The sequence below is a fragment of the Methylobacterium sp. AC690 genome, assembly GCF_979256535.1.
In genome coordinates, this window is the sequence record NZ_CEEDOX010000005.1 from 231,863 (window position 1) to 278,021 (window position 46,159).

The 46,159-nt window shown below is 67.9% G+C and carries 46 protein-coding genes and 1 tRNA gene; 19 read left to right on the forward strand and 28 right to left on the reverse strand.

Annotated elements, in window-relative coordinates:
- The first annotated feature begins 155 nt into the window (after positions 1-155).
- On the forward strand, positions 156-710 hold the full coding sequence (locus AC0IY1_RS08195; RefSeq protein ID WP_471768813.1) for a hypothetical protein: 555 nt from the start codon (positions 156-158) through the stop codon (positions 708-710).
- A 198-nt stretch (positions 711-908) separates the two neighbouring features.
- Positions 909-1,337: a DUF2147 domain-containing protein gene (locus AC0IY1_RS08200; RefSeq protein ID WP_082512986.1), complete on the forward strand. Its 429-nt coding sequence runs from the start codon at positions 909-911 to the stop codon at positions 1,335-1,337.
- Positions 1,338-1,384: 47 nt separating this feature from the next.
- Here the strand turns inward: AC0IY1_RS08200 and alaS are convergent, their stop codons facing one another.
- Positions 1,385-4,048, reverse strand: a complete 2,664-nt coding sequence (alaS, locus tag AC0IY1_RS08205) for an alanine--tRNA ligase (RefSeq protein ID WP_055951269.1) — start codon at positions 4,046-4,048, stop codon at positions 1,385-1,387.
- 213 nt (positions 4,049-4,261) lie between these two features.
- Between alaS and AC0IY1_RS08210 the strand changes: the two genes are divergently transcribed.
- From AC0IY1_RS08210 to AC0IY1_RS08220, 3 genes are all read left to right on the forward strand, one after another.
- Positions 4,262-4,678: an MAPEG family protein gene (locus AC0IY1_RS08210; RefSeq protein ID WP_471768814.1), complete on the forward strand. Its 417-nt coding sequence runs from the start codon at positions 4,262-4,264 to the stop codon at positions 4,676-4,678.
- Between the two features lie 123 nt (positions 4,679-4,801).
- Positions 4,802-6,091 (forward strand): PQQ-dependent sugar dehydrogenase, encoded by a 1,290-nt coding sequence (locus AC0IY1_RS08215; RefSeq protein WP_055951275.1) that lies wholly within the window; start codon positions 4,802-4,804, stop codon positions 6,089-6,091.
- 2 nt (positions 6,092-6,093) lie between these two features.
- A complete protein-coding gene (locus AC0IY1_RS08220; protein ID WP_471768815.1) occupies positions 6,094-6,489 on the forward strand; it encodes a c-type cytochrome in 396 nt (131 codons plus the stop codon).
- 123 nt (positions 6,490-6,612) lie between these two features.
- Here AC0IY1_RS08220 and recA read toward each other — a convergent pair whose 3' ends face one another.
- From recA to AC0IY1_RS08270, 10 genes are all read right to left on the reverse strand, one after another.
- Entirely contained in the window at positions 6,613-7,704 is a 1,092-nt protein-coding gene (gene recA, locus AC0IY1_RS08225) for a recombinase RecA (RefSeq protein WP_055951278.1), read from the reverse strand.
- Positions 7,705-7,846: 142 nt separating this feature from the next.
- Positions 7,847-10,525 carry a cell cycle histidine kinase CckA gene (gene cckA, locus AC0IY1_RS08230; RefSeq protein WP_471768816.1) on the reverse strand — a complete coding sequence of 893 codons (2,679 nt, stop codon included), beginning with the start codon at positions 10,523-10,525 and terminating at the stop codon, positions 7,847-7,849.
- 149 nt (positions 10,526-10,674) lie between these two features.
- On the reverse strand, positions 10,675-11,742 hold the full coding sequence (flhB, locus tag AC0IY1_RS08235; RefSeq protein ID WP_471768817.1) for a flagellar biosynthesis protein FlhB: 1,068 nt from the start codon (positions 11,740-11,742) through the stop codon (positions 10,675-10,677).
- A gap of 23 nt (positions 11,743-11,765) precedes the next feature.
- Positions 11,766-12,530 carry a flagellar biosynthetic protein FliR gene (gene fliR, locus AC0IY1_RS08240; RefSeq protein ID WP_471768818.1) on the reverse strand — a complete coding sequence of 255 codons (765 nt, stop codon included), beginning with the start codon at positions 12,528-12,530 and terminating at the stop codon, positions 11,766-11,768.
- A gap of 18 nt (positions 12,531-12,548) precedes the next feature.
- Positions 12,549-12,815 (reverse strand): flagellar biosynthesis protein FliQ, encoded by a 267-nt coding sequence (fliQ, locus tag AC0IY1_RS08245; RefSeq protein WP_055951296.1) that lies wholly within the window; start codon positions 12,813-12,815, stop codon positions 12,549-12,551.
- Positions 12,816-12,963: 148 nt separating this feature from the next.
- Complete coding sequence (gene fliE, locus AC0IY1_RS08250) at positions 12,964-13,278, reverse strand: flagellar hook-basal body complex protein FliE (RefSeq protein WP_055951298.1); 315 nt, start codon at positions 13,276-13,278, stop codon at positions 12,964-12,966.
- Between the two features lie 31 nt (positions 13,279-13,309).
- On the reverse strand, positions 13,310-13,720 hold the full coding sequence (flgC, locus tag AC0IY1_RS08255; protein ID WP_055951301.1) for a flagellar basal body rod protein FlgC: 411 nt from the start codon (positions 13,718-13,720) through the stop codon (positions 13,310-13,312).
- Positions 13,721-13,750: 30 nt separating this feature from the next.
- On the reverse strand, positions 13,751-14,173 hold the full coding sequence (flgB, locus tag AC0IY1_RS08260; protein ID WP_471768819.1) for a flagellar basal body rod protein FlgB: 423 nt from the start codon (positions 14,171-14,173) through the stop codon (positions 13,751-13,753).
- Between the two features lie 337 nt (positions 14,174-14,510).
- The gene (locus AC0IY1_RS08265) at positions 14,511-14,987 is read right to left on the reverse strand and encodes a nucleoside deaminase (RefSeq protein ID WP_471768870.1); all 477 of its coding nucleotides are present in this window, start codon (positions 14,985-14,987) and stop codon (positions 14,511-14,513) included.
- Between the two features lie 375 nt (positions 14,988-15,362).
- Positions 15,363-15,599 carry a hypothetical protein gene (locus AC0IY1_RS08270; protein WP_471768820.1) on the reverse strand — a complete coding sequence of 79 codons (237 nt, stop codon included), beginning with the start codon at positions 15,597-15,599 and terminating at the stop codon, positions 15,363-15,365.
- 30 nt (positions 15,600-15,629) lie between these two features.
- Between AC0IY1_RS08270 and AC0IY1_RS08275 the strand changes: the two genes are divergently transcribed.
- Together AC0IY1_RS08275 and fliP are read left to right on the forward strand one after the other, a co-directional pair.
- Positions 15,630-16,754 (forward strand): hypothetical protein, encoded by a 1,125-nt coding sequence (locus tag AC0IY1_RS08275; RefSeq protein WP_471768821.1) that lies wholly within the window; start codon positions 15,630-15,632, stop codon positions 16,752-16,754.
- Between the two features lie 137 nt (positions 16,755-16,891).
- Positions 16,892-17,647, forward strand: coding sequence for a flagellar type III secretion system pore protein FliP (gene fliP / locus AC0IY1_RS08280; RefSeq protein ID WP_471768822.1), 756 nt, complete (start codon positions 16,892-16,894; stop codon positions 17,645-17,647).
- A gap of 82 nt (positions 17,648-17,729) precedes the next feature.
- Here the strand turns inward: fliP and AC0IY1_RS08285 are convergent, their stop codons facing one another.
- The 8 genes from AC0IY1_RS08285 to fliL form a co-directional block, all read right to left on the reverse strand.
- Positions 17,730-17,903 (reverse strand): DUF3606 domain-containing protein, encoded by a 174-nt coding sequence (locus AC0IY1_RS08285; protein WP_082512989.1) that lies wholly within the window; start codon positions 17,901-17,903, stop codon positions 17,730-17,732.
- Between the two features lie 161 nt (positions 17,904-18,064).
- Positions 18,065-21,457 carry a hypothetical protein gene (locus AC0IY1_RS08290; RefSeq protein WP_471768823.1) on the reverse strand — a complete coding sequence of 1,131 codons (3,393 nt, stop codon included), beginning with the start codon at positions 21,455-21,457 and terminating at the stop codon, positions 18,065-18,067.
- A 133-nt stretch (positions 21,458-21,590) separates the two neighbouring features.
- The gene (locus AC0IY1_RS08295; protein WP_471768824.1) at positions 21,591-22,004 is read right to left on the reverse strand and encodes a hypothetical protein; all 414 of its coding nucleotides are present in this window, start codon (positions 22,002-22,004) and stop codon (positions 21,591-21,593) included.
- 38 nt (positions 22,005-22,042) lie between these two features.
- The gene (locus tag AC0IY1_RS08300; protein WP_471768825.1) at positions 22,043-22,705 is read right to left on the reverse strand and encodes an invasion associated locus B family protein; all 663 of its coding nucleotides are present in this window, start codon (positions 22,703-22,705) and stop codon (positions 22,043-22,045) included.
- 132 nt (positions 22,706-22,837) lie between these two features.
- Entirely contained in the window at positions 22,838-23,653 is an 816-nt protein-coding gene (locus AC0IY1_RS08305) for a MotE family protein (protein ID WP_471768826.1), read from the reverse strand.
- Positions 23,650-24,174, reverse strand: coding sequence for a DUF6468 domain-containing protein (locus AC0IY1_RS08310; RefSeq protein ID WP_471768827.1), 525 nt, complete (start codon positions 24,172-24,174; stop codon positions 23,650-23,652). Before AC0IY1_RS08310 ends, AC0IY1_RS08305 begins: the two co-directional genes overlap by 4 nt.
- 11 nt (positions 24,175-24,185) lie before the next feature.
- Positions 24,186-25,403, reverse strand: coding sequence for a flagellar motor switch protein FliM (fliM, locus tag AC0IY1_RS08315; RefSeq protein WP_055951326.1), 1,218 nt, complete (start codon positions 25,401-25,403; stop codon positions 24,186-24,188).
- Between the two features lie 52 nt (positions 25,404-25,455).
- Positions 25,456-25,959 (reverse strand): flagellar basal body-associated protein FliL, encoded by a 504-nt coding sequence (fliL, locus tag AC0IY1_RS08320; RefSeq protein WP_471768828.1) that lies wholly within the window; start codon positions 25,957-25,959, stop codon positions 25,456-25,458.
- Positions 25,960-26,244: 285 nt separating this feature from the next.
- Here fliL and flgF point away from each other — a divergent pair, with 285 nt between their 5' ends.
- From flgF to flgH, 4 genes are read left to right on the forward strand one after another with little or no spacing between them, the layout of a single operon-like run.
- Positions 26,245-26,985, forward strand: coding sequence for a flagellar basal-body rod protein FlgF (gene flgF / locus AC0IY1_RS08325; RefSeq protein ID WP_055951331.1), 741 nt, complete (start codon positions 26,245-26,247; stop codon positions 26,983-26,985).
- Positions 26,986-26,997: 12 nt separating this feature from the next.
- Positions 26,998-27,789, forward strand: coding sequence for a flagellar basal-body rod protein FlgG (flgG, locus tag AC0IY1_RS08330; RefSeq protein WP_055951334.1), 792 nt, complete (start codon positions 26,998-27,000; stop codon positions 27,787-27,789).
- Positions 27,790-27,803: 14 nt separating this feature from the next.
- Positions 27,804-28,889 carry a flagellar basal body P-ring formation chaperone FlgA gene (gene flgA, locus AC0IY1_RS08335; RefSeq protein ID WP_471768829.1) on the forward strand — a complete coding sequence of 362 codons (1,086 nt, stop codon included), beginning with the start codon at positions 27,804-27,806 and terminating at the stop codon, positions 28,887-28,889.
- 47 nt (positions 28,890-28,936) lie between these two features.
- Complete coding sequence (flgH, locus tag AC0IY1_RS08340; protein ID WP_103710591.1) at positions 28,937-29,683, forward strand: flagellar basal body L-ring protein FlgH; 747 nt, start codon at positions 28,937-28,939, stop codon at positions 29,681-29,683.
- Positions 29,684-29,754: 71 nt separating this feature from the next.
- Here flgH and dksA read toward each other — a convergent pair whose 3' ends face one another.
- Complete coding sequence (gene dksA, locus AC0IY1_RS08345; RefSeq protein ID WP_055951344.1) at positions 29,755-30,174, reverse strand: RNA polymerase-binding protein DksA; 420 nt, start codon at positions 30,172-30,174, stop codon at positions 29,755-29,757.
- Between the two features lie 584 nt (positions 30,175-30,758).
- Between dksA and AC0IY1_RS08350 the strand changes: the two genes are divergently transcribed.
- Complete coding sequence (locus AC0IY1_RS08350; RefSeq protein ID WP_055951347.1) at positions 30,759-31,301, forward strand: YciE/YciF ferroxidase family protein; 543 nt, start codon at positions 30,759-30,761, stop codon at positions 31,299-31,301.
- 22 nt (positions 31,302-31,323) lie between these two features.
- On the opposite strand, the gene AC0IY1_RS08355 is transcribed toward AC0IY1_RS08350, so the two are convergent.
- Positions 31,324-31,749 (reverse strand): flagellar assembly protein FliX, encoded by a 426-nt coding sequence (locus AC0IY1_RS08355; RefSeq protein ID WP_471768831.1) that lies wholly within the window; start codon positions 31,747-31,749, stop codon positions 31,324-31,326.
- Positions 31,750-32,055: 306 nt separating this feature from the next.
- On the opposite strand from AC0IY1_RS08355, the gene AC0IY1_RS08360 reads away from it, so the two are divergent.
- From AC0IY1_RS08360 to AC0IY1_RS08370, 3 genes are read left to right on the forward strand one after another with little or no spacing between them, the layout of a single operon-like run.
- The gene (locus tag AC0IY1_RS08360; RefSeq protein WP_244477271.1) at positions 32,056-33,129 is read left to right on the forward strand and encodes a flagellar basal body P-ring protein FlgI; all 1,074 of its coding nucleotides are present in this window, start codon (positions 32,056-32,058) and stop codon (positions 33,127-33,129) included.
- A 45-nt stretch (positions 33,130-33,174) separates the two neighbouring features.
- Positions 33,175-33,552 carry a rod-binding protein gene (locus AC0IY1_RS08365; protein ID WP_471768833.1) on the forward strand — a complete coding sequence of 126 codons (378 nt, stop codon included), beginning with the start codon at positions 33,175-33,177 and terminating at the stop codon, positions 33,550-33,552.
- A 16-nt stretch (positions 33,553-33,568) separates the two neighbouring features.
- A complete protein-coding gene (locus tag AC0IY1_RS08370) occupies positions 33,569-34,024 on the forward strand; it encodes a hypothetical protein (RefSeq protein WP_471768835.1) in 456 nt (151 codons plus the stop codon).
- A gap of 55 nt (positions 34,025-34,079) precedes the next feature.
- On the opposite strand, the gene AC0IY1_RS08375 is transcribed toward AC0IY1_RS08370, so the two are convergent.
- The 4 genes from AC0IY1_RS08375 to AC0IY1_RS08390 all read right to left on the reverse strand — a co-directional run bounded on the left by AC0IY1_RS08375 (position 34,080) and on the right by AC0IY1_RS08390 (position 39,668).
- Positions 34,080-34,403: a porin gene (locus AC0IY1_RS08375; RefSeq protein WP_156375631.1), complete on the reverse strand. Its 324-nt coding sequence runs from the start codon at positions 34,401-34,403 to the stop codon at positions 34,080-34,082.
- Positions 34,404-34,478: 75 nt separating this feature from the next.
- Complete coding sequence (locus AC0IY1_RS08380) at positions 34,479-36,293, reverse strand: hypothetical protein (protein ID WP_471768837.1); 1,815 nt, start codon at positions 36,291-36,293, stop codon at positions 34,479-34,481.
- Positions 36,294-36,349: 56 nt separating this feature from the next.
- Positions 36,350-38,227, reverse strand: a complete 1,878-nt coding sequence (gene flgK, locus AC0IY1_RS08385; RefSeq protein ID WP_471768839.1) for a flagellar hook-associated protein FlgK — start codon at positions 38,225-38,227, stop codon at positions 36,350-36,352.
- A gap of 46 nt (positions 38,228-38,273) precedes the next feature.
- Complete coding sequence (locus AC0IY1_RS08390) at positions 38,274-39,668, reverse strand: flagellar hook protein FlgE (RefSeq protein WP_471768841.1); 1,395 nt, start codon at positions 39,666-39,668, stop codon at positions 38,274-38,276.
- Positions 39,669-39,920: 252 nt separating this feature from the next.
- Here AC0IY1_RS08390 and AC0IY1_RS08395 point away from each other — a divergent pair, with 252 nt between their 5' ends.
- Positions 39,921-40,388 carry a BLUF domain-containing protein gene (locus AC0IY1_RS08395; RefSeq protein WP_055951371.1) on the forward strand — a complete coding sequence of 156 codons (468 nt, stop codon included), beginning with the start codon at positions 39,921-39,923 and terminating at the stop codon, positions 40,386-40,388.
- A gap of 55 nt (positions 40,389-40,443) precedes the next feature.
- A complete protein-coding gene (locus tag AC0IY1_RS08400; protein ID WP_055951374.1) occupies positions 40,444-40,896 on the forward strand; it encodes a response regulator in 453 nt (150 codons plus the stop codon).
- 184 nt (positions 40,897-41,080) lie between these two features.
- On the opposite strand, the gene AC0IY1_RS08405 is transcribed toward AC0IY1_RS08400, so the two are convergent.
- The 3 genes from AC0IY1_RS08405 to AC0IY1_RS08415 all read right to left on the reverse strand — a co-directional run bounded on the left by AC0IY1_RS08405 (position 41,081) and on the right by AC0IY1_RS08415 (position 44,586).
- Positions 41,081-41,872: a DUF2189 domain-containing protein gene (locus AC0IY1_RS08405; RefSeq protein WP_471768843.1), complete on the reverse strand. Its 792-nt coding sequence runs from the start codon at positions 41,870-41,872 to the stop codon at positions 41,081-41,083.
- 240 nt (positions 41,873-42,112) lie between these two features.
- The gene (locus AC0IY1_RS08410; protein WP_055951380.1) at positions 42,113-43,732 is read right to left on the reverse strand and encodes a peptide chain release factor 3; all 1,620 of its coding nucleotides are present in this window, start codon (positions 43,730-43,732) and stop codon (positions 42,113-42,115) included.
- A 101-nt stretch (positions 43,733-43,833) separates the two neighbouring features.
- Entirely contained in the window at positions 43,834-44,586 is a 753-nt protein-coding gene (locus tag AC0IY1_RS08415) for an SDR family oxidoreductase (RefSeq protein ID WP_471768845.1), read from the reverse strand.
- Between the two features lie 97 nt (positions 44,587-44,683).
- Between AC0IY1_RS08415 and AC0IY1_RS08420 the strand changes: the two genes are divergently transcribed.
- Together AC0IY1_RS08420 and AC0IY1_RS08425 are read left to right on the forward strand one after the other, a co-directional pair.
- A tRNA-Gln gene (locus tag AC0IY1_RS08420) sits at positions 44,684-44,758 on the forward strand.
- A gap of 777 nt (positions 44,759-45,535) precedes the next feature.
- Positions 45,536-45,709 carry an integrase core domain-containing protein gene (locus tag AC0IY1_RS08425; protein ID WP_471768847.1) on the forward strand — a complete coding sequence of 58 codons (174 nt, stop codon included), beginning with the start codon at positions 45,536-45,538 and terminating at the stop codon, positions 45,707-45,709.
- The last annotated feature ends 450 nt before the right edge of the window (positions 45,710-46,159 follow it).

The following is a 46,159-nucleotide window of genomic DNA, read 5'->3' on the forward strand; positions in this document are numbered from 1 at the left end:
GGCTCCACCAAACTTCCCCGCGACGTCTTCCCCGCGACGTGCCCCGACATCGACGTAGACCTTTCCGCACGTGCTGCGTATGGCGGTGCGGTGTGCGCCCGTGCAGCGGCCACGACGGTGCGCGGTGCGGGTGAATTGGACGTGGTTCGGTGTTCATGGCGACGTCCCTCCCCGGCGACCCCGGCCCGACCCCTGCTGCGGCGACCCTCCTCGGAGACCTGTGTGACCGCCTCCGGGCCGGGCCGAGCGCCACGGCGGTTCTGGAGGACTGGTGCCGCGCCCGAGGGCTCGCCGAGGCACCAGGCCTCATCGCGCACCCCGTCGCGGCACCGGAGCGTCCGGCGAGCCCGGCGCAGCGGGAGCGCCTCGCCGTGCCGCGCGACGCGCTGGTGCGCTACCGCCGGGTCCGCCTGACCTGCGGCGCTCTCGTGCTGTCGGAGGCGGAGAACTGGTACGTCCCATCGCGCCTGACGCCCGCGATGAACCGGTTGCTGCAGACCAGCGAGGTGCCCTTCGGCCGCGTCGTGCACGACCTGTCGCCCACGCGCCGCAACCTGTCCCTGCGCCTCCTGCCTGCGGGGGACCGCCCGGACACCGCCGGGCTTGCCGAGCCGCTCTTCGCGATCGAGGCGCTCCTGCTGCGGGCGGATGGACAGCCTCTCTGTGAGGTCGGCGAGATCTATACCGGCGCCGTCCTGGCCCGTCCCTAAAGCGGCGCCGCCGCCGTCCTGGCCCGTCCCCGAGGCGCCGCCGCCGCCGTCCCTGGCCCGTCCCTGAGGCGGCGCCGCCGCCGTCCTGGCCCGTCCCCGAGGCGGCGCCGCCGCCACGGCCGACCGAAGGTCTGGCCAGTGCGGAAGGCGCAGGCTATGCCCCTCGCCCGATCAACGCGAAGGGCAAGGACTTCCCACATGGCGATCACCGGACGGGTGTTGCGGAGCGCAGGCTGCGGATGGGCGATCGCGCTTGTGCTGGGCGGCGCGGCCTCGGCCCAGCAGGGGCGGGACGCCACGGGGCTCTGGCTGACGGAGACCGGGGTTTCGAAGGTGCGGATCAGCCGCTGCGGCAACGGCTATTGCGGGACGCTGGCGAGCGTCGCGGGCCCGGGGCTCGACGCGAAGAACCCTGACCCGTCCCTGCGCTCCCGCAGCCTCGTCGGCGTGCAGATCATGAACACCCGCACCGCCGGCGCGAGCGGCTACGAGGGCACGCTCTACAATCCCAACGACGGCAAAACCTACGCCGGCACCCTGACGATCAAGGGGCCGGACATCGTCGAGGTCTCGGGCTGCGTGATGAGCGTGTTCTGTAAGAGCCAGACCTGGAAGCGCGTGAACTGAGCGCTTGCCGCCCCTCCGGACGGGGTGGAGGGGCGGGCTCGTGAGAATCAGGCTGTGAGCGCGGCGCGAATCGCGTCGATGGCCGCCTGGGCCCCCGCGCCCTCGGGGCCGCCGGCCTGGGCCATGTCGCGGCGCCCGCCGCCGCCCTTCCCGCCGAGATGCCCCGCACCGGCCCGGACCAGGGCCACGGCGTCGTAGCGCTCCGTCAGGTCCGGGGTGACGCCGACCACGAGGCCGGCCTTGCCGTCGGGGGCGACGCCCACGATCGCGACGATGCCGGAGCCCAGGCGGGTCTTGCCCTCGTCGGCGAGGCTCTTGAGGTCGCGCATCTCGACGCCCTCGACCACCCGGGCCATGACCTTCACGCCGGCAATCTCGGCGATGCCGTCGTCGCTGCCCGCGCCCGCGCCGCCCATGGCGATCTTCTTGCGCGCGTCGGTCAGGTCGCGCTCCAGCCGGCGGCGATCCTCGATCAGGGCCGCGAGGCGGTCCGGCACGTCCGCGGTGGCGGCCTTCAGCAGCCCGGCGATCTGGGCAAGCGTCCGGCTCTCGTCGGCGCGGTGGCGCCGCGCGGCGTCGGCGGTCAGGGCTTCGATGCGCCGCACGCCGGCACCGACCGCGCTCTCGGCCACCACCGAGACCTGGCCGATCTCGCCCGTGCGTCCGGCGTGGGTGCCGCCGCAGAGCTCCACCGAGAAGGCCTTGGAGCGCCCGCCCGCGCCCGCGACCGGCGCGCCCATGGAGACCACGCGGACCTCGTCGCCGTACTTCTCGCCGAACAGCGCGCGAGCGCCGGATTCGATCGCCTCGTCCACGGCCATCAGCTTGGTGACCACCGGCGTGTTCTGCAGCAACACGGCGTTGGCGATGTCCTCGACGGCGCGGATCTCGGCCTCGTCCATGGGCTTCGGGTGGCTGAAGTCGAAGCGCAGGCGATCGGGGGAGACGAGGGAGCCCTTCTGGGCGACGTGGTCGCCGAGCACCTGGCGCAGGGCCTCGTGCAGCAGGTGCGTCGCCGAGTGGTTGGCCCGGATCGCGGCGCGGCGGCCATGGTCGACGGCGAGCTCCACGGCCTGATTGAGCGACAGCGTGCCCTCGTCCACCGTGACGTGGTGGACGAAGAGCTCACCGAGCTTCTTCTCGGTGGCGGTGACCCGCGCCGTCAGGCCGGCCGCCGACAGGGTGCCGCTGTCGCCCACCTGCCCGCCGGACTCGCCGTAGAACGGGGTCTGGTTGACGAGGACGAGGCCGGTTTCCCCCGCCTTCAGGCTCTCGGTCTCGGCGCCGTCGCGCAGCAGGGCGGTGACGATGCCCTCGGCGCTCTCGGTCTCGTAGCCGAGGAACTCCGTGGCGCCGACGCGCTCCTTCAGGCCGTACCAGACCGTCTCGGTGGCGGCCTCGCCCGAGCCCGTCCAGGCGGCGCGGGCGGCCTTGCGCTGGCGCTCCATGGCCTGGCCGAAGGCGTCCGTGTCGACGCCGATGCCGCGCGCCTTCAGGGCGTCCTGGGTCAGGTCGAGGGGGAAGCCGTAGGTGTCGTAGAGGGTGAAGGCCGTCTCGCCCGAGAGGTTCTGGCCGCTGCTCAGGTCACGGCTCTCGGCGTCGAGGATCGCGAGGCCGCGCTCCAGGGTGCGGCGGAAGCGGGTCTCTTCCAGGCGCAGGGTCTCGCCGATGAGGCCCTCGGCGCGGGTCAATTCCGGATAGGCCTGGCCCATCTCGCGCAGGAGTGTCGGCACGAGGCGGTACATCATCGGCTCGCGCGAGCCGAGGAGCTCGGCGTGGCGCATGGCGCGGCGCATGATGCGGCGCAGGACGTAGCCGCGGCCCTCGTTGCCGGGCAGCACGCCGTCGGCCACGAGGAACGCGGCGGCGCGCAGGTGGTCGGCGATGACCCGGTAGGAGGCGACGTTGCCGGGCTCGGGCGGGCGACCGACCGCGTGGCTGACGGCGTCGATGAGGGCGCGGAACAGGTCGGTGTCGTAGTTGCTCTTCACCCCCTGAAGGATCGCCGCCATGCGCTCCAACCCCATGCCGGTGTCGATGGAGGGGCGCGGCAGGGCGAGGCGGTTGCCCGGCTCGACCTGCTCGTATTGCATGAACACGAGGTTCCAGAACTCGAGGAAGCGGTCGCCGTCCTCGTCGGGCGAACCGGGCGGACCGCCCTGGAGCGTCGGGCCCTGGTCGATGAAGATCTCGGAGCACGGGCCGCAGGGGCCGGTATCGCCCATCTGCCAGAAATTGTCGGAGGTGCCGATGCGGATGATGCGGTCGTCCGAGAAGCCCGCGATCTTGCGCCAGAGATCGGCGGCCTCATCGTCGTCGGCATAGACCGTCACCAGCAGCCGGTCCTTCGACAGGCCGAACTCCTTGGTGATCAGGTTCCAGGCCAGCTCGATCGCCCGCGGCTTGAAGTAGTCGCCGAAGGAGAAGTTGCCCAGCATCTCGAAGAAGGTGTGGTGCCGGGCGGTGTAGCCGACATTGTCGAGATCGTTGTGCTTGCCGCCGGCGCGGACGCATTTCTGCGCCGTGGTGGCCCGGTCGTAGGGCCGCTTCTCGACGCCCGTGAAGACGTTCTTGAACTGCACCATGCCGGCATTGGTGAACATCAGCGTCGGGTCGTTGCGCGGGACGAGCGACGAGGACGGCACCACTTCATGGCCCGCTGCCGCGAAGTAGTCGAGGAAGGTCGACCGGATCTCGTTGACGCCGCTCATCGCATCACAACTCTGTCGTAGGGTGCCGCCGGAGGCGGACGCGCCGGGCTGTCGGTCGCGCACGCATGCCGCGCGCGGAGCGCCCCGCCAGTTCGGAGTGTCCCGCGCTGGCGCACTCATAAGGAGCGTTCCGGCGCAAGTCACGGTCGTTTCGCTTTTGCGCACGGTCGAGCTAGGAACGCATCCCGCCCCTTCCCAATACGGACACCCGCGATGCCGGTCGAAATACGCCTTCTTGCCTGGTCCTGCCTGCTCGGTCTGGTCCACATCATCGCCGCCTCCGCGAGCGGCGTGCAGCAGCGGGGCGGCTTCGGCTGGGCCTCCGGCAACCGCGAGGGGCCGACGCCCACGGTGACGGGCGCCGCGAGCCGGCTCGAGAAGGCGTCGAAGAATTTCCTCGAGACCTTTCCGATCTTCGCCGCCCTCGTTCTCGCCTGCGTGGCGACGGGCCGGCACAACACGGCGGTGGTCCTCGGCGCCTACCTCTACTTCTTCGCCCGGCTGGTCTACCTGCCCGTCTACGGCTTCGGCATCCCGAAGGTCCGCTCCCTGATCTGGCTGGTCTCGATCGTCGGCATCCTGTTCGTGCTCTGGGGCCTGTTCATCAAGCTCCTGCCCTACACGCCCTGAGGGTTTTCGCGCCGGCGCGCCGCGAACCCCGGCCTTCGCCCTCCCCTTGCCGGCGCGCCCGGCAGGCGCATATCGTCGGGGCTCAACCGCCCCGATCATGCGGGCGGACTTCGGGAGACATCCATGCGATCGGTCCTCACCGCAACGCTGCTCGCCGGCTGCGCCGCGCTGGCGTTCACCGCCGGCGCCCTCGCGCAGGGGGCAGCCCCCGCCGAGACCAAGGCCAAGGCCGACGCCCTCGAGAAGCTCACGGGGATGCAGAGCACCGGCACCGCGGAAGCGCCGGAGATCCCGCAGACCGGCCGGCGCGCCGATGCCCTCCGCAAGACCCTGTCCAAGATCAAGCTGCCCGAGGGCTTCAAGATCGACCTCTACGCCGTGGTGCCGGATGCCCGCTCGATCGCGGTCGGGCCCAATGCCGGCGTGCTGTTCGTCGGGACGCGCAAGAGCAAGGTCTACACGGTGACGGACCGCGACAAGGATCGCGTGGCCGACGAGGTTCGCGCCTTCGCGGCCGGCATCGATTTCAAGATCCCCAACGGCGTCTGCTTCTCGAAGGACGGCGTCCTGACCATCGTCGAGCAGAACCGGGTCCTGTCCTTCCCGGCGGCGGAATTCTTCTACGAGAGCCCCGACGTCGCGGCCGGCGTGCTGGTGAAGCAGGGCGACCTGATCCCGGCCGCCGAGGAGAGCTACAATCACACCGCCCGGATGTGCCGGGTCGGCCCCGACGGCAAGACCTACATCTCCCTCGGCCAGCCCTATAACGTGCCTCCGGCGGCCAAGCGCGACCTCTACGCCAAGGCCGGCATCGGCGGCATCATCCGCATGGATGCCGACGGCAAGAACCGCGAGGTCTACGCCACCGGGATCCGCAACTCGGTGGGCATGGACTTCAACCCCGCCGACAAGGCGCTGTGGTTCACCGACAATCAGGTCGACGGCATGGGCGACGACATCCCGCCCGGCGAGCTGAATCGCATCGCCAAGGCCGGCGAGAACTTCGGCTTCCCGTGGTTCGGCGGCGGCCATGTCCGCACCGTCGAGTACAAGGACGAGACGCCGCCGAAGGACGTGGTGTTCCCGCAGGCCGAACTGCCGCCCCACGCGGCCGATCTCGGCATGACCTTCTACAACGGGCGCATGTTCCCCGACACCTACAAGGGCGGCATCTTCACCGCCGAGCACGGCTCCTGGAACCGGACCCAGCCGCTCGGGGCCCGGATCATGTTCGTGCCCGTCGACAAGGATGGAAAGGCCGGCGCGCCGAAGCCCTTCGCGGAGGGTTGGCTGACGCAGGACGGCGAGTATCTCGGCCGTCCGACCGATGTCGCGGTCCTCCTGGATGGCTCGCTCCTCGTCGCCGACGATACGGCGGGCGCGATCTACCGCATCTCCTACGAGGCCAAGTAGCCATGAAGCCCAGAAGCGCGCGGCCCAGCAGCGTGTGGTCGAGGAGCGTGCGGCCGGTCTCCCGAACGGCCCGGCCTGTCCGGGCGGTTCTCCTCGGCGTCCTGCCGATCCTGCTCCTGCCCACGGGGGCGTGGGCGGGGGACGCCAAGGCCGGCCGCAAGGCGGCGGTCGCCTGCCAGACCTGCCACGGCCTCGACGGAGTCTCGAAGCTTCCGGAGGCTCCGAACCTGTCGGGTCAGGTCGAGCCCTACCTCGTGAAGGCCCTTAAGGAATACCGGGACGGCACGCGGCGCAACGAGATCATGAACGTCGTGGCCAAGCCCCTCAGCGACAGCGAAATCGCGGATCTGGCAGCCTACTACGCGGCCATCCAGGTCGACGTTCTGCCTCCGGGCTGAATCGAGATGTCCTGAAGGCGGATGGGTCTCCTGAACGAAAAAGGCCGCCGGGCGACGTGCCCGGCGGCCTTTTACTGGTTCGGAGCGCCGCGCGACCCGGTCCCGGGCGCGCGAGCGAACCCCTCAGGCCTCACCCTCGTCGAGCTCGTCCTCGGTCGGCTTGGCGTTCTCGAGGATCTTCTCGGCCACGAGGCCGGAATTCTGGCGGATCGAGGCCTCGATCTTGTTCGCGATCTCCGGGTTGTCGCGCAGGAAGCCCTTCGAATTCTCGCGGCCCTGGCCGAGGCGCTGGCTGGCATAGGAGAACCAGGCGCCGGACTTCTCCACGATGCCGGCCTTGACGCCGAGGTCGATGAGCTCGCCGACCTTGGAGACGCCCTCGCCGAACATGATGTCGAACTCGACCTGCTTGAACGGCGGCGCGACCTTGTTCTTCACGACCTTGACGCGAACCTGGTTGCCGATGGCCTCGTCGCGATCCTTCAGGGTCGAGACGCGGCGGATGTCGAGGCGCACGGAGGCGTAGAACTTCAGCGCGTTGCCGCCCGTGGTGGTCTCCGGGCTGCCGTACATCACGCCGATCTTCATGCGGATCTGGTTGATGAAGATGACCATGCACTTCGAGCGCGAGATCGAGCCGGTCAGCTTGCGCAGGGCCTGGCTCATCAGGCGGGCCTGAAGGCCGGGCTGCGAATCGCCCATCTCGCCCTCGATCTCGGCGCGCGGCGTCAGGGCCGCCACCGAATCGACCACCAGCACGTCGATGGCACCCGAGCGCACCAGGGTGTCGGTGATCTCCAGGGCCTGCTCGCCCGTGTCGGGCTGCGAGATCAGGAGATCGTCGAGCTGCACGCCGAGCTTGCGCGCGTAGACCGGGTCGAGGGCATGCTCGGCGTCGACGAAGGCGCAGACGCCGCCCTTCTTCTGGGCCTCGGCGATGGTGTGCAGGGCGAGCGTGGTCTTGCCCGAGGATTCCGGACCGTAGATCTCGATCACGCGGCCGCGGGGCAGGCCGCCGACGCCGAGGGCGATGTCGAGGCCGAGCGACCCGGTGGAGACGACCTCCACCTCCTGGACCTTGTCGTTCTTGCCCAGGCGCATGATCGAGCCTTTGCCGAAGGCCCGCTCGATCTGCGACAGCGCGGCGTCGATCGCCTTCGCCTTGTCCTTGTCCACCATCGGGGATTCCACAACTTTCAGCGCGGGCTGGGCCATTCGTCGGCATCCTTATGCATGGGGGCGGTGCAAGGCTCAATGCGCCTCGGTTGCCGATTGTGTACCCGTTTTGTTCTCATTCGGCAAGGCCGACACCGGAGAATTCGCGCGTCGCGGGCCACGAATCCTCCGGTGTCGCGCCTCAGCGGGCGATGGTCTCCTTCACCGTCTCGACGAGCTGCTTCAGGCTGAAGGGCTTGGGCAGGAAGTTGAAATCCTCGCCGTCGGGCAGGTTCTTGCGGAAGGCGTCCTCGGCATAGCCCGAGACGAAGATGACCTTGAGGTCGGGGGATTGCTTGCGCAGCTCGCGCAGCAGGGTCGGCCCGTCCATCTCGGGCATCACCACGTCGGAGACGACGAGGTCGATGGTCTCGGTGGTCTCGGCGATGATCCGCAGGGCATCGAGTCCCGAGGCCGCTTCGAGCACGGTGTAGCCGCGGGCCGACAGGGCCCGGCTGTTGACGGCGCGCACCGGGTCCTCGTCCTCCACCAGCAGGATCACGCCCTGGCCGGTATGGTCCGGGGCCGGCTTGCGGGGGGCGGGCTTCTCGCCCTCCGCTCGCGGCCGGTCCGGGGCCCCCTTGAGCCGCGTGGCGGCGATGGCGGCGGTCGACTGCGCCGTCGCGGGCGGCAATGCGAGCTCCGGCTCGGGCGCAGGCTCGGCCGTCGGCACGTGGCGCGGGAAGTAGATCCGGAAGGCGGTGCCCTCCCCGACCGTGGAGCGCACGTCGATGGTGCCGCCGCTCTGCTTGACGATGCCGAACACCGTCGAGAGGCCGAGGCCCGTGCCCTTGCCGATCTCCTTGGTGGTGAAGAACGGCTCGAAGATCTTTTCCATGACGTCGGGCGGGATGCCCTGTCCGGTGTCCAGGACCTCGATCAGCACGTGGTCGCCGACCGGCATGCCGAGGCGGTTCTCGCTCGGAACCGCCTCGTCGACGACGTTGGCGGTGCGGATCAGCAGGCGGCCGCCCTCCGGCATCGCGTCGCGCGCGTTCACCGCGAGGTTCACGATCACCTGCTCGAACTGGTTCACGTCGGCCTTGATCGGCCAGATGTCGCGCCCGTGCTTCAGGTCGAGGTCCACCCGCTCGCCGAGCAGGCGCTTGAGCAGGAGCGTCAGGTCCGACAGGGCCTCGCCGACGCTCATCACCTCCGGGCGCAGGGTCTGGCGCCGCGAGAAGGCGAGCAGCTGGCGCACCAGGCTCGCGGCCCGGTTCGCGTTCTGCTTGATCTGCATGATGTCCTGGAAGGCCGGATCGGTCGGCCGATGGCTGGCCAGGAGCAGGTCCGAGTAGCCGATGATCGCCTGGAGCACGTTGTTGAAATCGTGGGCGATGCCGCCGGCGAGCTGGCCCACCGTGTCCATCTTCTGCGCCTGCGCCACCTGCTGCTCGAGCTGTCGCTGGGCGGTGGTGTCGAGGGCGTAGAGGATGACCCGCTCGCGATCGCTCTGCTCGGCCTCGTCCCCCCGGCCGCCGGTGGGCTCGCCGCCCGCCGGGCTCAGCCAGACGCGGGCCGACCGGTTGCCGGGACCCGAGAGCGCGATCTCGATGGGCTGCACTTCGACGAGGCCGGCGGCGGCCTTGCCCAGGGCCGCCTCGAGGCCGGCGCGATCGCGCTCGGCGATCGCATCCCACATGGTGGGCTCGCCCTGGAGGTCGTTGCGCCCGTCGGGCAGGGCCTGCCGCGGCAGCCCGCCGAACAGCCGGGCGAACGAGGCGTTGGCCCGGGCGATGTGGCCGCTCTGGTCGAGGGTCGCGATGGCGATGGGGCTGTTGTTCAGGAAGCGCGCGAGCCGCACCTCGGCGACGCGCTGCGGCTCGTCGCTCTCGGCCCCGGCCGAGCGGTTGAGCACGAAGGTGCGCGACGGGCCGGGCCGTCCGTCCTGGCCGAAGGCGACCCGGTGGTACAGGCGCGCCGGCAGCGGATGGCCGTTGCGGCGGCGCAGGTCGAGGTCGAAGCGATCGGTCCGGACCTCGCCCGGCAGGCCCTCGGAGGCGGTCAGGACGTCGGCGCCGGGGGCGATCTCGGGCAGGCGCAATCCGCCGGAGCCGACCGTCGCCAGGTCGTAGCCGAGCCAGGCCGCCAGGGTCGCGTTCATGTAGACGATCGCGCCGGTCGGATCGATCGAGAGGAAGCCGGCCGGAGCGTGGTCGAGATAGTCGATCGCGTGCTGCAGTTCCTGGAAGACGTTCTCCTGGCGCTCGCGCTCGTGGGTGATGTCGCTCACCGTCCAGAGGGTCGCGGGGCGGCGCGGCCGCTCGATCGGGCGCACGCTGATGCGGAACCAGGCGAAGGCGCGCTCGGCCGCGCTGCCCGGAGGCGGCGCCATCCGGATCTCCTCGGCATGCCCGAGGCCGTCGCGGGAGGCTTGGGCGAGGCGATAGACCGCCTCCGACACCTCCGGCGAGCCGACGAAGACCCGCTCCACCGGGCGCAGGCTGGCGAAGGTCTCGCCGCCGGCGATGCGCAGGTAAGATTCGTTGGCGTAGATCAGGCGCCCGCCCTCCTCGACCACGATCGCGCCCTCCGGCGCGGCGTCGACGATGGCCTTGGTGATGTCGTCCCGCGTGGTCTGTCCGGCGAACTGGATCGCCCCGATGGCGAGGGCGAAGAGGCAGAACACGCCCGCCATGGCGAGGAGCGCCAGCAGCCCGAGGATCAGCGGCTGCGCCTGCTCGCTCGCGACGAAGGACAGGCCCACGGCGGCGCCGACGAGCAGGCCTGCCAGCACGAGGAGCAGCCCGACGCGCCCGGGCCGCTCGGAACGATCGATCGCGTTCGACGCGGGCTTCCCGTGTCCGCTGAACTCAACCATCCGACGCCGACCCACCCCTGAAGCCCATCCGGTTAGCGCCTCGCTTTCGCTCGCAGCAAGGGCAAACCGGCGTATGTTGCCGAGAATTCTCACGAAAGAGGGTGCATAAAGCGTGGCGAGCGCAAGCGCCAATCGTCACGCGCGCCTCCTCAGGCGGCCCGCCGGCGCAGGCGCATCACGTAGCCGATGACTTCGGCCACGGCGCGGTAATGCTCCGCCGGGATTTCCGCGTCGATCTCCACGGTGGCGTGGAGGGCCCGCGCCAGGGGCGGGTTCTCGAGGATCGGGACGTCGTGCTCCTTGGCCACCGCACGGATCTTGAGCGCGAGCGAGTCGACGCCCTTGGCCACGCAGACGGGGGCCGTCATGCCGGCCTCGTAGCGCAGGGCGACCGCGTAGTGCGTCGGGTTGGTGACGATCACGGTGGCGGTGGGCACGGCGGCCATCATGCGCTTCTTCACGCGCTGGGCGCGGATCTGCTTCATGCGGCCCTTCACCTCGGGACTGCCCTCGCTCTCCTTGTGCTCCTGCTTCATCTCTTCCTTCGACATGCGCAGGCGCTGGCGCCAGCGGAAGCGCTGGTAGACGGCGTCGCCCAGCGCGATGGCGATGAAGACCGCGAGCATGCCCGCCATCATCTTCAGGGCCAGCGTCAGGATCGCGGCCAGGACGGCGCTCGGGTCGAGGCGGGTGAACACCTCCATCCGGTCGCGCTCGCCCCACAGGATGGTTCCGGCCACGACCCCGACCATGCCGAGCTTGGCCAGTCCCTTCACGAACTGGAACAGGGCCTCCATCCCGAAAACGCGCTTGACGCCGGCCATCGGCGAGACCCGGTCCCATTTCGGGCCGAGCGCTTCCGTGCTGAAGACGAACGGATGCTGGATGAGACCGGCGGCCAAGCCCGCGACCAGGACGAGACCCACTGGTATACAGAGGGCCTGGGCGCAGATGATCAGCGTGCGCACCCCCATCTCGGAATAGGCCTCCGGGTCGGCAGGGACCGCAGAGGCGTTCATCAGGAAGCCGCGCAGGCTCGCCACCAGGTCCTTGGCGATCATGCCCGAGGCCATCAGCAGCGCCATGGTGAAGGCGGCCAGGATGAAGAAGGTGTTGATCTCGGGGCTGTTCGGGACGTTGCCCTGCTCGATCGCCTTCTCGATCCGCCGCGGAGTCGGGTCTTCTGTCTTGTCTTCCGGATCGGAATCGTCCGCCACGGCTCAGAACTCCGCGCGGGGGCTCAGCGCCCGGCGAGGTCCGCCAGGTAGCGCCCGATATCGTCGAGGAAGACGCCCATCATCACGCCGAGGCTCCCCAGGAGCAGCAGCATGCCGATCAGCACCGAGGCCGGCACGGCCACGAAGAACACCTGCATCTGCGGCATCAGGCGCGCCAGCACGCCGAGCCCCACGTTGAACAGGATGCCGAAGGCGATGAACGGGGCCGAGATCTGGACGCCGAGGGCGAAGCCGCGCGCGATCGCCTTCAACGCGAGGCTCGCCGCCTCGCCCATGCCCGGGACGCCATCCGGCGGGAGCAGGACATAGCTGCGCCCGATCGCGTCGAGGGCGACGTGGTGCAGGTCGGTCGCCACGATCAGGGTGACGCCGAGAAGCGCCAGGAAGTTGCCGATCGCCGTCTGCTGCCCGCCCTGCGTCGGATCCACGGTCATGGCGTAGGAGAGCCCGAGTTGCTGCGAGATGATCATGCCGGCGGTCTGAAGCGCGGCGAGAACCATCCGCACCGTCAGGCCGAGCACCAGACCGACCAGCAGCTCGCCGATGAGCAGCGCGATCAGGCCCGGCCCCGCGATGGCGCCGCCCTGCATCGGCAGGAGTGGCCGTACCGTGGGAAACAAGATCAGGGAGAGCAGCAGCGCGAAGGCGAGGCGCAGCCGCGGCGAGACCAATTGTTCGCCCACGCCCGGCATCAGCATCACCAGGGTGCCGATGCGCGCGAAGGTGAGAAGAAAGGCCGCCGCGATGCCCGGCAGGAGGAGGTTCATGCCCTGTCATAGCAGGCTTCAGCCGCCGGACACGATGCGGGCCGCGATCCGAGCCATGTAGCTGCCGAGGGCATCGCCCATGAAGGGCAGCATCAAGAGGAGCGTCGCGAACACCGCCACGATCTTGGGCACGTAGATCAGGGTCTGCTCCTGGATCTGTGTCAGGGCCTGGAACAGAGAGACCACGAGGCCCACCACGAGGGCGACCAGCATGATCGGCCCCGCCACCTTGAGGAAGACGAAGATGCCGTCGCGGGCGACGTCGATGATGGCGAGACCGGTCATGGATGGGGTGTCATCTCGCGTCTGGGCGGAAGGCTTGGGTGGGCGCAGACAATTTTCGGGAAGGCGGAATTCTCGCGGACGGGGAAGGCGTCGGAGCGCGGAAGGAAGGTCTCGGACAGCGGTTCCGGGATCGGTGATCCGCAACCGCTCAGATCTGCATCCGCATGATTTCCTCGTAGGCCGAGATCACCCGGTCGCGGACGGCGACGAGGGTCTGGAGGGCGGTCTCGCTCTCGGCCACCGCCGTCACCACGTCGACGACGTTCGCCTTGCCGCCCGCGACGGCGAGCGCCTGGCTGTCGGCCTTGCGTCCCGCCTCGCCGACGTTGTCCAGGGTGGAAGTCAGGAGCGATGTGAAGTTCGACCCCGACGCGCCGGTAGCCGGTGCGATCTTCGGAGGACCCTTGGCGCCGATGTTCTGGATCGCCGCGTAGGCGCCGGCGGCGAAGGCGTTGCTGGTCATGACGGCGGACTTTCAGGCGGCGGAACGGCGGTCAGGCCTTGAGGATCTCGAGGGTCTTGGCGACCATGCGGCGGGTGGCGGTGACCATGTTGAGGTTGGCCTCGTAGGAGCGCTGGGCCTCGCGCATGTCCATGTTCTCGATCAGGCCGTTGACGTTGGGCATCGCCACCTCCCCCCTGGCGTTGGCGCTCGGATTGCCCGGGTCGTACTTGGTCCGGAAAGGCGAGGTATCGCGGCGCACCCGCCCTGCTTCGATCAGCGACGCGCCGGTCTCGCGGTCGACCTGCTGGGTGAAGGTTGGGATCTTGCGGCGGTAGGGCTGGCCGCCCACGGTGGTCGGCGCGGAATCCGCGTTGGCGATGTTCTCGGCGATGATCCGCATCCGGCTCGATTGAGCCTTCAGGCCCGAGGCGGCGGTGGTGAGGGATTTGAGGAAGTCCATGGCGCGCTCCGTGAGTCGTTGAAGGGCCGCTCAGCGCTTGCCGATGGCGATTTTGATGGTGTCGAGGCTCTTCTGGTAGAGCGACGCGGCCATCTGATAATCCGCCTGGTTGTCGCCGGCCTTCATCATCTCCTCCTCGAGATTGACGCCGTTTCCGCTGGGACGGATCTCGAACCCCTTCACGCGACGCGGATCGGCTCCGGGGGCGTCCGGGCCTCCACCGAGGGCGATGTGGGACACGTTGGTCACCGCGAGGCTGCTGCTCGTCGTGGCACCCTGCGGCTGCGACAGGACGGGACCGGACCGTCCGAGGTCGGGGCTGGCGAGGTCCCGCGGCTTGAAGCCGGGCAGGTCGGCATTCGCCACGTTCTCGGCCAGCAGCTTCTGGCGCGTCTGGTGCCACTGCATCCGCGTGCGCAGCATGCCGAGAATGGGCAGGTCGGTGACGGACATGGGCTGGACCCTCCCCTCACCCGGAAGAATCTGCCCGGTGGGACCGGCAAAATCTGCCGCCCCCATGGTTAACGCCCGGTTAAATCCCGGGTGTCCCCATTCAAATAGGGACGTCCCTCAGGGAGTCCTCTGCGTCGGTGGCTTCGCCTGTGGGCACTCAGGAGGCGGTGGCCCGCTCGGGTTGAGGGGAGCGCACGCGGCGGGCGCGGCGGCAGACCGGGCATCCTCGCTGGGATGGCGAAGGGCGCCTTGGCTCCAGAGAGCGCCGAGGGTGATGGCGGCGGCCAGGAACAGGCCGGCGGCGAGGAAGGGGATCCAACGCGGAACGGTCATCGCCTCATCCCTTCTCGGACGCACCTTGCCGGTTGCGCCAGAGCACATAGGGATGGTCCTCCACCTCCACGGGGTGGTGCTCCACGCGCATCGGTTGGTCGCCCAGGGGCTGGCAGAGTTCGGCGTAGATGCCGGCGCCGAGGAGCCCGTGCCGCTCGCCCTCCTCCGCGCTGTAGGCGAAATAGGCCTGCTTGATGCCGGCCAAGCGCATGGCCGCATGGCACATCGGGCAGGGACGACCGCTGGCGTAGACAATGCAGCCGTCGAGCTTCGCGCGCCCGAGGCGACGGCTCACCTCCCGGATCGCCACCATCTCGGCGTGGTCGGTGGGATCCTGGGTGATCGCGATGGTGTTGACCGCCCGCGACAGCACTTCGCCATCGCGTACGATCACGGCGCCGTAGGGGCGCCCGCCCCCGAGAACGTTGTCACGCGCCAACGCGACCGCGTCGCGCAAATGCGCTCGATGCTGGTCTTCCACGGATGCCACCTCGAAACACCTCCGGCTGTGCCGCTCATCCAACGCGCCAGGAGCGGTGGTGGGTCCCGTTTCGAGACGAGCCTCGGAGGTGCGCTTGATGGACCGCTAACGGCAGAGGGGCACTGTCACTCCAGGCCGCGTTGCGTATCGGCTTCGCCGTGGAGACACGGCACGCCCCGCCGCTCCGTGATCGGATCGGGCGGCGGGGCGTCCTCACGAGCTGCAAGTCCTGCCTGGAGCTGGCGAAATTCGCTTGGCCAAAGGAGCTGTTAACGAAGTTTTAACGTTATTGCCCGTGCTGGCGCCGGACATGATACTGGTTTTTCCAGTGTTGCGTCGGGCCACGAGCCCCAAAAGCGAGAGACCCCGGTCTTGTCATCGTTCTTCAGCTCGGATGGCTCGTTTCCCCTCCAGTTCGCCATCATCTTCGTCGTCATATTCCTCATTCTCGCGGCCGGCGTCTTCCTGGTCCGGCGGCTCGGCGGAAAGGGATCGCCCCTCTCCAGCAAGAATTCTCCCCGCGGCCGCCAGCCGCGCCTCGGCATCGTCGACATCTACGAGCTCGACCGTCAGCGGCAGCTGATCCTGCTGCGGCGCGACAACGTCGAGCACCTGCTTCTCGTGGGCGGCCCCAACGACGTCGTGATCGAGCGCAACATCCTGCGCGGTATGAGCGCCCGGATGGCGTCCGACGAGGCCGCGTTCGACGAGGCGCCCGAGCCGGTGCTGAATACGATGCCGGAGCCGCCGGTGCCCCAGCAGGGTCCGGTCCCCAGCCTGGCGCCGGCCGCCCCACCCGTTGCCCCCTATCGTGAGCCGGTCTTCGAGATGGCGGTGCCATCGCCAGGCGCGGATTACGAGGCGGCCCCGCCGCTGGGTGATCGCTCGCGTGCGTCGGCCCCGGAGGCCATGCCGGACGTCTCGGTACCCGAGCCGGCCGCGCCGCGACAGCGCGACTCCCAGCTTGCCCGCGTCATGCGCCGGACGCCGCCCTCCCTGGCGAATTTTGTCCCGGCGGCGATCGCTGACCGCGTCGGCCTGCCGGATCGTGGATCCGAATCCGAAGCCGGTCGTGAGGTGCCCGCGGAGCCGGTCGCCGCGCCGGCACCTCCCGTCTCGGCACCTCCCGTCTCGGCACCTGCAGCCCGCGGCGTCGATGCCGCGATCCTCTCGGACATGGCACGGCAGCTGGAGGAGGCTCTGCGCAGGCCGGCGGCCGCGGTCCGTCCCGCCATGCCGATTCAGCCTCCCGTGGCCGAGACTGGCATGCCTGCAATGCGCGAAGGAGGGCCTGACGCGTCAGAGGCGCGCCCCGCACCCCAGCCGGAGGTGAACCGTGCCCCGCTCCCGGGGGCGCCCGCCATCGATCCCATCGCCGCCGCGATGGCGGCCACCGCCGAGACACCGACATCGAACGAGCGGACGACCGTTGAACCGCAGCCTGCGGTCGACGACGCGCTCTTTGCCGATCGTATCGAGGAGCCGGAGCCCGAGGCTGCGCCGTTGGAATCGCCGTCTTCGCCTCCGCCTGCGCCGATCGAGCCCGACCCGGTGATGCACGCGGTGGTCGCCGATGCGCCGAAGGCCGAAGACACCGCTCCCCCGGCGGTGATCGTAGCGCCACCCTCTCCAGCGCCGACCACACCCCCGCCCCCTGCTGCGCCTGCCCCCGCAAAGGCGCCGGCCAGCCCCAATCCCTTCTCCGTCGAAGAAATCGAAGCGGAGTTCGCGCGGCTGCTTGGGCGGCCCCTCGATCGCAAGCAGTAGCCGGGTCCGGGGGTCATCTCGGACCCGCGCTCGTCCGTAGCGGTGGAGATTGCGTGGGCCCGATCGGGGATGCGGGCCGGAGCGCCAATGCTATGAGGGGCGCGCGGCCGCGTTGCGCCGCGTCGTCCGGAACCGGTATGACCGAACCCCGCTCCTTCCCTGCTAGACGCTTGTGCTTGCCGATCCTGATCGGTTTGGGGCTGGCCGGTGCCGCGACGGCGGTGCAGGCCCAGAGCCTGTCGGTCGATCTCGGCACCGGCGGAGTGACCGAACGGGCCCTCCAGCTCGTTGCGCTCCTCACCGTTCTCGCACTGGCGCCCTCGGTGCTGGTGATGGCCACGTCCTTCACCCGGATCGTCGTGGTTTTGTCGATTCTGCGCTCGGCGCTCGGGACCCAGAGCGCCCCGCCGAACGCGGTCGTCACCAGCCTCGCACTGTTTCTGACCGCCTTCGTGATGGCACCGGTCGGGCGCGAGGCCTATCGGACTGGCATCGAGCCGCTGATCGCCGGGCAGATCACGCAAAGTGTCGCCTTCGAGCGCGCCTCGGCGCCCTTCAAGACCTTCATGCTGAAGAACGTCCGCGAGAAAGATCTGAAGCTCTTCCTGGATATGGCGAAGGCACCCGTTCCGGCCGGTCCCGAAGCCGTGGGCCTCGAAGTGGTGACGCCGGCCTTCATGATCTCTGAATTGCGCCGTGCCTTCGAGATCGGTTTCCTACTGTTCATCCCCTTCCTGATCATCGACCTCGTCGTCGCTTCGATTCTCATGGCCGTCGGCATGATGATGGTGCCGCCAGCAACCGTGGCGTTGCCGTTCAAGCTGATCTTCTTCGTCCTCGTCGACGGTTGGACCCTGGTGGCGGGCTCGTTGGTGCAGAGCTACGGGACCTGACGCACCGCCTGTGCTCGTGAACGCGCATGAAAAAGGGCGCCCGAGAGCGCCCTTCCGTGTCGTCAGATGCCGGTTCGAGCGCTCAGCGCTCCAGGTAGCTCTTCAGGGTCGAGATGCGATTGCCGACGAGGCGCACGGCACGCTTCAGGCGATCTTCCGACACACCGAGACGCGTGGCCATCGCGCTGCGCTGCTGCGTGTCGAAGATGTCGAGGTGGGTCTTTCCGGTGTTGGTATCGAGCGGTTCCGTGAGCATGGGAAGGCCTCTGCTGTGCCGGGCTGGAACGTAAGCCGCACGGGTGATTGGGATTGGAGGCAGAACGTCGTCCAGGCGCGTTTGTTGCGCCCAAACCAGCAGAATTCGGCGAATCGCTTCAGGCTTTTACGCCGCATGGCCGGTGGGTCGCTGGTCGGCGCTCAGCCGGGCGGAGTCGCACTCGCCAGGGCGTCGGCCCGCGCATCCGTCTCGCGCTTGCCGGGTGCGGGCACGGCACTCTCGGGATAGCGCTTGCGGTATTCCGAGAGGAACGCCTGAAGTGTCTCGGCACTCGTGGCCTTCTGTGCGATCTCGCGGAAGCCCGCGGTGCGGACGGCGTTGGCCTGGGCGAGGAGGGCGAAGGTGCGGGCGTCCACGCTCTCGGCCATGGGCCCCGCGAATTTGGCGCGCAGGCGCTCGAGACCGAGGGTCTCGCCGGCGAGTCCGTAGGCGATCGCCGCGCGCAGGATATCCGTGCGGGCGGCGTCGTCTAGGGCCACGCGGCGGCGCCAGGCATCGCCGACCAGCGCCTCGTGCGCCTCCCCGGCTTCGCGCCAGCGCCGGCCGGTCCACAGGATGTCCGCCCTGAGACGGTCGGCATCCGGCCCCGTCTCGCCCGCGATGGTCTCAAGAGCGAGGTCGGTGCGGGACAGATCAGACAGGGCCCGCGCCCGTAGCAGCGCCCGCGCCCGGCGCAGATCCTCGGGGAGTTCCGGGAGATAGGTGGCGTCCAAGGTCTGCAGGGCCTGCAGCGGCTTCTCGTCCATGAGCCGGATGGCGGCCAGCCGCGCCGCCGTGCCTGCACGGCTGGGCCCGGTGAGGCGATGGTCGACCTGATGCTGCAGCAACTCGCCCGCAGAATCGAGGAGGTCCAGCTCCACGAGGCGATCCGACAGCCGGCGGACGATCTCGTCGCCGCGGCGGCCCAGCGGAGCGAACTCCTTGAAGTCGAAATACAGCGCCAGCGCCTCGACCCCGGACAGCTTTGAGCTCCGCTCGCCGAGGTAGAGATCCTCGAAGAGGGCCTGGGCCATGTCGTGCACCTCGCGCACCAACGGCGAATCCGTGCCGATGGAATCGGCGCGGCGGGCCGTCATCATCGCTTGGCGCCAGCGTCCTGCTTCGACGTAGAGCTTGGCCAGGGCCGAGAAGGTCCGAGGCTCGAGGTCGCCGCCGTGCCAGGACAGCGCCAGCAACTCCAGGCGCTCAATGGAATCCGCCACCGTGATCTTGCCGGCCGCGTGTCCCAGCACGGTGGCTCTCAGGCGAGCCGCGGCGGCCACCCCCGCCTCTCCGCTCTCGCTGAGACGCTGATAGGCATCGAGGGCGGCCACGGTCTGGCCAGTGACCTCGTCGATCCGGGCGCGCAGCAAGGCCAGACGTTCCTGGGTCGGGCGGTCCGCCGCGCGCGCGGCTGCAACGATCTGGCGGTTGGCCCCATCCCAGTCTCCGGTCTCGACCGCAGCCTCGGCGGCCGCGGTCCGCAGGAGGGCCTGGAGATCGTCGGGGTACCGGTCGAGCACGCTCGCGGTGGCCCGGAACGAGGTATCCGCGGCGCTCCAGCGGCCTTCAAGGGCTTCGAGATAGCCCTGCCACAGCCGCGCCTCGGGATCGTTCCTCAGGATCTCGACGGCCAGACCCGAGCGCATGTCGAACGTGCGCCCGATCAGGGCGTTTCCAATCACGGTGAGCATGGGGATGTCGCGCTGGCCGGCCAGGACGGGATCGTCGCCGAAGGCGGTCTTGAGCACACCGAGGCCTTCCAGGGAGAGCCGATTGGCGAGCATCGTGCGCGCCAGGACCATCCGGAGCGGTCCACGCGCGGCGCGCGGGGCCTCCGCGGCCGCCTGAAGCTGGTCGCGGATCAACTCACGGGTGTCGCCGCGCTGCGAGGCCTCCCAGGGGCCCCGGTCCACGGCGAGGTCGCTGAGGGTCGCCAGGGGCGCATCGGCGGGCCGCGCGACGCCAGAGACAGCCATGCCGCTTTCTCGACTGATCGCGACCCCGTCGAGGTCCGGCCGCACGAGGAGGTCGTCCGCCTGCGCCAGGACTGCGACCCCCTGCCGGCTCGGTAGCAACTCGAAGTCGACGAAGACCTGACGCTTCGGAATCCCTGCTGGTTTCGGACCCCGGCCCGTAACCACGGCGATGCGCTCCCCGTCGAGGCTGAGCCAGGAGGAGACCCCCGGGTTCGGAAGGCGCACGCCGACACTGATCCGCCCGGCCGCATCCGTGACACGAATCGCCGAGAGAGCGTCGCTCGCCGACAGGTTCTCGCCGGCCACCAATTCCCACCCGGTCGGAGCCCCGGCAGGGCCAATGGGCACGAGGTCCAGCAGCCGGTCGCGCGGAACGGGAAAGCGAAGGGTCACGATCCGACCGGTTCGCGTCGGCGAACCGAGTGGGGCGAGCATGGGATCGCCGGTCGGGACGACGACCGGCTCCGTGGTCTCAAAGATCAGATTGGCGATGCCCGCGCGCTCGAACAAGGCGGCGGGCGGCAGGGTCTGGAATGGGAACGCGAGGCCTGGTCCACTCGGGCGCTGAACCACTGCGGGGGGGGGCGTTGCTGGCGTAGATCCGGACGTCTCCGCGGTCTGCCCCGGCGACCGCTGCGGTGCCTTCTCGGGTTTGGCCTCCGCTGCCCTGCCCCCCGTTGTGTTCGTCTCGGCCGTTTTGGCCTCACCGACGGGCTCAGCGCCCTCCCCCGCCTTTGCAGCCTGCACGGTGGGCTTTGTCTTTTCGGCGGCCTTACGGACCACGTCGATCGTTGCACCGTCCTCGTCGCTGAAGCTTCGGATCTCGTAGCCGTCTGCGGGGGTGACGAGCAGGCGGGCGCCGGTCTCGTCCCCCTCGACCGACAAGCTCTCGATGGACGGTTTCAAGCGCCCCCGGGTGGCGAGTTCGTCGATCCGCCAAGCCCCCGGAATCATCAGGCGTGTGGCCGGGCCGACGGCCTCGAAGCGCGGTACGGCAGACGCCGGTGCACGCAGGCTCAGGCGGGTGAGCGTCGGAAGGTGAGCCAGTTCGAGGCGAAGGGTCCTTGGCTCGGCAGGAGGGCGTGCCGCCCGCAGGGCCGCCTCGGCGGCCTGGGTCCGCCGGAACAGGTCAGCCACGACCTCCGGCGGTAGGGCCGGCGGCAGACCGCTCCAGTCCTGCGGCAGAAGATCGATGAAGACCTTCTCTCCTGCCTCCTGGACGTTCACGCGGTAGGGGCGTTGCAGCGCAAGCCGTAGGCCCAAGCCGTCGGGATCGCGCCGCACGGCTGAGACGAAGTCCGGCATCTCGGCGGCGACCCGCTCAGGGCCGGCGCTCGCTTTCTCCGAGAAACCGAGGACGAGCACGGACCCGGATGTCCGCGCTTTGACCGAAACCGGGCCATCGAAAGTCAGCACAAGCCGACCGTAGCGTTCGATCTGCGCGCCCTTGATCGCCGTGAGGCGTGCGGCGGTGGCGTCCGTCCCCCCGCAGAGGGTCGCGGCCACGATCGAGATCGCGGCGAGGCCGGCCCGAAGCCGGCGCCGTCGTGTCGCGATACCGGCATCGAGAGCCATCGCAGGATACGCCAAACCCATGGGGCGAAGCGACTCGCAGCCGAGCCGATCCGCCTTACGCCGCACTATCCGGTCACTCTCGCCCGTCGAGGCTAACGGGCGCTTAAGACGCAGTGCCGCTTTGTCCGGACCGCTAACGTTTGACGATCAGACCCGGGATCGTCCGGCCGGTCTCGCCGAAATTCTCGGCGGCACGGGTGCAATTGGCGGAAATGTCCTTGGTGTAGATCTCCGTATAGGCCCGGCTGCGCAGGTTCAGGTCACCCTGGGCAAGATCGTCGGGCGCGACACCGAGCCCGGCGACGACGGCATTCAGGCGCTCGGTGTTCGGCTTGAGGTCGTGGCAGTAGGTCTCCACGAAGGCCAGCAGGCCGGAAAGCTTGGCCGCGCTGTTCTTCTGGCGCTCCGCCTTGGCCTCGGCGGCCGTCGGCGGGGGGCCGGGCGGCTTCTCGGGGGGTACTTCCTCCTGGGCCAGCGCCGGGGCTGCCAGGACTCCGGCCACCATCAGGGTCATCAGGCTTCGGGGCAGCAGGGCCGATCTGTTCATGGGCAAGCTCCTCGGGTTCGGCTCCGCCGTGGTCCGCCTCAGCTCGTCAGCGCGATGGCGCGGGCCAGAGCGTTGGCAAACCCTTCGAGGGGCACCGTGATGGTCACGGGCTCCTTGGCCTCCGGCTTCGTCGCGGAGACCAGCAGGTTCTTGGCGGTCTTCATCGTGTCGGTCGCCAGGGTGGGAAGGCTGATGGGCACGAGGCATCCCTCCTGGCTGCAGGACAGATAGGGCGCGCCCTTGCCGAGCACGGCCTCGTCGAGCTTGAACGAAATGCCGGGCTCGATGGCGAGGCCGAGCGGCATCAGAATGAAGCCCTGCGCGCGCCCATCGTTCGGCGGCCGAATCTCCAACGCGAATTCGCGCCGACCCTTGGCCCCCTGGGCCTGCATGATCGCGCATTCGGCCTTAGCGTTGGCATCGGCCTTCGCGCAGGTCACGGTCCAGTCGCCATAGACCTCGCTAAGGGAGCTTGCCCCGGTCGGCCAGCTCAACGCGGCGGTCGGAGGCGTGGAGGTGGCGGCCGGGGTCGCCGCGGGCTTTGCCGCAGCCGGCTTCGGCGGGGCTGCCTTGCGCGGTTTCGGCTTGGCCGGCGCCTCGGTGGCGGCCGGAGCGTCGGCGTCCTGCGCAGCGGCGGGGGCCGCGACGGTCAGGGCCAAGCTCAGGGCGGCGAGGATTCGGATCAGGCTGATGGACGGCACGTGCTTGGCTCCCCGAACCCGCGCGGTGGGGATTTCATCCGCTCGGGATGCCTGCCCCTAGTCGTGCGCGGACGAACGCGCAATGGAGGCCCGGACAACCCAGTGGATGACCGTCCGCAAACGTCAGGGAGGTCAGCGCCTGGGCGGGGGCGTCGGTGCGTCGATCGCCGGGAGTTCGTTCGGACCGAGACCGGCCGCGACCGTGGCCGCCGGGCCACCGCCCTGCCCGCGCGCCCGGTTAGCCAGGGCCACGGTGAGCTTCTCCGCAGGCTCCGACTGCATCAGCGCCAGCACCTCGGCCATCTTGCGCGGATTCATCGCCAGGACGATGGGCACGAGGACGTCCAGGTTCAGCCGGTCGAACACCCGCGCGGCGTCCTTTGGCTTCATCGTCTCGTACATCGTGACGATGTTCTTCAGCGCGGCCCGCTCGGTTTCGGCCCGCTGCGCGCTGCCCCCCTCGGCCTTGTCCTCACCCTGCTTCAGCGTATCGACGCCCTCCTCCAGCTTGCGCTCTGCGGTACCGATCAGCTGCTCGCGGAGATCGAGCGCCTCGCTGCGCTGCTTGAGGGTATCGCGGCGGGCGGAGAGGCGCTCGAGGATGGCGCGCTCGGACGCCGGCATCGGCTCCGGTGGCGGCGGTGGACGCGGCACCGGCTTCTCGGGTTCCGGAGCCGGCTTCTCGGGTTCCTTCGGCGTCACCGAGCCGGTGGTGGACGGGTCGGAGGGTTCGTAATTGGTGCGGGCCCTGGCGAGGACGCGCGCGAACTCCGGCATCGTTGCCCCCGGCTGCGGCTTCGATTCCTCCACCGCGATGGCCGCGACCTTCAGCACCAGGAGCCCGGCCGCCGCCACGGTCACGGCATCGATCAGGCGCAGTTTCAGCGGCCGCGTCTCGCGGAACCGGACAAGGCTGCCGGACCGCTTCCCGGGAGGCGGCTTCGTCACGCGGCCTTGCTCCGCAGGCGGCCGAGGGCGCGCTCGGACATGGCGAGGGCGGCGGCGGCGGCGACTCCGAGGCGCTCACCGTTGGGACTCGACGGTGCGGCCGGTGCGATGCGGACGGGCGGGACCACGCGCTCGAGGTCGCGCGGCGCGGCCAGGGGAGCCGGAGCGGACGTGCGCGCGACCTCGCGAGTCGGGGCGGCCTGGGCCACGATGGAGGCAATACGGGCGATCACCGTCTCGCCCGCCTCCACGTGGGCTGCGAGGTCGGTGGCGTAGCGTTCGGCGGTGCCCAGGCGGTCTGCCAGGGTGCGGTCGCATTCATCGAGGGTGGCGCGCAGGCCGACGATCGCCCGCTCGGCGGTGGAGCTCGCCATCACGAGATCGCCGATGGTCTGGCGCAGGGCCGCCTCGTCGGCCTTGAGCTTGGTGATGCGGCCGCTGAGGCGCATCGAGGAGACGATGCTGGCGACCAGCAGGACGGCGACGAGGCCATCGGCCAGGAGGGTGACGAGGAGGCTCATGGCTGGTCGCGTCACCCGTCGTTGCGGTTGTTCATGGAGGCCTCGAAGGCCTGGAGCGTGGTGCGCGACCGGCGCAGGGGCCGGGTGAGCTGCACCGCGATGTTGTCGTCGATCCGGCCGATCCGGCCCTGGGTGAGGGCCCAGTCGCCGCAGCGGACCGCGATCAGGTCCGAGGGCTTGGTGTCGAACATCAGCGTATCGCCGACCTTGAGCGACAGCACCTTCTTCAGGGGCAGCATCATCTCGTGCAGCACCGCCTCCATGGTCGCGTCGGCCTGCCAGATCTCCGTGGCGAGGTGACTTTCCCAGACGTGGTCGCGGCCGAGCTTCTCGCCCATGAAGCTCTGCATGAGCAGTTCACGGATCGGCTCGATCGTGGCGTAGGGGAACAGGATCTGTAGCAGGCCTCCGCGCCCGTCCATGTCGAGCTTGAGGCTGATCAGGATGGCGGCGTTGGCAGGTCGGGTGATGGTGGCGAAGCGCGGGTTGGTCTCGATCCGGTCGATGGCGAAGCGCACCGGCGAGAGCGGCTGGAACGAGAGTTCGAGGTCCGTGAGGATGATCTCCACCAGGCGCCGCACGAGCTGCATCTCGATCGTCGTGAAGGGACGGCCGTCGAGGCGGGTCGAGGAGCCACCGCGCTTGCCGCCGAGAAGCAGGTCGAGGGTCGAGTAGGCGAGATTGGATTCCACCGTGACGAGGCCGGAATTCTCCCAGGCATCGGCCCGGAAGACACCGAGCAGGGTCGGCAGCGGGATCGCGTTCAGGTAGTCGCCGAAGCGCACCGAGGTGATGTTGTCGAGGGTCACCTCGACGTTGTCCTGGAAGAAGTTGCGCAGGCTGGTCGACAACAACCGGATCATCCGGTCGAAGACGATTTCCAGCATCGGCAGGCGTTCGTACTGAACGACGCCCGAGTCGACGATGGCGCGGACGCCGCCGGCCCCGGAGGCCGAGAGCTCGCGCAGAGAGAAGCCGAGGACGCCGTCGATCTCGTCCTGGTTCAGGATGCGGTCGTTGCCGGCGAGCTCGGGGAGATTGTCGGTCTCCCCGTCCTCGATCATCGTCGCCCATTCGGCGGCGACGTCGCTCGCATGGGTGGTGGTGCCCTGCTCGGCGAGGGCCGCGCCCCACTCGTCGGCGAGCGAGGCTTCGCCCCCCTCGCCGTTCTGGGCGATGAGTGCGGCGGCCCAGTCGTCCTCGTCGATCTCGTCTTCCGGTCCGGCCATCAGACTCTCGTCACCTGCGAATTCTCAAAACATTTCGGGATGGGGCGGCAGCCTATTGGATCACCACGTCCTTGAAGAGGACCGCCTCGGCCCGGGCCGGGTGGATGGCGACGTTGACCCGGCGCAGCAGTTCCTCGCGCAGGCGGTAGATGCCGGCCGATCCGGAGAGGTCGCTCGCGCGCAGTTCGCGCAGGTAAACTTGGAAGGTGTCCTCGATGCGCGGCATCAGCGGCTTCACCTCGCCCTCGACCTTGGCGTCCTTGAGCTCGATCGCGACCTTGATCTTGGCGAAACGCGTCCGGTCCTGGCCCGGCTCGCTGGCCAGATTGACCATCATCTCGCGGACGTCGAGGAAGACGACCGGCTTCTTCACCTCGGCGACCGCTTCGCCGTGGCCGTCGCCCGACTTCTTCTTCAGGAACACGAAACCGCCACCACCCGCCAGCGCCAACACCACGGCGCCGATGATGATGAGCTTCTTCTTGCCGCCTTTCGGGGCTTCGCCCTCGGCCCCCTCCTCACCCTCGGCGGCGGCCTTCTTCGGCTTCTTGGCCATCGGTGGACCTCGGGACTGCGCGGTGGGGTGAGCGGCACGCGCTCGACGGCATCGACACCCCCGGACGTCGACCCTCGCAAAGGTATCGGGCGAACAAGGTTAACGCGTCGTTAAGGCGGCAAAAGCTGCCGGGTCGGACTTGCCGCGGGGCCGGACGCGGCAATCGCTGCCTTCTCCTCTAGGTTCGATCAAATCACTGAACAAAAGAAGGAAATCGCGATCATCAGAACTGGCACGGCCCATGCGGATGGTGGTCCATCGTCGCTCGTCGGGGCTGAGAGTGTCATGCAGAACGCATTGTTCGTGGGGGTTTCGAGCCAGGTCGCGCTTCAGCGCGAGCTGGACGTCATCGCCAACAACATGGCCAACATCTCCACCAACGGCTTCAAGGGGCGCAACAGCCGCTTCCAGGAATATCTGATGCCGGTGGCGAGCGCGGATTCGTTTCAGAAGCCGGACCGCCGCGTCTCTTACGTGATCGACCAGGGCACTGCCCTGGACCTTGCCCAGGGGCCGATCGAACAGACCGGCAATCCCCTTCACGTCGCGGTGCGCGGCGAGGCCTTCCTGGTGGTGCGCACCCCGAACGGCGACCGCTACACCCGCAACGGCGCCTTCGAGACCGATGCGCAGGGCACCCTGGTGACCAGCGACGGTTACCCGGTGCAGGGCGAAGCGGGTCCGATCCAGATCGGCCAGCAGGAGACCGGCGTATCGATCGGCCCGGACGGTACGGTCTCGACCAACCTCGGCATCCGCGGTCGCGTCCGCCTCGTCACCTTCGCCAATCCCCAGGCCCTGACCAACGAGGGGGCGAATCTCTACGCCTCCGCCGCGCAGCCCCAGGCGGCCGGCCTCGCCGGCCGGGTGGAGGCCGGCGCCCTGGAGCGCTCCAACGTGAAGCCCGTCATCGAGATGACGCGGCTCATGGACGTGAACCGCACCTACACCATGGTCTCGGGCGTGATCTCGCGCCTCGACGATCTGCGCGGCACGGCGATCCGCCGTCTCGCCGACGTCGCGTAAGGATCTCCGCAGATGCGCGCCCTCTACGCTGCCGCCACCGGCATGGCGGCCCAGGAACTCAACGTCCAGGTCATCTCGAACAACATCGCGAACCTGCGCACCACCGGCTACAAGCGCCAGCAGCCGCATTTCCAGGATCTGCTCTACCAGAACCTGCGCCGGGCGGGCTCCTCGACCTCCGACCAGAACACCCAGCTACCCGCGGGCCTCGCCATCGGCTCGGGTGTGAAGACGACGTCGACCGCCCGGGTGATGTCGCAGGGGACGCTGACGAGCACCGAGAAGGAATACGACGTTGCCATCCGTGGCGAGGGCCTGTTCCGGGTGACGCTGCCGGACGGGCGCACGGCCTACACCCGCGACGGCTCGTTCGACCTCTCCGCTCAGGGGCAGCTCGTCACCCGCGACGGCTACCTCGTCGATCCCGGCGTGACGGTACCGAACAACGCGACGTCGGTGACGATCAGCGCCCAGGGAGCTGTCCAAGCGACCGTCCCGGGACAGACCGCGCCGCAGGCCCTGGGCCAGTTCCAGCTCGCCCGCTTCGTCAACAAGGTCGGCCTCGAATCGATCGGCGACAACCTGTTCATCGAGACCGCCGGGTCCGGCCCGGCGATCAACGGCCTGCCGGGTTCGGAAGGGTTCGGCAACCTGCAGCAGAGCTATCTCGAGGAGGCGAACGTCAACGCCGTCACCGAGATCTCGTCGCTGATTGCGGCGCAGCGTGCCTACGAGATGAACTCGAAGGTGGTGACCGCCGCCGACCAGATGCTCTCGACCACCTCCCAGATGTTCCGCAGCTGATCGAGGTCCTGACCATGCATGCCCTCAGACAGATCGCCCCGCGCCGTTCGACCCGGGTCTCGACCCTGAGCGTCGCCATCGTCGGGCGGACCCTCCTGGCCGTCCTGGCCTTCTCCGTCCTCACCTTCCAGGTCCTGGCCCAGGAGGCCCGCGTCCCCGCGCAGGAGGCCCGCCCCGCCGGCGCGACCCTGCGCTTGCGCGGCGACGTCACCGCCCGCGGCGACGTGCTCACTCTCGGCGACCTCATCGAGGGGGCCGTGCCGGAGACGGCGCAGCGTCCACTGTTCCGGGCGCCGGCTCTCGGCGCCACCGGCACGATCCAGGCGCGCCGCATCGCCGACGCGGTGGCCGGTCTCGGCCTCGGCCCGGTGGAGACCGGTGGCCGGATCCAGGTCTCGGTCCAGCGTGCCGCCCGCCGGGTGACCCAGCCGGAGATCGAGGCCGCCCTGAAGCGTGCCCTGGAATCCGGCTACGGCGTCGATCCGCGCAATCTCGCCATCCGCCTGGACGGCGAGGCCCCAACGCTCCTGGCGCCCCTGGACCTGAACGGACAGGCCGTCGCCCTCGACCTCAGCTACGATCCGCGCTCGCGCCGGATCGCCGGCCTGATCACCCTGGGTGAGCGTCAGGCCTCCCTCCGGGTGTCGGGCCAGGTCATGGAGATCCGGGAGGTTGCCGTCCTGGGACGCAGCCTCAATCGCGGCGAAACGATCAACGCGGCCGATCTCACCCTCGAGCGCCGTCCTCGCGAGGCAACGCCGTCGGACGCGCAGGGATCTCTCGGGGATCTCGCCGGACAGGTGGCGCAGCGCAGCCTCAGCGCCGGTGCGATCCTGCGCTCGGGCGACCTTGCGCCGCCCGACCTCGTGGCCCGGGGCGAGGCCGTAACCATCCTGTTCGACTCTCCCGGGCTCAATCTCTCCCTCCGGGGACTGGCCAACGAAGCCGGCCGCCTCGGTGCCATCATCACGGTCACCAACCCGGTCTCGAAGAAGATCCTGTCCGCCACCGTGACCGGACCCGGCCGCGTCTCCGTCGGTCCCGCGCCCCTGGTGCGCCAAGCCAGCGCCGCCCTCGACGGTTCCGCGCTTCAGCGCTGAGCCCCTCCGTCCGCGCCCCCTCTCGGTTTGCCAAAGGTTCGGTCCCGATGACCCACCGCGTCTCCCCCGCCCTCGCCGTCGCACTGCTCTGCACGACCCTCGGCGCCTGCAACACCGCGGACCGTCTGTCTCAGATCGGTGCGACGCCGGCCCTCTCGGCGATCGAGGACCCGACCGCCCAGGCCGGCTACAGGCCGGTGCGCCTGCCGATGCCGGAGGTCCAGCCCGTCTCCTACGCTCCGAACTCCCTGTGGCGGACGGGCTCGCGCGCGTTCTTCAAGGACCAGCGGGCCGCCCGGATCGGCGATCTCGTCACCGTGAAGGTCAACGTCACCGACAAGGCGAACCTGAACAACGAGACCAAGCGGTCGCGCTCGAACGCCGAAGGTTTCGGCCTGCCCAACGCCTTCGGGCTCGAAACCAGCAAGGGGGTGGCGGCGGCCGGGATCAGCCCCGACAAGCTCATCAACGCCACTTCGACGACCTCGAGCGACGGTGCCGGTTCGGTTCAACGCAACGAGACCGTCACCACCAGCGTCGCGGCCATCGTCACGCAGGTCCTGCCCAACGGAAACCTCGTGGTGGAGGGCAAGCAGGAGATCCGCATCAACTTCGAGGTCCGTGAACTCATCGTCGCGGGCGTGGTCCGGCCCGAGGACATCGAATCGGACAACACCATCGATTCGAGCAAGATCGCCCAGGCCCGGATCGCCTATGGCGGACGCGGCCAGATCACCGATGTGCAGCAGCCGCGCTACGGCCAGCAGCTGGTCGACGTGCTGCTGCCCTTCTGAGGCGCGTCGGGGCCATTCGTCCCTCTGGGCGCGCGGGTCGTTGAATCGCGATCCACCCGCGCCCGGGCCTCTCAGTCGTCCCGGTAGACGCGCTCGCGGCGCTCGTGGCGTTCCTGCGCTTCGAGCGACAGCGTCGCGATGGGGCGGGCATCCAGGCGCTTCAGCGAGATCGGCTCGCCGGTCTCCTCGCAATAGCCGTAGGAGCCGTCCTCGAGCCGCGCCAGGGCGGCGTCGATCTTGCCGGTGAGCTTGCGCTGCCGATCCCGCGCCCGCAGCTCGATGGCCCGGTCCGTCTCGGAGGAGGCACGATCCGCCAAGTCGGGATGATTTTCGTTCTCGGTCTGGAGTGCGACCAGCGTATCCTGGGCCTCACGCAGAATATCGGACTTCCAGCCGAGGAGTTTGCGACGGAAATATTCCCGTTGCCGATCATTCATGAACGGCTCGCTCTCACTCGGTACGTACCCGTCCTCAATCGTGACCTTCGCCATTCGCGCCTCTTGCAGCCGGTCCGCGGCGATCATTTTGCGTGGCTATAATGCAGGGTGCAGGCCACGACAACGCATCGTGATCCCACGCACCGCAATCCTCTCGGATGTTTTGCGCGCTGCGGCAAACACGCAACGGCTGCAACGGCGCCACCAGGGGATGTGCGCCGCAACAGAGGTCTGGCTTTGTCACCCAGACGCTGTCCTGCGTTAAAATGCAGGTCGGTGTCGCGAAGGGTCAGGAAAGGATCTCCGACCAGGAGCAGGTCGGAGTGGTCAGACGGAGAACACGCAAAATTCTGTCCTGCCGGGGTCGTAGGGCGTCCGGGCAAAGGCTTTGCAGAGTCCTATTGTTCTGAAGCGCAAGGCAATATCTTCAAGAAATCGATAACTTTCCGTCTGATGACGCTATTTTTAGCCTCAGAGATTGCGAATAAGGAGGGAGATTAAAGGACAATTTGAGGGGAACTGGTTTCGATGCATGCGGTTCTCCCGGTGCGATGCTGGCGGGACGCTTCAGGTTTCTCGGCCCTGACTCCGCTGGTGATCGCGCCTCTTTCCAGCATCAGAAGTTCGGAGATCGCCCCATGGCAGCCAAGGCCAAGACCCTGCACGACGCGTTCTACGAGACTCTCAAGGACGTCTACTACGCCGAGAAGCAATCCGTGCGAGCCCTGAAGAAGTCGGCGAAGGCGGCTGAGCACGCGGAGCTTCGCAGCGCGTTCGAGACCCACGCGGAGGAAAGTGCCGAGCAGGTGGAGCGCCTCCAGCAGGTCTTCGAGATCATCGGCAAGCCGGCCCGCGCCAAGACCTGCGAGGCGATGCAGGGCATCACCTCCGAGATGGAGGAGGATCTCGAGGATTTCGGCGATAGCCCGGCGGCCGATGCGGTGCTGGCCGCGTGTGCCCAGGCCGTCGAGCATTACGAGATCGCCCGCTACGGCACCCTGAAGACCTGGGCACGGCAGCTCGGCTACGAAGATGCCGCGAAGCTTCTCGAACAGACGCTCGAGGAGGAGAAGAAGACCGACGCGCTGCTGAGCCAGATCGCCGAGCAGATCAATACCGAGGGCAGCGAGGGCGCTGCCGAATCGGACCAGGCGCCGCGGACCAAGAAGACGAAGGCCTGACATCGGCCCCCGCCCCCGCGCCTCAAGCGGCGCGGGCGGCGGACAGCTTGGCGAGTTCCACCGCGGCCCGCAGCTCGATCTCGGCGATCAATCCGTCGAGACGGGGGTCGCCGCTGGTGCCGCTGCGCTCCGATAGCCGAGTCGCGATGGCCTGCAGATCACGCGTTGAGACGCGTCCCATGATCAGGGAGGCCTTCAGCCGGTCAAGCCCATCGAGTAGGTCGTTGCCGCGCTGGGCCGACCGGCGCCGGCGCTCCTCGGGTGTGTCGGTGTTGCTCTGCAGCGTGAGGATTGCGTCGAGGCCAGCGAGCGATGTCGCCGCGGTGGTGCCCGGCCCACCGGTGCTCGTCGCAGGCCCGGCGACAGAGAAGGCGGGCGCGCTCTCGCTCCGGCGCGGTGCCGCGCTCGGGCCGGTGCTGGCAGTGACGAAGCGGGTATCGACGCGCATGAGGTGAGACCGATCGGGGCGGTGGTCCGCCCGGCAGCGACAGAATCCGGCAGCCTTGGTTAACCGGTCGTAAATGACCCGGCAGAACGTGCCGGGTCGGCATGAAGCGTCCGGGAAATCCGATCGGAAGCTGCGGATATCCTCAAAGAAATCGTTCAAAAACAGGGCATTAGTGAAAACGTTCGGTTGGCATGGTCCTGGCAGACTGGACAGGACCTTCCCGTCGCAAAGTGCGCCATGACCGACACTCCGAACGGCCTCACCCGAATCCGGCACCTCACCCTCTGCATCCTGGCAGGGTGGGCAATGCTGGTCGGCCAAGCGGTCCCCGCCCTCGCCCTGTCGCGGGTCAAGGACCTCGCCAGCGTGGAGGGCGTGCGCCAGAACCAGCTCGTCGGCTACGGCATCGTGGTCGGGCTCAACGGCACCGGCGACACGCTGAACAACATCCCGTTCACGAAGCAGTCCCTCCAGGCGATGCTGGAACGTCTCGGCGTCAACACCCGTGGGGCGACCATGCGCACGCAGAATCTCGCGGCCGTGATGGTCACCGCGAGCCTGCCGCCCTTCGCCACCCAGGGGAATCGCATCGACATCACCGTCTCCTCCCTGGGCGACGCCAAGTCCCTCCAGGGCGGTACGCTTCTGGTCACGCCGCTGCTGGGTGCCGACGGCGAGGTCTACGCCCTAGCGCAGGGGTCGGTGGCGATCGCGGGCTTCTCGGCCGAGGGCGACGCCGCCAAGATCACCCGCGGCGTTCCCACGAACGGGCGCGTGCCGAACGGCGCGATGATCGAGCGCGAGATGGCGTTCAAGATGAACGACATGCGCTCGCTGCGCCTGTCCCTGCGCAATCCCGACTTCACCACCTCGAAGCGCATCGCCGCCGCGATCAACGACTTCATGGGTGCCGATACCGCCGAGCCGACCGACCCGGCCACGGTGACCCTGCAGATCCCCGCCCGCTACACCGGCAACATGATCCGGCTCGTCACCGAGATCGAGCAGCTGAAGGTCGAGCCCGACCAGACCGCGCGGGTCGTCGTCGACGAGCGTTCGGGCATCATCGTGATGGGCCGCGACGTACGGGTCTCCACGGTGGCGATCGCGCAGGGCAACCTGACCGTGACCATCACCGAGCAGCCGCAGGTGAGCCAGCCGGCCCCCCTCTCCAATGGCACCACCACGGTCGTTCCGCGCACCGGCGTCAAGGTCGATACCGGAGACGGCAACAAGCTCGCCCTGGTCAAGGAGGGCGTGACCCTGCGCGAACTCGTCGACGGCCTCAACGCCCTCGGCATCGGCCCTCGCGACCTCATCTCGATCCTGCAGGCGATCAAGGCCGCGGGCGCCCTCCAGGCCGATATCGAGGTGATGTGATGCCTCTCACTGCCCTCTCCCACCTTCAGCCGGAGACCTGATCCCATGCTGTTCGCGCCCCTCGCCGCCAGCGCCGCCCTCGGGGTCGGCAAGGCCATCGTCGGCGACATCGCCAAGACCGTGCAGAGCGCGGTCGGTTCGAGCGCCGCGAGCGCCGCGAAGACGGCGGCCGAAGCCAAGGCCAAGAAGGCCTCGACCGACTTCGAATCGATGTTCTTGGAGCAGTCCCTCGACCGCCTGTCGCAATCCGAGGGCACCGACGGGCCCCTCGGCGAGAACGGTACCGGCGGCGGGGTCTACCGGTCGATGCTGACCAAGGAATATGCCGGCCAGATCGTGAAGAGCGGCGGCGTCGGCATCGCCGACCAGGTGTTCCGTGAGATGATGAAGATGCAGGAGGGTGCCGGTGCAAAGGTCAGCTGACGTCCCGGCGCCTCGCGTGTCCGACCGGGCCGGGGCGACGGCCCTGGTCGCGGGGGTGATCGCGAGCCTCGAAGCGCTCGAAAGCGTGCTCGCCCGCGAGAGCGACCACATCCGGGTCGGCCGCCTGCGGGAAGGCCTCGCCGAGAACGAGCGCAAGTCGGCCTTGGCAGCATCCTATTTCCAGGGGCTCGAGGCCACGAAGGCCAACGCCATTGCCCTCGCGCGCTTCGCGCCGGAGGGGATCGCCACCCTCAAGGTCGCCCATGCGCGCTTTACCCAGGCCCTCGAGACCAATCAGGCCGTGCTGGCGACGGCCCGATCCGTGTCGGAAAGCCTCGTGAAGACCCTGGCGGACGAGATCGGGCGCAGCCGTACGCCGACGGTCTATGGCCGCCCGTCCCAGGGCCCCTCCCCCTACGGCCGAAGCGGGGTCGCCCGAAGCCAGCCGCTGGTTCTTTCGCGCAGCCTCTGAACACCGGGTCCGCGGAAGCCTTATCGCGCGATGGGAAGCCTCGCCGCGCAGCGCGTCAGGGACGTCCGTGACCCATGCGGACGAAGGCACGCACCGGCCCGAACTCGGATTCGCTGCGCGTGTCGATCGAGAGCTGCCCCGCCGTGACCGGCGCGGCGCCGTTGCTGCCGACATCGATGCCCCCCACGGCACGGCCGCTGAGGCGGATGCAGGTTGGTGAGCCGGGCACGCGCACGAAGCCGGCACCCTGCTTCGGGCAAGGCAGGAGTTTCTCCCCCTGAACCTGCGGCCGGAGGCGCTCCGCCGCGCCGGCTTCCGCCCGGAGGCCGGGCAAAATCAGCACCGCCATGGCCAGCACGGTCTGCATCCTGGGGGTCATGACCGGGCTCCCACATTCGCTCCGGCCCCGGCGTTAAGCCATCCCGGTCGCCGGACCAACTCGCCGGACCCCACCTTAGCTCAGATAGTTCACCAGGTTCAGCTTCGAGAGCATCGAGGTGACCTGGTAGCTCGCCTGGAGCTGCGTCTGCAGCTGCAGCAGCTGTGCGGTCACGTCCTCTGCCGAGATGTTCTCAACGCCGTCGAGTGAGCCCTGCAGGGCGTTGCGGTTGGTCCGGTTTTCCGTCTTGGTGTCGGAGAGGGTACTGGCGGCGAGGCCGAGATCGCTGGCGATGCCCGGAACACCCCCCGTGGTGTTGTTTGAGACGAGCAGGGTGCTGGCGTGGTCGGCGAGCGCGCTGAAGCGCCGGGCCTCCGGCGTCCCGCTGACGGCCGTCGTTCCCGCATCGGCCGCGATCATGGCGAGACCGGCGAGCACCTTCCGGATCGGAGCCTCGTTCGCCTGCACGCCGATGTTCAGGACCCGGTTCGCCCCGATCTGTGCCGTGGCCGTGGCCCGCGGATCCGACGCGGTGTCGTCGCCCGTGTACCAGATCACGGTCTTGGTGCTGGCCGCCTTGGCGTAGCCCGTCGCTTCGTCATTGTCGAACGTGATACGTCGCGGCGCGAGGCCCACAGATTGCGACCCTGCGAAGAAGTCTTGCGATGCCCGTGAGGCCGAGCTCGCCGCGAGGCTGGTGGAGGCCGCGCTGGTCAGGGCATTGTTGATGGCACCGGAAAGGTTTGCCGCGATGTCCCCAGTCAGCGAGAACTCAGTGGTGGATGTCGAGTCAACGCTGGCCCGAGCCGTCAGGGTCAGTGTCTGGATCGTGCCGTCGCGCATGCCAACGCTGACCGTGACGGTGTCGCCCGCAACGGGTGTTCCCGTGACGCCGAGAGTCAGCGATGCCGGCGTGCCGGATCCGAAATTCGCTTGCACGCCAAGATTGCTGGGGCCCTGGATGCTCGCGACCGGCTCGGCCGCGAAGCGCGTGTTGAGGTAGCTCTGCGCCTCTGCAGCCGTGGCGAAGACCGGCATGGTGTCGGTCGCACCCGCCGACGCGGAAGCCTTCGCGGTGAGATCGACGAAGTTCTGCGTCCCGTCCGGCTGATTGATCGCGATTCGAAGGCGATCGCCCTCGACCGGAGGCTTCGCCAGGGTGAACGTCACCGGCGGAACCGTTGCATTCGTGGTTTTACTCGCGGAGATCGCCGTCACGTTGGAACTCGTCGCCGAGAGCAGCCGAAAACCGAAATTGGCCCGCGTTTCGGTTCCGGCGGCCCCGGTCCCGTCCTCGCTGATCGTCACGGTGTTGGGCGGCGATCCGGTCACGGACGTGCTGACCCGGCCGGATCCGGCCGGCAGACCGAGGTCGGCATTCTTCTGCTCCGCGATCAAGGTCTTGAGGCCAGCAAGGTCCTTCGAGACGTCGCCGTTCAGGATCGTGTCGGTGGAGGCGACCGGTGGCGAATCGGTGGCGCGGCCACCGAAGATGTACTGTCCCGCGAGATCGACGTTCAGGGCATCCACCGCCGCGTCGAGACTGTTGCGCGCGACCTGCGGTGTGTTGGCGATCGTCGAGCTGTTGCTGGCGGTGAGCGAACGCCGCATCCCGTCGCCGAGGGTGTTGATCTGCGTCACGCTCGCGTTGGCGAGGGTGACGCGGGTCGTCGCGTTCGTGATCACCGCATCGTAGCCGTCGAGGGCGCTGAGGGCCGCGTGCGCGCTCAGGCTGGTCGTCCGCCCCGTGCCGAGGCTGCCATAGGTCGTGCCGACCTTGCCGCTGGAGAGCTGGTTCGTCAGCGTATCGAGGCGGCTCTTCAGGCCAACGAGATTGGCCGTGTTGCGGTCGCCCAGATAGGTGCTGGCATTGAACGGAGCGATGCTCATCGGGGCCTCGGAAGCAGTCGGGATTTCGGTGGGGCTTGGCGCATGGGGGCCCGGCCTCAGATCCGCAGGAGGGTGTCGAGGAGATCGCGGGCGGCGGTGAGCACCCGCGCGTTGGCGCTGTAGGCGGTCTGGAGTTGCACGAGCTTCGACATCTCCTCGTCGATGCTCACGCCGGAGACGGAGGCGACGCGGGACTGGGCGGTCGCCAGCGCAATGCTCTGCCCTTCGTCGAGATTCTGCGCGGAGGCGGCCCCCGCCCCCTGAGCGTCGATGATCCGCTGGGCGAAATCCTGGACGCTCGCAGTGTAGGGCGCGGCGACGCCGCCGATTCCACTGGCCGCTGCGAAGGTCCGGCTCGCCCCGGTCAGGGCCTGGTACAGGTACTGCGGCCGCGATGCATCCGACGCCAGGGTCTTGGGCGAGAGGGTTACGAGGTTGGCGGTGTTGCTGACCACAGCCTGATTCACGCTGATCCGCTGCGCGAAACCCGTGAGCTGCGAGCCACCGTCGAAGGAGCCGGTGTAGAGAGTGCCCTTCTTGTTTCCATCGACGAAGAGCGGGATCTGCGCGGCGCCGCTCTGGAGGTCGTCCGGGTCCTTCAGCTGCGTGACGCTGGCGCTGACGCCGAGGAGCGTCGGCGCCCCACTCGACGGATCCGAGCGGATGCGCAGGCCGCCGGTGCCGGCGCTCGGCTGGCTGGTGACGGTGAAGCTCGCCCCGAGGGCTGCGTGGATGGCATCGCGCAGCCCGGCATTGGTGCCCGTCAGCTTGATCGGAATGATCGATGCCGTTGGGTCGTTGATATCCGCGCGATCGATTTTCGGCTCGGAGGCCGAGGTGTAGGGGAGGAGGACGAGGTTGCGCTGCGTGCCAGCGGCATCGCGCACGCTCACCGTCACGGCATTACCGGCCTTCAGTCCGGCGAGGTCGATATCCAAGGCCCCCGTCGTCCCGTCGGTGGGCGGGGTGCCCACCGCGCTGCGATCCGACAGGGAGCGCGAGAGCCCAGCTGCCAGTTCATCGAGCTGGCGCTGCGCCTGCGGCAGGACCGAGTCGCGCAGCTCGATCCCGGCGGCGAGCGAGCCGGACCGGATCGCCTGGGTGGCGATCAGGTCGATCTTGGATCCGCCGGGGGTCGTCGCGGTGATCGTTCCGACCCCCCGGGTCGCCGGGTTATCGGTGTATTCCGCGTCGGGCGAGAGCGTGCCGCGGCCGTCGAAGCTCAGGATCGCCGCGGCACCGCGATCGACGAGGGTCATGCCCGACGTGGTGATGACCGAAACGGTGCCGTCCCGCTGGTCGACGGTCTGGATGTCCATGTAAGCGGATAGGCCGGTCACGGCCTGGTCGCGCTGGTCGAGCAGGCTGGCGCGGGCCCCCTCGTCGGTCGCGCCGGTGATCTGCGAGTTGAGTTTGGCGATCGAGGCGAGGTACGCGCTCGCCCTCGCCGTATCGCTGCCGAGTTGGCTCTCGGTCGCCGAGCGGAGGTCCTGGACGCCTTGCGCGATGGTGCCGATGCTTGAGGCGAGATTCGATGCCTTCGTCACCACCGTGGCACGGGCCGGAGCCGAGGTCGGGTCGCTGGCGAGGGCCTGCAGCGACTGGGCGAAGTCGTTCATCACCCCATCGAGGGCCGTGGACGTGCCCGGGGTCCCGTAAAGCTGATCGAGCTGCGTCCGGACCGCCGAGAGGGAGCCGGTATAGGCGGCGCCCGATGTCTCCATGCGCAGTTGCCGGAGGGAGGCCGCGTCGAGGGCGCGCCCGATCGTGCCGACCGCCACCCCCGAATTGCCGACGCCCGTCGAGACGGTGTCGAGCGTGCGCTTCGTGTATCCGACCGTGCCGACATTCGCGATGTTCTGCGAGACGACCCCGATCGCGGCCTGGGTCGCCTTCAGCCCGGCGGAGGCGGTGTTGATGGCGTTGAAGCTCACGAAGCCCCTCCCCTCGGTGTCGGATCGCGTACGGTGTCAGGCGTCCTCAGCGGATGATGTTGATCAACGCGGACATCATGTCCTGGGCAGTCGAGATGACCTTCGTATTGGCGGAATATGCCTGTTGGGTTACGATCATCTTAGAAAACTCGCCTGCAATGTCGGTATTCGACTGCTCCACATTGCTGCCGACGACGGTGGTTCCGTTCAGTCCGACGAGGGCCGTGCCGGACTCGAGGGTTTGCTGATAGGTGCCGTTTGAATTCGCCTTCAGGCCGTCCGAATTGGTGAACTGCACCACCTTGATGTTCGCCAGGGCGATGGTGTTGCCATTGCTGTAGGTGCCGGAAACCTTGCCGTCGGTGGTGATGCTGAGGCCGGTGAGTGTCCCCGAGGTGTAGCCGTCCTGAGTCTGGGTGTTTGTCGTCACGGTGCCGCCGGCCGAGGTGTAGGCCGTCAGGCCGCCGCTGCCGTAATTGAGCTGAATGTTGCCCAGATTCACGTCGCCGACCGTGAGAGCGGGAATGGTCACCGCGTTGGAGGCTGGCGAAATCAGCTGACCGCTGCTGTTGAACTGGAAATCCGTACCGGCATTGACCCAGGACGTTCCGGAATCCGACACGGTGCTCTTGTCGGCATAGTACAGATTCCAGACATCGTTGGTCGCCGGGGTCGCCCCGTTGGCCGCTGCGCCGTTCTGAACTTTCGCCCACCGCATCTGGATGCCGACTGGTCCACCGCTCGGCGTGTAGGCGGTGAGTGCCGGCCCAGCGATGCTGGTTGCAACGAATTTCTGTATGTCTGCCGGGCTGGAGATTTTGACCTGCGCGCCCGTCGAACTCGCTCTCCACGCGGCATCGCCGATGAGTTCCGAGTTCGGCTTGTTGGCGTCCGCCGCGGATGTCGCTGGCGTCTTGGGCAGGTTGGCCGAGTAGGTGATCGTTGTGGTGGCGTGCGCCGGTATGATCGAATTCGAGACCTTGATCGGTCCTTCGCCGGTCGCTTGTCCGGTCAGCGGGTCGAGGCTGCTGCCCTTGAGATAGGCGCCCCCGCCGTTGACGAGGTACCCGTCCTTGTCCAGCGCGAAGTCGCCGCGTCGCGTATAGGAATCGCCGGTCGCGAAGTTCGACTGGCCGTTGGCGTCGCCGGACTTGGTGGCCACGGCGAAGAAGCCCTCCCCGTTCAACGCCATGTTCGTGCCGATGTCGGTGGCGTTCAGGTTGCCCTGCACCGTCGTGGTCTGGCGGGAATTCGCTGCGACCGATCCGGCGACCTGCCGGCTCGGCGTCTGCTGCTCGGCGACCAAGTCGACGAAGCTCGTATCGACCCGCTTGAATCCGGTCGTCTGCGAATTGGCGATGTTGCCCGAGATGTTGTCGAGCGAGAACGCCTGCGCCTTGAGGCCGGAGACGGCCGTCTGCATCGCGGTGAAGACATCCATGGCCGAAAACCTTGCGTCACGGTGGCAGTGCCGGCGCGTTCCCGCACGGCTTCAGCCTCATCGAGCAATCGGCATGCCATGGGCAAGTCGTTGATTCTTCGACGATATCCGTGACCGGTACCCGGCAGAAATCGTACTCTGCCCCGTCCGATCGGCAGCTTTTGCCGGGTCAACAGTCGCAGGCGCGGTCGTTTACGCGCCGTTATCGTCGTCTCGTCTAAGGTCGCCGGAACAAGGTGGTGGATCGAAATCATGAGAGCCAAACGGTCGACCCTCGTCCATCTGATCTACTTCTCGCGACTCAACCTCGCGGCGGACGCGGCGACGCGCACCCGGCAGATCGGCGAGATCACGCGGCAGGCGCAGAAGAAGAACGAATTTTCGGTGATCACCAGCTTCCTGCTGATCGAGCAGAACTTCGCTGCTCAGGTGATCGAGGGCGAGCGGACCTCGGTCAGCGAGACCTTCGCCCGGATCAGCAACGATTCGCGGCATCGTGACGTCCAGATCGTGGAATGGCGCGAGATCCTGAAGCGCGAGTTCGTAAATTCCTTCACCACGGGGATCCGGGGGCCGGTCAACGACGCGATCTTCCAGAAGGCCAACCTGCTCCCGATGTTCCAGCGCGGAACGCCGAAGGGCATCGCGATCCATGCCCTCGCGGCGACTCTCCAGGCGGAGTCGATGACGAAGCAGGGCATCGACCACCTTTTCGTTTGATGCTGCGGTTGCGTGGCGCGCCGTCGTCGCCCCGTCCTCAAACCCGTGAAATGTCATGAGCGATACGCCCTCGATCCTCATCGTCGATGACCAGGAGAAGTTGCTCAAGCTGGTCATCCTGCTGATGAACCGGCTCGGCTTCCCCGATGTCGAGGGTGTGACCGACGCGGTCACAGCCCTCGAGCGCATGCGGGAGCGGCGCTACGCGCTCGTCATCTCCGATCTCGACATGGAGCCGATGGACGGCCTCTCGTTCCTGCGAGAGATCCGGGCGGACGACGCCCTGATGAACACGCCGTTCTTGCTGACCGAGGCTTCGTTCGACTTCGAGGACATCAACCTCGCCCACCAGGCCGGCGCCGACGCCTTCATCCTCAAGCCCTTCGACATGTCGGTGCTGAAGGCCAAGCTGAAGCAGGTCATCAACCGCAAGCCACGCCGGCGCGAGGCGCCGCTGGCCACCGAATCGGCCCTGAGTATCGACTTCCCGATGTTGGGAAAGTTCTGACGTCGATCCCGCGTCGGTCTGCGCCTGGTCGGATGGCACGATCGGTGCGGACCTTCTCGCTCCCGATCGTCGGCGGATGGGCCGACAGCGTCGGCGCGTCACACGAGCGCTTGACCGCTGCCTGATCGCAAGGCCGGGCAATGATGACGCGTCCGGGGGCCGTTCATCCGGCTCACCCGACGCATCAGGCGGGGATGACCCGCCTGTAGAGGTGCCAGGTCGCGTGGCCGAGAATCGGCATCACCACCGCGAGGCCAACGAAGAGCGGCAACGATCCGAGGATGAGCAGGCCGGCGACGGTGAAGCCCCAGGCCGTCAGGGTCCGCGGATTGCGCCGGAATGCGGCGAGCGAGGTTTCGATCGCGGTCAGCATATCGACGTCCCGGTCCACGAGCATCGGCACCGAGACCACGCTGAGCGCGAGGACCACGAGGGAGAAGGCAAAGCCCACAAGATTGCCGATGACGATCAGGGCCCAGCCCCGTGGCGTCGTCAGTACGTCTTCTGCGAAGGCGAAGATGGACTCCGGCACGCTCGTTCCGTAGAGCGCCCAATAGATCCCCTGCGCCGCCACCAGCCAGCAGGTGAAAACCGCCAGCAGCAGCAGTCCGAGCCCGGCAAGGGCGCTCGCTGCCGGTCGCGTCAGGTTGGCGAAGGCGTAGGCCCAATCGGTGGACAGCCCTTGCTCGCGGCGACGGCTCAGTTCGTAGAGACCGATTGCCGCGAAGGGGCCGATCAGTGCGAATCCCGCCGCCAGGGGAAAGACCAGGGGGAGGATCTCGGTGCCGAAGGCGGCGGTGGCCAGGACGATGCCGACAATGGGGTAGATGAGCCCGATGAACAGGGCGTGGGTCGGCATCGCCAGGAAATCATCGATGCCGCGCCGCAGCGCCATCGTGATGTCATGCCCGTCGATGGCGTTCACCACCGGACGGTCCATGCTATGGCCGAAATCGTGAACCGGAAGGGTCGTCATGGCTCAAGCCCTCGCGCAGGGAGGATGCTCACGACTGCGTCGCCCGAGCCCGTCTTGGCAAGACTAAAGTCCTTGCGAACACAATCCTGCCGCGCATGCCCGTGCGTGGTTGCGCCGAGAGCGAATGCCTTCGACGCTAATCCCTTTTGCCGATCTTGTCTTCAGCCGCGGGGATATGCGGGCGAAGATTTTGGGATACTGTCTGCTGCGTCGCGATAGCTTGGCGCTGGATGGCCTGGGTTACACCGCGCGCTTCTGATAGTCCTTGATATCGCTGAAGCGCACGTCCGGAGCGCGCTCCTCTTCATAGCGCAAGGAAAAGGCCGTGGTGGCCATGAAGACCGGCGCCCCGTCGAGGTCGCTCGCCATGGCGGAGCCGTGGCTGCCGATGAATTTGTCGAGCTCGGGCTCCTTCTCGGCGGTGATCCAACGGCAGATCGAGAACCGGGTCGGCTCGTAGTCGATCGGCAGGCCGTACTCCGCCTGGAGACGTTCCTTCAGCACGTCGAGCTGCAGGGCGCCCACGACGCCGACGATGGCCTGGGAGCCGTCGTGCGGGCGGAAAACCTGCACCACGCCCTCCTCGCCCATCTGCTGCAGGGCCTCCTTCAGCTTCTTGGCCTTCATGGCATCGGTGAGCTTGATCCGGCGCAGGATCTCGGGCGCGAAGCTCGGCACGCCGCGGAACACGATCTCCTCGCCCTCGGTCAGGGTGTCGCCGATGCGCAGGGTGCCGTGGTTCGGAATGCCGACCACGTCACCCGCGAAGGCTTCGTCCGCGATCGCCCGATCCTGAGCGAAGAAGAACTGCGGTGCGGAGAGCGACATCGGTTTGCCGGTGCGGACCAGCTTGGCCTTCATGCCCCGATTCAGGCGCCCCGAGCAGACCCGCATGAAGGCGATGCGGTCGCGGTGGTTCGGATCCATGTTCGCCTGGATCTTGAAGACGAAGCCAGTCATCTTCGGCTCGGTGGGTTCCACGAGGCGCTTGTCGGCATCCTGGCCGCGCGGTGGCGGTGCGAAGCGGGCAAGCCCGTCGATCAGGTCGCGCACGCCGAAATTGCGCAGGGCCGAACCGAAGAACACCGGCGTCAGGTGACCCTCGCGGAACGCCGCGAGGTCGAAGCGCTTCAGCCCGGTCTCGGCAAGCTCCGCCTCCTCGCGCCAGGTCGCGGCCTCACCATCCTCGGTCAGCAGCTGGTCGAAGAGCGGATCTGCGACGCCCGACACCGCCACGGTGCCGGCATCGTCGGCGGCGTCGAGGCGGCGCACCCGGCCGTTCCCGAGGTCGTAGGTGCCGGCAAAGCTCCGGCCGCGCCCGATAGGCCAGGTCACCGGTGCCACGTCGAGGGCCAGTACCTTCTCGATCTCGTCGAGGAGCTCGAAGGGATCGCGCGCCTCGCGGTCGAGCTTGTTGATGAAGGTGACGATGGGGATGTCGCGCAGGCGGCAGACCTCGAACAGCTTGCGGGTGCGCGCCTCGATGCCCTTGGCGGCGTCGATCACCATCACGGCCGAATCGACCGCCGTCAGGGTGCGGTAGGTGTCTTCGGAGAAGTCCTCGTGCCCCGGGGTGTCGAGGAGGTTGAAGACGCAGTCGCCGTACTCGAAGGTCATCACCGAGGTGACGACGGAGATGCCGCGCTCCTTCTCGATGCCCATCCAGTCCGAGCGGGTCGAGACCCGGTTGCGCTTGGCCTTGACCTCGCCGGCGAGCTGGATCGCGCCGCCGAACAGCAGCAGCTTCTCGGTGAGCGTCGTCTTGCCGGCATCCGGGTGCGAGATGATCGCGAAGGTGCGGCGGCGGGCGACGGGGTCGGCCTTCGCCTCCGGCGGCTTGATCTCAGACTGCATCAGCATGGCGGGCAAAAATTTCCGGGTCCGCGCACGGCGGCACGACGTTCGTGACGAGAAGCGACGAAGGGCTGTTCTGTAGGCGTTTCGGGCGCAATGCGCAAAACTCAACCGCGTCCGAGATAGGGCATGGCGGTGGCCATCACGGTGAGGAACGGGACGTTGGCCGAGAGTGGCAGGCCTGCCATGTAGACGACTGCGTCGGCCACGTGCTGGGCATCCATGACCGGCTCCGGGCGGATAGTGCCGTCCGCCTGTCGGGCCCCCTTGGCGATGCCCGCCGTCATCTCCGTCTCGGCATTGCCGACGTCGATCTGCCCACAGGCGATGTCGAAGGGGCGCCCATCCAGGGACGTCGCCTTGGTCAGGCCGGTGATCGCGTGCTTGGTGGCGGCATAGGGCGCCGAATGCGGCCGTGGCGCCTGCGCGGCGATGGAGCCGTTGTTGATGATGCGCCCGCCCCGCGGATCCTGCGCCTTCATCATCCGGAAGGCACCTTGCGTGCACAGGAACGCACCGGTGAGGTTCACGTCGACCGAACGCCGCCAATCGTCGAGGGTGACCGTGTCGATCGCCGCCCCTGGCGTGAACACCCCGGCATTGTTGAACAGGAGGTCGAGCCGCCCGAACCGCTCGGCGACGCGGGCGAACAATCGCGCCACGGAATCTGCGTCCGCCACGTCCGTCTCCACGGCCTCGGCGGCGGCACCGGCGGCCCGCGCCAGTCCGGCCACTGCTTCCAGAGGGGCCACGCGCCGCCCGGCCAGGGCAAGATCATAGCCGGCCCCGGCCAGCGCCAGGGCCACGCTCCGCCCGATCCCCGACCCCGCCCCCGTCACCACCGCGATCCGCCTGTCCATGTCCCACTCCCCATCGCGCCGCCAAGAGCCATAAGCGCCCCCTTCCCCTGTTGCCAGCACCCGACGCTGCGTCTAGACACACCTCCGCCGAGCGCGATGGGGCGTCGCCAAGTGGTAAGGCAGCGGTTTTTGGTACCGCCATTCCCAGGTTCGAATCCTGGCGCCCCAGCCAGCTTCCGCTCGATCAGTGAGCCACAGAAAGTTTTCCCCTGGATGAGGGACGGTGGCTCGTGTCAGTGCGGCACGGTTGTCATCACCTGTGCGCCGCGGGTTAGCCCTTCTCCTGTCTCGAGGTGCTGCGCGGGTAGGTCCTGATGCCGCCAGCTATGATCGGCGCCGGACTCATCAGGATCGGCGACCGTCGCTGTTTACCATCGTGAATCAGTGCAAGTTCGTTGGCCGTCAGCGATGTCGCCATCCCTGGCGTAGGTGCTTGCCGTAGGCATTAGTGCCGTTAAACGTCGCCTCCGACATCGATGGCTTCAGTCCGTTGGGTGTGGCGCTCACGCGTCAGCCGATGAACTGCACTCAGTTGTGAGCCCAACCTTTTCCTCGTCTACGCCGGATTGGGTTCGTTCTGCGAAACCGGTGAGCTGAGGGCCGATGGGGTACGGACGCTCGAAACGCTCATCGTAATGATCCGGCGCAAGCAGTCTTAGTGTCGGTGAAATTGGCGCTACCCCAGAGGCGACCAGCGATTGTTGGATTGAGCGAGCTCTGAGCGACGGACTTTGTGTCTGAGCATCTGTTAGACGTGAACCAATCCCAAGCCTTATATGGCGTATATATCTTGCAAAATTTGCAACATCACAAAATCATATCGTCAATTTATACCATATATGCCTTTTGAGTGTATAAATACACGAAATTTATATTTCAATATTGGTTTATGACTTGCGGTCGACAATGGACGTGATTAATCCGAGCGCAGGATCACTGATGAGTGTCTATGAAAGATGCCGAGATAAACTTTATCAGAACAAGAAAGTTCTCCGGTAAACCTTTTGCTGAGACTTTCAACGGCGGACTACCAGCGGCGTTCCTGAATGTCTCATGGTTTCTGTCGCTGCCCGATGCCGATGAGCGAATTGAGGCCTGGAGATGCCACGACAACGAAGATTGACCTTGCAAAATCTTAGGCGGCTTGATGCCCCGGGTTTTCACCAGTCAGGCCTTTACAGGCCAAGATATTCCACAACTTGTAGGCATCAAAGTATGGTGGCTTTTTGTTATAAAAAGGTATATCAAGGGCTCTCAATCAAGAGCTATCCAGTATAGGCATTAGTATACGATCGGAGTTTCAGATTTTTGCGGAGAGTGTTGCACTAGGGCTGCATGGCCTTGAAATTTACCGCTCCCCGCTGCTTCGGCGTTTTTTTGCCACTTAGAAATCATTAAGCAAGGTCACAGGAAATTTGAAGGCCGTTCAAGGCCCAGGCTGAGAAGCCAAGACCGCACGGGGACAAAAGATGTCAAGCGTTACCGTTCTTACGGCAGGTCAGGACGTTGTGCTGCCGTCGGACGGCGACCAGATCGTTCAGGCCACTGCCGCAACGCTGAACGCTGGCACTTA

Bases quoted from the DNA above. Each gene is read 5' to 3' on its own strand.
- alaS (WP_055951269.1), bottom strand. From the start codon at position 4,048: ATGAGCGGCGTCAACGAGATCCGGTCGACCTTCCTCGACTACTTCGCG.
- AC0IY1_RS08360 (WP_244477271.1), top strand. From the start codon at position 32,056: ATGCTGGTCGGCCAAGCGGTCCCCGCCCTCGCCCTGTCGCGGGTCAAG.
- AC0IY1_RS08390 (WP_471768841.1), bottom strand. From the start codon at position 39,668: ATGGATGTCTTCACCGCGATGCAGACGGCCGTCTCCGGCCTCAAGGCG.
- fliQ (WP_055951296.1), bottom strand. From the start codon at position 12,815: ATGACCGGTCTCGCCATCATCGACGTCGCCCGCGACGGCATCTTCGTC.
- AC0IY1_RS08200 (WP_082512986.1), top strand. From the start codon at position 909: ATGGCGATCACCGGACGGGTGTTGCGGAGCGCAGGCTGCGGATGGGCG.
- AC0IY1_RS08415 (WP_471768845.1), bottom strand. From the start codon at position 44,586: ATGGACAGGCGGATCGCGGTGGTGACGGGGGCGGGGTCGGGGATCGGG.
- recA (WP_055951278.1), bottom strand. From the start codon at position 7,704: ATGGCCCAGCCCGCGCTGAAAGTTGTGGAATCCCCGATGGTGGACAAG.
- fliP (WP_471768822.1), top strand. From the start codon at position 16,892: ATGACCGAACCCCGCTCCTTCCCTGCTAGACGCTTGTGCTTGCCGATC.
- flgB (WP_471768819.1), bottom strand. From the start codon at position 14,173: ATGTCCGTCACCGACCTGCCCATTCTCGGCATGCTGCGCACGCGGATG.
- AC0IY1_RS08375 (WP_156375631.1), bottom strand. From the start codon at position 34,403: ATGACCCCCAGGATGCAGACCGTGCTGGCCATGGCGGTGCTGATTTTG.
- flgG (WP_055951334.1), top strand. From the start codon at position 26,998: ATGCGCGCCCTCTACGCTGCCGCCACCGGCATGGCGGCCCAGGAACTC.
- AC0IY1_RS08365 (WP_471768833.1), top strand. From the start codon at position 33,175: ATGCTGTTCGCGCCCCTCGCCGCCAGCGCCGCCCTCGGGGTCGGCAAG.
- AC0IY1_RS08380 (WP_471768837.1), bottom strand. From the start codon at position 36,293: ATGAGCATCGCTCCGTTCAATGCCAGCACCTATCTGGGCGACCGCAAC.
- flgA (WP_471768829.1), top strand. From the start codon at position 27,804: ATGCATGCCCTCAGACAGATCGCCCCGCGCCGTTCGACCCGGGTCTCG.
- AC0IY1_RS08295 (WP_471768824.1), bottom strand. From the start codon at position 22,004: ATGAACAGATCGGCCCTGCTGCCCCGAAGCCTGATGACCCTGATGGTG.
- AC0IY1_RS08290 (WP_471768823.1), bottom strand. From the start codon at position 21,457: ATGGCTCTCGATGCCGGTATCGCGACACGACGGCGCCGGCTTCGGGCC.
- AC0IY1_RS08350 (WP_055951347.1), top strand. From the start codon at position 30,759: ATGGCAGCCAAGGCCAAGACCCTGCACGACGCGTTCTACGAGACTCTC.
- flgH (WP_103710591.1), top strand. From the start codon at position 28,937: ATGACCCACCGCGTCTCCCCCGCCCTCGCCGTCGCACTGCTCTGCACG.
- flgF (WP_055951331.1), top strand. From the start codon at position 26,245: ATGCAGAACGCATTGTTCGTGGGGGTTTCGAGCCAGGTCGCGCTTCAG.
- fliL (WP_471768828.1), bottom strand. From the start codon at position 25,959: ATGGCCAAGAAGCCGAAGAAGGCCGCCGCCGAGGGTGAGGAGGGGGCC.
- AC0IY1_RS08400 (WP_055951374.1), top strand. From the start codon at position 40,444: ATGAGCGATACGCCCTCGATCCTCATCGTCGATGACCAGGAGAAGTTG.
- AC0IY1_RS08355 (WP_471768831.1), bottom strand. From the start codon at position 31,749: ATGCGCGTCGATACCCGCTTCGTCACTGCCAGCACCGGCCCGAGCGCG.
- AC0IY1_RS08210 (WP_471768814.1), top strand. From the start codon at position 4,262: ATGCCGGTCGAAATACGCCTTCTTGCCTGGTCCTGCCTGCTCGGTCTG.
- fliM (WP_055951326.1), bottom strand. From the start codon at position 25,403: ATGGCCGGACCGGAAGACGAGATCGACGAGGACGACTGGGCCGCCGCA.
- AC0IY1_RS08410 (WP_055951380.1), bottom strand. From the start codon at position 43,732: ATGCTGATGCAGTCTGAGATCAAGCCGCCGGAGGCGAAGGCCGACCCC.
- AC0IY1_RS08425 (WP_471768847.1), top strand. From the start codon at position 45,536: ATGAAAGATGCCGAGATAAACTTTATCAGAACAAGAAAGTTCTCCGGT.
- AC0IY1_RS08195 (WP_471768813.1), top strand. From the start codon at position 156: ATGGCGACGTCCCTCCCCGGCGACCCCGGCCCGACCCCTGCTGCGGCG.
- AC0IY1_RS08395 (WP_055951371.1), top strand. From the start codon at position 39,921: ATGAGAGCCAAACGGTCGACCCTCGTCCATCTGATCTACTTCTCGCGA.
- AC0IY1_RS08310 (WP_471768827.1), bottom strand. From the start codon at position 24,174: ATGAGCCTCCTCGTCACCCTCCTGGCCGATGGCCTCGTCGCCGTCCTG.
- AC0IY1_RS08405 (WP_471768843.1), bottom strand. From the start codon at position 41,872: ATGACGACCCTTCCGGTTCACGATTTCGGCCATAGCATGGACCGTCCG.
- AC0IY1_RS08285 (WP_082512989.1), bottom strand. From the start codon at position 17,903: ATGCTCACGGAACCGCTCGATACCAACACCGGAAAGACCCACCTCGAC.
- cckA (WP_471768816.1), bottom strand. From the start codon at position 10,525: ATGGTTGAGTTCAGCGGACACGGGAAGCCCGCGTCGAACGCGATCGAT.
- AC0IY1_RS08220 (WP_471768815.1), top strand. From the start codon at position 6,094: ATGAAGCCCAGAAGCGCGCGGCCCAGCAGCGTGTGGTCGAGGAGCGTG.
- AC0IY1_RS08215 (WP_055951275.1), top strand. From the start codon at position 4,802: ATGCGATCGGTCCTCACCGCAACGCTGCTCGCCGGCTGCGCCGCGCTG.
- fliR (WP_471768818.1), bottom strand. From the start codon at position 12,530: ATGAACCTCCTCCTGCCGGGCATCGCGGCGGCCTTTCTTCTCACCTTC.
- dksA (WP_055951344.1), bottom strand. From the start codon at position 30,174: ATGGCGAAGGTCACGATTGAGGACGGGTACGTACCGAGTGAGAGCGAG.
- fliE (WP_055951298.1), bottom strand. From the start codon at position 13,278: ATGACCAGCAACGCCTTCGCCGCCGGCGCCTACGCGGCGATCCAGAAC.
- flgC (WP_055951301.1), bottom strand. From the start codon at position 13,720: ATGGACTTCCTCAAATCCCTCACCACCGCCGCCTCGGGCCTGAAGGCT.